General features: G+C 44.0%; 48 protein-coding genes, 2 tRNA genes, 1 other RNA gene and 3 pseudogenes (1 of these 54 running past the window's edge). 24 read left to right on the top strand and 30 right to left on the bottom strand.

Annotation, left to right across the window (positions count from 1 at the left end; genetic code table 11):
* The 12 genes from ACTQ53_RS08300 to ACTQ53_RS08245 form a co-directional block, all read left to right on the top strand.
* A protein-coding gene (locus ACTQ53_RS08300) for an HNH endonuclease (protein WP_288282542.1) crosses the window boundary here: on the top strand, positions 1 to 100 show its 3' end. Its footprint begins 1,028 nt before the window's first position; the window shows 100 of its 1,128 coding nt (coding positions 1,029–1,128); the start codon falls outside the window, past its left edge; it ends in the stop codon at positions 98 to 100.
* 554 nt (positions 101 to 654) lie between these two features.
* Positions 655 to 2,115, top strand: coding sequence for an ATP-binding protein (locus ACTQ53_RS08295; protein ID WP_441932706.1), 1,461 nt, complete (start codon positions 655 to 657; stop codon positions 2,113 to 2,115).
* Between the two features lie 122 nt (positions 2,116 to 2,237).
* On the top strand, positions 2,238 to 2,774 hold the full coding sequence (locus ACTQ53_RS08290) for a hypothetical protein (protein WP_441932705.1): 537 nt from the start codon (positions 2,238 to 2,240) through the stop codon (positions 2,772 to 2,774).
* A 29-nt stretch (positions 2,775 to 2,803) separates the two neighbouring features.
* Complete coding sequence (locus ACTQ53_RS08285) at positions 2,804 to 3,133, top strand: hypothetical protein (RefSeq protein WP_441932704.1); 330 nt, start codon at positions 2,804 to 2,806, stop codon at positions 3,131 to 3,133.
* A gap of 24 nt (positions 3,134 to 3,157) precedes the next feature.
* Entirely contained in the window at positions 3,158 to 5,332 is a 2,175-nt protein-coding gene (locus tag ACTQ53_RS08280; protein ID WP_441932703.1) for a hypothetical protein, read from the top strand.
* Positions 5,333 to 5,337: 5 nt separating this feature from the next.
* On the top strand, positions 5,338 to 5,928 hold the full coding sequence (locus ACTQ53_RS08275) for a DUF4112 domain-containing protein (RefSeq protein WP_441932702.1): 591 nt from the start codon (positions 5,338 to 5,340) through the stop codon (positions 5,926 to 5,928).
* Positions 5,929 to 5,931: 3 nt separating this feature from the next.
* Positions 5,932 to 6,588, top strand: coding sequence for a hypothetical protein (locus ACTQ53_RS08270; RefSeq protein ID WP_296971564.1), 657 nt, complete (start codon positions 5,932 to 5,934; stop codon positions 6,586 to 6,588).
* 72 nt (positions 6,589 to 6,660) lie between these two features.
* Entirely contained in the window at positions 6,661 to 7,428 is a 768-nt protein-coding gene (locus ACTQ53_RS08265; protein ID WP_441932701.1) for a hypothetical protein, read from the top strand.
* Entirely contained in the window at positions 7,391 to 8,203 is an 813-nt protein-coding gene (locus ACTQ53_RS08260) for a hypothetical protein (protein ID WP_441932700.1), read from the top strand. Before ACTQ53_RS08265 ends, ACTQ53_RS08260 begins: the two co-directional genes overlap by 38 nt.
* Positions 8,175 to 9,068, top strand: coding sequence for a hypothetical protein (locus tag ACTQ53_RS08255; protein ID WP_295025576.1), 894 nt, complete (start codon positions 8,175 to 8,177; stop codon positions 9,066 to 9,068). Before ACTQ53_RS08260 ends, ACTQ53_RS08255 begins: the two co-directional genes overlap by 29 nt.
* Before the next feature lie 60 nt (positions 9,069 to 9,128).
* Positions 9,129 to 9,602 carry a DIP1984 family protein gene (locus ACTQ53_RS08250; protein WP_441932699.1) on the top strand — a complete coding sequence of 158 codons (474 nt, stop codon included), beginning with the start codon at positions 9,129 to 9,131 and terminating at the stop codon, positions 9,600 to 9,602.
* 298 nt (positions 9,603 to 9,900) lie between these two features.
* On the top strand, positions 9,901 to 10,884 hold the full coding sequence (locus ACTQ53_RS08245; RefSeq protein WP_441932698.1) for a helix-turn-helix transcriptional regulator: 984 nt from the start codon (positions 9,901 to 9,903) through the stop codon (positions 10,882 to 10,884).
* Positions 10,885 to 10,939: 55 nt separating this feature from the next.
* Here ACTQ53_RS08245 and ACTQ53_RS08240 read toward each other — a convergent pair whose 3' ends face one another.
* The 6 genes and pseudogenes from ACTQ53_RS08240 to ACTQ53_RS08215 form a co-directional block, all read right to left on the bottom strand.
* The gene (locus tag ACTQ53_RS08240; RefSeq protein ID WP_441932697.1) at positions 10,940 to 12,145 is read right to left on the bottom strand and encodes an ATP-binding protein; all 1,206 of its coding nucleotides are present in this window, start codon (positions 12,143 to 12,145) and stop codon (positions 10,940 to 10,942) included.
* Positions 12,146 to 12,291: 146 nt separating this feature from the next.
* Positions 12,292 to 12,513, bottom strand: coding sequence for a hypothetical protein (locus ACTQ53_RS08235; RefSeq protein WP_441932696.1), 222 nt, complete (start codon positions 12,511 to 12,513; stop codon positions 12,292 to 12,294).
* Between the two features lie 157 nt (positions 12,514 to 12,670).
* Entirely contained in the window at positions 12,671 to 13,081 is a 411-nt protein-coding gene (locus ACTQ53_RS08230) for an FMN-binding protein (RefSeq protein WP_441932695.1), read from the bottom strand.
* Positions 13,082 to 13,180: 99 nt separating this feature from the next.
* Positions 13,181 to 13,513, bottom strand: a pseudogene (locus tag ACTQ53_RS08225) (nitroreductase family protein); the annotation flags it as partial.
* A gap of 103 nt (positions 13,514 to 13,616) precedes the next feature.
* On the bottom strand, positions 13,617 to 14,711 hold the full coding sequence (locus ACTQ53_RS08220) for an FMN-binding protein (protein WP_441932694.1): 1,095 nt from the start codon (positions 14,709 to 14,711) through the stop codon (positions 13,617 to 13,619).
* A 649-nt stretch (positions 14,712 to 15,360) separates the two neighbouring features.
* Positions 15,361 to 16,536: pseudogene (locus ACTQ53_RS08215) on the bottom strand (glycoside hydrolase family 3 protein); the annotation flags it as partial.
* A gap of 311 nt (positions 16,537 to 16,847) precedes the next feature.
* Here ACTQ53_RS08215 and ACTQ53_RS08210 point away from each other — a divergent pair.
* A complete protein-coding gene (locus tag ACTQ53_RS08210; protein ID WP_367383724.1) occupies positions 16,848 to 16,988 on the top strand; it encodes a glycoside hydrolase family 97 C-terminal domain-containing protein in 141 nt (46 codons plus the stop codon).
* A gap of 67 nt (positions 16,989 to 17,055) precedes the next feature.
* Positions 17,056 to 18,783 carry an alpha-amylase family glycosyl hydrolase gene (locus ACTQ53_RS08205; protein ID WP_441932714.1) on the top strand — a complete coding sequence of 576 codons (1,728 nt, stop codon included), beginning with the start codon at positions 17,056 to 17,058 and terminating at the stop codon, positions 18,781 to 18,783.
* A gap of 256 nt (positions 18,784 to 19,039) precedes the next feature.
* On the opposite strand, the gene ACTQ53_RS08200 is transcribed toward ACTQ53_RS08205, so the two are convergent.
* From ACTQ53_RS08200 to alaS, 3 genes are all read right to left on the bottom strand, one after another.
* A complete protein-coding gene (locus ACTQ53_RS08200; protein WP_089544874.1) occupies positions 19,040 to 19,549 on the bottom strand; it encodes a gamma carbonic anhydrase family protein in 510 nt (169 codons plus the stop codon).
* A 60-nt stretch (positions 19,550 to 19,609) separates the two neighbouring features.
* A complete protein-coding gene (locus tag ACTQ53_RS08195; protein WP_441932693.1) occupies positions 19,610 to 20,734 on the bottom strand; it encodes an AAA family ATPase in 1,125 nt (374 codons plus the stop codon).
* 346 nt (positions 20,735 to 21,080) lie between these two features.
* A complete protein-coding gene (gene alaS, locus ACTQ53_RS08190; RefSeq protein WP_295346033.1) occupies positions 21,081 to 23,744 on the bottom strand; it encodes an alanine--tRNA ligase in 2,664 nt (887 codons plus the stop codon).
* A gap of 109 nt (positions 23,745 to 23,853) precedes the next feature.
* Here alaS and ACTQ53_RS08185 point away from each other — a divergent pair, with 109 nt between their 5' ends.
* Positions 23,854 to 24,201 carry a MerR family transcriptional regulator gene (locus tag ACTQ53_RS08185; protein ID WP_153125424.1) on the top strand — a complete coding sequence of 116 codons (348 nt, stop codon included), beginning with the start codon at positions 23,854 to 23,856 and terminating at the stop codon, positions 24,199 to 24,201.
* Positions 24,202 to 24,249: 48 nt separating this feature from the next.
* On the opposite strand, the gene ACTQ53_RS08180 is transcribed toward ACTQ53_RS08185, so the two are convergent.
* From ACTQ53_RS08180 to ACTQ53_RS08155, 6 genes are all read right to left on the bottom strand, one after another.
* Positions 24,250 to 25,239, bottom strand: coding sequence for a pectinesterase family protein (locus ACTQ53_RS08180; protein ID WP_441932692.1), 990 nt, complete (start codon positions 25,237 to 25,239; stop codon positions 24,250 to 24,252).
* Between the two features lie 89 nt (positions 25,240 to 25,328).
* Complete coding sequence (locus ACTQ53_RS08175) at positions 25,329 to 27,611, bottom strand: RelA/SpoT family protein (RefSeq protein WP_294970658.1); 2,283 nt, start codon at positions 27,609 to 27,611, stop codon at positions 25,329 to 25,331.
* 21 nt (positions 27,612 to 27,632) lie between these two features.
* Positions 27,633 to 28,997 (bottom strand): transglycosylase SLT domain-containing protein, encoded by a 1,365-nt coding sequence (locus tag ACTQ53_RS08170; protein ID WP_441932691.1) that lies wholly within the window; start codon positions 28,995 to 28,997, stop codon positions 27,633 to 27,635.
* Positions 28,998 to 29,061: 64 nt separating this feature from the next.
* Complete coding sequence (locus ACTQ53_RS08165) at positions 29,062 to 29,790, bottom strand: DUF5683 domain-containing protein (RefSeq protein ID WP_294970662.1); 729 nt, start codon at positions 29,788 to 29,790, stop codon at positions 29,062 to 29,064.
* Positions 29,791 to 30,702 carry a ParB/RepB/Spo0J family partition protein gene (locus tag ACTQ53_RS08160; protein ID WP_294970664.1) on the bottom strand — a complete coding sequence of 304 codons (912 nt, stop codon included), beginning with the start codon at positions 30,700 to 30,702 and terminating at the stop codon, positions 29,791 to 29,793.
* Positions 30,703 to 30,764: 62 nt separating this feature from the next.
* Positions 30,765 to 31,529, bottom strand: a complete 765-nt coding sequence (locus tag ACTQ53_RS08155) for a ParA family protein (protein WP_153125411.1) — start codon at positions 31,527 to 31,529, stop codon at positions 30,765 to 30,767.
* A 99-nt stretch (positions 31,530 to 31,628) separates the two neighbouring features.
* On the opposite strand from ACTQ53_RS08155, the gene surE reads away from it, so the two are divergent.
* Positions 31,629 to 32,393 carry a 5'/3'-nucleotidase SurE gene (surE, locus tag ACTQ53_RS08150; RefSeq protein WP_295346030.1) on the top strand — a complete coding sequence of 255 codons (765 nt, stop codon included), beginning with the start codon at positions 31,629 to 31,631 and terminating at the stop codon, positions 32,391 to 32,393.
* Between the two features lie 115 nt (positions 32,394 to 32,508).
* Positions 32,509 to 33,816, top strand: a complete 1,308-nt coding sequence (gene lpxB, locus ACTQ53_RS08145) for a lipid-A-disaccharide synthase (protein WP_294970668.1) — start codon at positions 32,509 to 32,511, stop codon at positions 33,814 to 33,816.
* Between the two features lie 86 nt (positions 33,817 to 33,902).
* Here lpxB and ACTQ53_RS08140 read toward each other — a convergent pair whose 3' ends face one another.
* From ACTQ53_RS08140 to rsfS, 3 genes are all read right to left on the bottom strand, one after another.
* A complete protein-coding gene (locus ACTQ53_RS08140; protein WP_153125404.1) occupies positions 33,903 to 34,769 on the bottom strand; it encodes a phosphatidate cytidylyltransferase in 867 nt (288 codons plus the stop codon).
* 11 nt (positions 34,770 to 34,780) lie between these two features.
* A complete protein-coding gene (gene ftsH, locus ACTQ53_RS08135; RefSeq protein WP_153125402.1) occupies positions 34,781 to 36,886 on the bottom strand; it encodes an ATP-dependent zinc metalloprotease FtsH in 2,106 nt (701 codons plus the stop codon).
* A 71-nt stretch (positions 36,887 to 36,957) separates the two neighbouring features.
* Complete coding sequence (gene rsfS, locus ACTQ53_RS08130) at positions 36,958 to 37,317, bottom strand: ribosome silencing factor (protein WP_153125400.1); 360 nt, start codon at positions 37,315 to 37,317, stop codon at positions 36,958 to 36,960.
* Positions 37,318 to 37,498: 181 nt separating this feature from the next.
* Here rsfS and ACTQ53_RS08125 point away from each other — a divergent pair.
* Positions 37,499 to 37,569, top strand: a tRNA-Gln gene (locus tag ACTQ53_RS08125).
* Positions 37,570 to 37,604: 35 nt separating this feature from the next.
* Positions 37,605 to 37,675, top strand: a tRNA-Gln gene (locus ACTQ53_RS08120).
* Between the two features lie 108 nt (positions 37,676 to 37,783).
* Here the strand turns inward: ACTQ53_RS08120 and ACTQ53_RS08115 are convergent.
* The 4 genes from ACTQ53_RS08115 to ACTQ53_RS08100 form a co-directional block, all read right to left on the bottom strand.
* Positions 37,784 to 39,547, bottom strand: coding sequence for a DUF349 domain-containing protein (locus tag ACTQ53_RS08115; protein ID WP_441932690.1), 1,764 nt, complete (start codon positions 39,545 to 39,547; stop codon positions 37,784 to 37,786).
* A gap of 147 nt (positions 39,548 to 39,694) precedes the next feature.
* Positions 39,695 to 40,621: a magnesium transporter CorA family protein gene (locus tag ACTQ53_RS08110; RefSeq protein ID WP_153125396.1), complete on the bottom strand. Its 927-nt coding sequence runs from the start codon at positions 40,619 to 40,621 to the stop codon at positions 39,695 to 39,697.
* 313 nt (positions 40,622 to 40,934) lie between these two features.
* A complete protein-coding gene (locus ACTQ53_RS08105; protein WP_294970675.1) occupies positions 40,935 to 42,398 on the bottom strand; it encodes an aminoacyl-histidine dipeptidase in 1,464 nt (487 codons plus the stop codon).
* A 50-nt stretch (positions 42,399 to 42,448) separates the two neighbouring features.
* Positions 42,449 to 43,471 (bottom strand): lysylphosphatidylglycerol synthase transmembrane domain-containing protein, encoded by a 1,023-nt coding sequence (locus ACTQ53_RS08100; RefSeq protein ID WP_441932689.1) that lies wholly within the window; start codon positions 43,469 to 43,471, stop codon positions 42,449 to 42,451.
* 183 nt (positions 43,472 to 43,654) lie between these two features.
* Between ACTQ53_RS08100 and rsmA the strand changes: the two genes are divergently transcribed.
* The 4 genes from rsmA to ACTQ53_RS08080 are packed head-to-tail and all read left to right on the top strand — an operon-like array spanning position 43,655 to position 46,962.
* Positions 43,655 to 44,464: a 16S rRNA (adenine(1518)-N(6)/adenine(1519)-N(6))-dimethyltransferase RsmA gene (rsmA, locus tag ACTQ53_RS08095; RefSeq protein WP_441932688.1), complete on the top strand. Its 810-nt coding sequence runs from the start codon at positions 43,655 to 43,657 to the stop codon at positions 44,462 to 44,464.
* 12 nt (positions 44,465 to 44,476) lie between these two features.
* Positions 44,477 to 45,037 (top strand): ribosome recycling factor, encoded by a 561-nt coding sequence (gene frr, locus ACTQ53_RS08090; protein ID WP_294970679.1) that lies wholly within the window; start codon positions 44,477 to 44,479, stop codon positions 45,035 to 45,037.
* A 40-nt stretch (positions 45,038 to 45,077) separates the two neighbouring features.
* Positions 45,078 to 46,010, top strand: a complete 933-nt coding sequence (rsgA, locus tag ACTQ53_RS08085) for a ribosome small subunit-dependent GTPase A (protein WP_441932687.1) — start codon at positions 45,078 to 45,080, stop codon at positions 46,008 to 46,010.
* A gap of 40 nt (positions 46,011 to 46,050) precedes the next feature.
* Positions 46,051 to 46,962, top strand: a complete 912-nt coding sequence (locus ACTQ53_RS08080; protein ID WP_294970683.1) for a helix-turn-helix domain-containing protein — start codon at positions 46,051 to 46,053, stop codon at positions 46,960 to 46,962.
* 96 nt (positions 46,963 to 47,058) lie between these two features.
* Here the strand turns inward: ACTQ53_RS08080 and ssrA are convergent.
* The 8 genes from ssrA to ACTQ53_RS08040 form a co-directional block, all read right to left on the bottom strand.
* Positions 47,059 to 47,456: a transfer-messenger RNA gene (ssrA, locus tag ACTQ53_RS08075) on the bottom strand.
* A gap of 129 nt (positions 47,457 to 47,585) precedes the next feature.
* A complete protein-coding gene (locus ACTQ53_RS08070) occupies positions 47,586 to 48,053 on the bottom strand; it encodes a hypothetical protein (RefSeq protein WP_441932686.1) in 468 nt (155 codons plus the stop codon).
* Entirely contained in the window at positions 48,028 to 48,321 is a 294-nt protein-coding gene (locus ACTQ53_RS08065; protein WP_441932685.1) for a hypothetical protein, read from the bottom strand. The genes ACTQ53_RS08070 and ACTQ53_RS08065 overlap by 26 nt, the downstream gene beginning before the upstream one ends.
* Positions 48,322 to 48,391: 70 nt before the next feature.
* Complete coding sequence (locus ACTQ53_RS08060) at positions 48,392 to 49,075, bottom strand: hypothetical protein (RefSeq protein ID WP_441932684.1); 684 nt, start codon at positions 49,073 to 49,075, stop codon at positions 48,392 to 48,394.
* A gap of 87 nt (positions 49,076 to 49,162) precedes the next feature.
* Positions 49,163 to 50,110, bottom strand: coding sequence for a hypothetical protein (locus tag ACTQ53_RS08055; protein ID WP_441932683.1), 948 nt, complete (start codon positions 50,108 to 50,110; stop codon positions 49,163 to 49,165).
* Positions 50,111 to 50,239: 129 nt separating this feature from the next.
* Positions 50,240 to 50,764 (bottom strand): hypothetical protein, encoded by a 525-nt coding sequence (locus tag ACTQ53_RS08050; RefSeq protein ID WP_441932682.1) that lies wholly within the window; start codon positions 50,762 to 50,764, stop codon positions 50,240 to 50,242.
* On the bottom strand, positions 50,754 to 52,076 hold the full coding sequence (locus tag ACTQ53_RS08045; RefSeq protein WP_441932681.1) for an RHS repeat domain-containing protein: 1,323 nt from the start codon (positions 52,074 to 52,076) through the stop codon (positions 50,754 to 50,756). Before ACTQ53_RS08045 ends, ACTQ53_RS08050 begins: the two co-directional genes overlap by 11 nt.
* A 16-nt stretch (positions 52,077 to 52,092) precedes the next feature.
* Positions 52,093 to 56,682: a DUF6443 domain-containing protein gene (locus ACTQ53_RS08040; protein WP_441932680.1), complete on the bottom strand. Its 4,590-nt coding sequence runs from the start codon at positions 56,680 to 56,682 to the stop codon at positions 52,093 to 52,095.
* A 475-nt stretch (positions 56,683 to 57,157) separates the two neighbouring features.
* Between ACTQ53_RS08040 and ACTQ53_RS08035 the strand changes: the two are divergent.
* Positions 57,158 to 57,671, top strand: a pseudogene (locus ACTQ53_RS08035) (IS66 family transposase); the annotation flags it as partial.

Here is a 57,671-nt window from a genome sequence, read left to right as displayed (position 1 = left end):
GTGGCATCATATAGAAGGTACTAATAAGTTGATATTGGTAGATTGGTATTATCATGCTTTGTGTAAACATGCCGGTGGTAGAGCAATCTCTAAAATTTAATTTTGTTGCCTAGTATACAGCTCCAGTGAAATGCCCTAAGTGTGGTGGATGGCATACCTATCCACCAGGCTTTTTAGGCTTGAATAAATATTTTTATATTTGTAACTGGTTGATAAACAATAATTTGTATCATTTCAATACCTATTTTTAGGTGACGCAATAACGAAGTTTGGTGAAGTTTACATATTGTAGAAAGGTAAGTGCACTAATTTTGTCAATGATTCTGGCAAACACAACCATTCAATATTTTTTTCTTGATGTTCTATCACCATTTGACACACCTGTATAGTTATTTCGCAGCCGAAATCAAATGTATAACTATATTAAGGTAATGTAACAATGGAAAAGAACATCAAGAAAAGAGTATGTAGGTTGGCTGCGGTATTGAGTGCCGTGCTGGTAGTATTTTTTAATTTTCTGTCATATTTTGGTCTTTGCAGTTAAAAATGTTCCGGAAAATTTGGTGGTTATCTTGATAATAACTACATTTGCAGAAGGATACTCCACCTCATCATATCGTGAGTTGGGTATTTCCTTAGTTAAATAAAAAAAGAATGGAATATCAAGAAATAGAGGCACTTATAGCCTTAAAAGAAAGTAAAAATTTGCAGTTTAAAGAATCGACAGGTCAATTAGACCGTTCGATGGAAACTTTATGTGCCTTTCTTAATGGCGATGGTGGTATTGTACTTTATGGAGTAAAGGACAATGGAAATGTTGTAGGTCAAGAAGTTTCTGATAGTACAAAACGTGCTATTGCTGAGGCTATTAATCGTATCGAACCTTTTGTGTCTTTGGAAATAAACTATGTCCGGATTCCAAATTCCGATAAGTTTGTTATAATTGTCAATGCGGAAAAACAACGTTTTATGCGTCCTTTCGCTTACAAAGGTAGGGCTTATCTTCGTATAGAAAGTACTACTACGGTAATGCCGCAAGAGCAATATAACCATTTGTTGATGCAACGTGGTGGAAAATATGGTTGGGAAGCAATGGTCAATCCCGATTTGAAAATATCGGACCTTGATGAGAATGCCATTCTTGGTGCAGTACGTGAGGGTATAAGAAATGGTCGTCTTCCAGAAGTGACTATTCGGGAAGAAATACCTACGATTCTCAGGAAGTTTGGTTTGCTTCGTGATGGGAATTTGAATAATGCGGCAGCTGTGTTGTTTGGCGTGGATTTCTATGACTATCCGCAATGTCTTTTGCGAATGGCACGTTTTAAGGGAACTACCAAAGAAGAGTTTATTGATAACCAAAGAGCGCAAGGTAATATTTATATCTTGCTTGATGCAGCAATGGCTTTTTTCTTTAAGCATCTTTCTTTGTCTGGGAAGATAAATGGACTTTGTCGAGAAGAAAAATTGAGTATTCCTTACAAGGCTTTGCGTGAATGTTGTATCAATTCACTTTGCCATCGTTCGTACCATCATCCTGGTAGTTCTGTCAGCATAGCTATTTATGATGATAGGGTAGAGGTTACCAATACAGGAACATTTCCGGCAGATTTACCCGTTGAGCGATTGATGCAAGAGCATGATTCCAAACCTCAAAATCCAATCATTGCCAATGTGCTTTATAAGAGCAAGATTCTTGAAAGTTGGGGACGTGGTATTGGTACGATGGTAGATGAATGTAAACGTGTTGGATTACCTGCGCCAGAATTCAAAACAGATGGTAATTTCGTGACTGTAGTCTTTAAATATAACTGTGATGGTGTTAACCTACAGTTGGTAAATAGCAATCCAACAAGTACCCAACAAGTACCCAACAAGTACCCAACAAGTACCCAACAAGTATTGGAACTTGTCGGAATATTGAAGGATGGAGAGTATTCTGTTAGAGAAATCATGTCTTTTTTAATGTTGAAGGATAGGGTGAATTTCTTGTATAAATACTTAACACCAGCATTGGAAGAAGGATTGGTTTCCATGAAATATCCTGATAATCCAAAGCACCCAAAGCAGAAGTATATGCTAACAGAAAAAGGACGAAAGATATTGGAAAAATAGAATGAATAGCAGTAATCTATGTGTTTTATACTTTTTTCTTGATGTTCTGTCACCATTTGACATATCTATATAGTTATTTCGCAGCCGAAATCAAATGTATAACTATATAAGGTAATGTAACAATGGAAAAGAACATCAGAAAAAGAGTCTGTAGATTGGCTGCGGTATTGAGTGCCGGGCTGGTAGTATTATTTGGCTATTGGTTCTTCTTGAACCCTCATGGCTATTGGCAAAAGAAGAAGGAGGCAGAGAAGAATGAATATATGGATAAGAGGATGCTTTGGCGGAAGTCGGAGAAAATGACCATGCAACAGATGCTGTCGGACATGACGTTAATGGCAAAGGGGGATTCGGTCCTGGTTTGTTGGCTAACCGGTCTTTCGCTTCCCGTTTATCGTTACTTCATTCATGGTACTGTGCAACCTACAAGGAATGCTTGGGCTGAGACGAGATATTGGTATATGTCTTCTCTCGCTAAAGGCAGAGAATGGATGGAGGAACGTGCCAAGACGAGGATTCACAAGAGCCTGATTTTTGTGGAAACGAGTAGATTTCAGGTGCAGAAGGATTCCTTGAAGGATTATCGTAAAGAGAAACTTACTCCAACTGAGATTAGAAACAACAAGATGTATCTAAAAGATAATTGTCTGTATAGATGAAATCATAGCATAAATAAAGTGTAATGAAAATGAATAAAATTATAGGGTTTCTTGTAATGGTTTTCATGTTCCTACCCTGGCGACCAATCGTTGCTATAGTGGCAGCAGTATTGTTTGTCAACATCAATGGTACGGAATTGTATGGATGGCAAGCTGGATTGGCGCATGGATTGTTCTTCCTGCCTAATCTGGTGAGGCATCTCTTTAACGGCGATGTCCTTTTCAAGGCAACCAATTGTACTACAGGTTATCATGTTGCCTGGTGGATAGCTACAGTAGGTTCGTGCATCGGTTGGCTCGTTGATGCAACCTTCTCTTTTATGAAGGCATCGGTATTTGTAGGTAGTGATAAAGAATAAATTAATATAAATACGATGAACAGTATGGCTGATAATCAAAAAGTATATCAGGCAATCAAGACGATTGCTGATGAACTCTGCAAGGAGAACAAGACGTATCTTCGTGCAGATTTGGCTTTTGAACTGAAAAAGTATGGTATAGCTTCCGATTCCTCGGAGGTGAGTAAGCTGGTATTTGATGCCTACAGATATTTCCATGATAATGGCAATATCGCCATTGCTTTTGTTTCCAATAATTCACGTACAACCCTTGTGGCTGAATACAAGTTGAATGACAGCCTGGAACAGGGCAACAAGGAGGAGGCTTTGAAGATTGCCGAGACGGAACTGGCGTTGTCTTCATCTGCTTTGGAGCAGTTGAAAGAGCAAGTGGAATTGAACCTTAACCTGGTTCTTGCTAAGGGAACGTCGAAGATGGCTGATATTGTCATGGGTACGAATGGCGTGAAAGATGTGAGAAGTAAGGCGTCTACCATGTTTGATAAATATACCAAGATGGTGGAGGCTTATCACTATGCCGAGGATAGCGTTCGTGGAAACATCGAAGATTTTACCTCCTTGCGTAGTGATATCGGGACGGTTTATCGTGACTATGCCCTGAAACTGATTGATATCTATGGCGACTCTATTAAGATGGTTTCACCTGATCTGTTCGACTTCAAGCGAATAGAGTGGCTGGATGTGGACGAGATGCTTAAGTATGTGGAGCTGGAATATAACAAGCTCACGGAGAAATGTGCAGCTTTGATTGGTGAGATTTCTGATAGTTTCCGTACTTCCTTGCAGGGTTCTTTGCAGGCTTATAAGTCTTTGTCGAACGGCAACAAGTCATTGGGATTGGCGATGGCAGGACTGACGATGCTCGAACACTATATGGGAGCAAGTGAACGCGCTAATCGTTTGAAGTCTGATTTATCAGTTTTCCAAACCAGCGTGAAGCATGATGCCACTCGCATCAAGGCTGATATGGGACGATTGTTGGTAATCTGCAAAACGCTCAATGATGTGGTAATCCCGAAGGCGAATGTGTTCTTGCGTTATGGAGAAAAACTGTTGGCTTCTGACTTGAAGGCGACGCTTGATGCTTTGTATGCGGATGAGACTATTCGTCCATTGGAGGAGCAACGAAAATGTCTGCTTCAGCAGATGAAGGCGCTGGACATGGAAATGAACGACCATCTTCAGAACATCGATGTCTATACCTCGCTGATTAATGACATCACCGCCACCTTGGAGTCTAAGCAGGGAAGCTATATGGAAGCGAAGGCTAAGAAGCCTTCCAAACCTTTCTTCCTCGTCAACTGGATCACCTTTGGTATGGCCAACAAGAACTACTATCGCGACTTCGCCGAATGGAATGCGGTATGCTTCCCACTTGTGAGAGAATACGAGAGCTATCAGGTAGATTTGAAGTTGGATAAGGAGGAATTGGAATCGCATCGTGAGGAACAAACCCGCATCAAAAATGAGTATGCCAAACTCTCCAGTGAACTGGATAAGGTTTCTAAGGAGATCAGAAGCAAGATAGTTTGCTCTGACGACTTGAAGCTGAAGATGCTGAAACATCTTCGTGATATGGTTGCCATGCTGAAACTCGGACGTGAAATCATGGAGAGCAAGATTGATGAGAAGTTGGTGCATACGGTCGATATTCCTGATTATAGGGAGGCAGCCAAACTTCCTGCTGATGTGGAGCAGAACCTTTCTCTGTTTACAGGAATGTTGGCAGATAATCTTCATGCCGACAAGGATATGGCTAAGAATTTGCTCGATGGAGTGGAAGCATACACGAAAGACCATAAGAAGATAGAGGGCAAGACCGCACAACAGAACAAACCTGCTGAGTATAGCGAGGAAGACTTGGCGCAGTTAACTGGTGCTATGGAACAATCCTTACAGAAAGGTATTGCTCTGTTTGATAGTTTCGCTAAGCTCAAAGCGCAGCAGCTCAGTGGTAGCTTGGCTTCGGCTGCATACGATAAGGAGTTGAAGAAACATGCTGATGAGTTTAAGCGTGAAATGGCTAAGATAGACAACAAGAGTGCTTATCTTCGTGAGGTGTTCAAGCGTATCAATCTGGCTGGTAGTGAGGAGGAACGTAAGCAAGCTATGGAGTTGATGAGCGACTTGAGCGGTTTCTCTCTTTCGGAACAGGAGTTCATGGAATTTATAAATGGTAAGAAACAAATAGAATTATAAGGCGTATGGAAAGTTCAAGAAGACAGCAGGCCCAGGCTGATTTGGGCATGGATTTCGCAAAAGAAGATCAAAAGCGAGAGGCGGCTCTTGCCAAAGAACAGGCGAGGGCTGATAAAAAAGCTGCAAAGCGTGAGAAGATGATGAACATGCCATCTTATCGTCTGATGGTAGGTACGGCGAAGTATATGGACAAGTGGTTCTTGGATCCTATCCTTGGTTTCATCCTTCCTGCCGGTATCGGTGATGCTTTGACGAGCGTGTTTGCATTCCTATTTATCTATTACAGTCTTTGTGTGGTTAAGTCTATTCCGCTGACTTTGGCTGTCATCTATAATATCTTGATGGATGTGCTGATTGGTGCCATACCTTTCTATATAGGTGATGTGCTGGATGTATTCAAACGTTCGTATGTAGAGAACCTGAGATTGGTTACCGGGTATATCGAGGATGATAAGGAGATTATCAATAAGGTGAATAAGAAGGCATTCTGGACGGCTGTGTTCATCGTAGTGCTTTGCTGGTTGATTTATGTGGTGATTTCGTGGGCCATTTGCTTGGGAACCATGGCTTATGATTGGATAGTTTCATTATTTTAATATATGAATAGCAACATTTTCTTTCAGCCTTTCGTTGGCAAGGATTATGCCAACGGGGGGATATTCGGCAAGCGAATCATGATATTGGGCGAGAGTCATTATTGTGATGAGAGTTGTACGGATTGTGGCGACTGCCAGCTACATCGGGAGTGTATGAACTTTACGCAGCAGGTGCTTGATGATTATCTCAATGAGAATAAGGAACGGCAAAACTGGATGCGGACTTTCTTGAAGTTTGAGCGTTCGTTAGTGGGAGAGGAGACCAATCAAGCAATGAGGCTGAAGATCTGGAATTCGGTCATCTTCTTCAACTATCTGCAAGTGGCAATGGGTGGCCCTCGCGAGGCTGGCACTGCCGAGCAATATCACCAGGCTGGGAAGGCTTTCTTTGAGGTCATCGAAAAGTATCAGCCTCAGTACATCATTGTATGGGGTAAGAGGCTTTGGAACAATTTACCTGGCGGTCACTGGCGCCAAGAGCAAATTTCTGATGTTCACTGGGTGGATTGCAATGACATGGAAGTGGAAGGCACTTGGGTGCCTAATGGCTTCTACATGATGCCTGGTGGCAAGCATGTTAAGGCTCTTGTGGTGAATCATCCTTCCGTAGGCTATTCCTGGGACTATTGGTACAAGGTGATACAAAGATTTTTGAGATAATTTTCTCGCTTGCGTCACGATTTGACACACCTGACCTGTACCTTTGCAGCTGTAAACATAAAACAAGGAATTATGGCACAGATTACAATCAATATCCAGACTTTGGACTGGACAATGGGGGAAACCGTAGGCTTGCACTTGATGTTGAAGAAAAACAGCAAGGCAGGGATTGCATGGGGCGATGGAAGGGTACAGGTCGTGACAGGCAAACAGGAACAGAATTCTGAGAAGTTGACTTGGGTTAAGGCTGGTCATTCCTATCCTGAGAAGGGCGTGAACTATACCATTACCATCTGCTCGGAAGAGGAAGATGCCATTATCGGATTTGATGGCTGTGGCATGTTCGAGGTGAAAACCTTTGATGTGATTCTCACGGAATGTCCTAGCTTGCGTATCCTGGGATATTCGGGATATGGTGGGCAATGGCTCGACGTAAGCAAAAATCCTTTGCTGGAGTTCATCGACTTCAGCGCGATAAGAAACGAGAAGTTGGATTTCTCTGCCAATCCTCTCTTGGAGGAGTTGCATATTGATGGATCCGAAGATTTGGTGTCTTTGGATTTGAGTAAGAACGACAAGTTGCGTCGCTTGGACATCTTCATGTGTCACAATCTTCAGCATCTCGCTTTGAGCAATCAGTCGCAACTGAATGAGGTGGATTTCGCTCTCACTCACCTTCGTCCCAAGGACTTGGAGTATTTGGAGAAGACGTTGAAGCGAAACTCTCCCTACAAGATACGGGGAGGAAGCTTTGGCGATGATAAGATAATAGAAGTTAGTAATGGTGAAATAGTAGGTGAAGATGAAGGAAAAATGGATTCAACTTATCAATACAATTGAGAAAGATCCGTTTGAAACGGAGGCTTTCTTCGCTTTGATGGAGTATGTGGGCGAAGCGTCGGATGAGGACAAACGCAGAGTTGTACAAGAAGTAGAGCGTCGCATCAAGATGATTGCCCGTTATGATGCGGACAAGAGTTTCCGCTTCCGTAAGTTCAGTGAACAGGAGCGGGAGGTGCTTGATTCCCTTTGGAGTACTCGGGTAAAGATTCTCAATGTGATGATGTTAAATCCTACAGAGGAAGAAATCGAGCGTTTGGGACATCAGAATGACAAACTCCGTGAGTTGTCGAAGGATGCTTTTGCGCAAGGGCGCAACCTATGGCAGTCTTTACTGCATTCTCCTCATCTGAAAGCTGACGACGACCGCTATGATGTAGAAGAACACGTAGGTTTCTGTTATAATGATGAGGATTCCGTCCTCAAGATGGATAATGATGACTATTATGGCTCAGACTTCGAGTATATGCTCCATTTTCATTGCAATTTTAGGGATAGTGGGCGGTATTATGTGGGTGAACCTTTGGTGGCTGATGATGGGACCAACTGGAATTTGGATTATCTCGACAATCAGGCTTTCGACAGATTTTGTATCTGCCATCTCTTGCACTCGTTACATAGTCATGAATATTATTCGTTACCAGACATTCTCCGCATGGATGACTTCTATGTACATGTCTGGCTGCAGTATGAGCGAGAGGTGTATCAATGGAAAAAAGGAAACGTAATCTTTAAAGAGGAAGTAAATGGAAAAGGAATGGAAAAAACTGATTGATGAAGTTGAGAACAACCGTAGCTATAGTTCGGAGCCTAACTTCAAATTTGTAGACTTTATAAGAGAAAAGTCTACGATAGAGGATAAGCGTGCCATCATACAAGATGTGGAACGTCGTATCAAGAAGGTGGTGAATTGTGAGGATAATAATCCAGGTTGGTTCTTCCGTAACTTCAGTGATACGGAGCGGGATTTGCTGGACGATTTGCTCGGGCTTCGTGAGGTGACGCTCGACGAGATGATGCTTCATCCTACTGCTGCCGAGGTGGAACGATTGAGCAAGTTGAACGACAAACTCTACAAGCTCACCTTGGAGTGTTTTGAGCAGTGCCGTAACCTTTGGCTTACGCTCTACCGTTCGCCATATAAGGTGGACGACCGTTTCTGCTACGACTTGGACAGTACGCTTCGATTCGAGTATGCTGACAAAGACTCGGTCTTGCATCTGGAGAATGATGACTATTACGGTTCCGACTTCGACTATATGATTCATCTGACAGATGAGTTGCTCAGTACAGGACATTGCAAGATGGATACCATCGTGAATGGTGCGTCTGCCAACTTTTTCGGCAACGAAGAGGATACGTTGAGAGAGTTGACTGATACGCTCGACGATGGCACGTCGTGGGCGGAAGGCTATCTGCACAACAAGGCGTACGACCATTTGTGTATCTGTTATGCGATGCATGCCTTGCATACTCATGAGCCTTGGTGCCTGCCAGACATTCTTCGTATGGATGATTTCACTATTAATGTGAAATTGAATTATGAGCGCAGCGTGTCAGAGCAGCGAGATATTCATTATCCTGATGTAAACGAGAATGACCCTCATTGGCCTGAGGGTGTGCCTTGTTTGGAAAGGTGAAAAATAATTTGTGATGCAATAAAAATAAAATTAGAACGTCATATATAAAAATAGAAGATTATGAAGTTAGCAGAAGCATTGAGCATCAGAGCCGATTTGCAGAAGAAAGTGGCTCAACTGAAAGAACGTATCAAGGAGAGCGCCAAGGTACAGGAGGGCGATGAACCTTGCGATAACGTGGAGGAACTGTACAAGGAACTGGATGAAGCACTCGTCCAGTTGGAAGACTTGATTTATCGCATCAACATCACCAACGTTCAGATAGTTCAGGACGGAGACTCCTTGACTCGATTGATAGCCAAGAGAGACGTCTTGTCGATGCGTGTCAAGGCATTGAAAGAGGTGGTGAACTACGTAGCAGCCAACGATACTCGCTTTGGCAGAAACGAACTGAAATATGTTAGAACCATAGATATAAAGGTTCTTCGCAAGGAGGCTGATACCTATGCCAAGCAGTATCGGGAACTCGACCTGAAAATTCAGAGTTTGAACTGGACTGTAGATTTGGTGGATTTGCAAGACTTGTCCCGATAATGGAGCGAGGATTGAAATTTTCATTGAGTAGATTAAAATTTTCGGAGAAAAGATAGAGGCAGCAAGAAACTGACATCAGGCAACAGGTCTGTGTTAGCATTATTAAAAATTCATGTGTTTCATGCAAAGAGACGAGTTTGTTCACAGTTCATTTCAAGCATCGGGCACAAGTGTATCGCGCATTGGTATATGACAAAAGTCAGAAACGCCAGCATTTAGCATTACCATTTTGTTGGCTATCTTTTCTCCTTTTCTTTTTAGGCATTTCTCGTAAATATTCATTAGATTTTTAGAGATTATGGACAATCGTGTAAAATTCTATAGTTGGCTGATAGGCCTCTTGGATCGTAAGCATCTTACCTTTGAGGAGATTGCTAATGAGTGGCGTGATGCCAACGCTAATCAGGATGAGGATGAGCTGGACAAACGTACCTTTCATCGTTATCGTGAAAATATCCAGTCGCAGTTTGGCATTACTGTGGAATGCGACAAGAGCGACGGCTATCGGTATTATCTGAAGCGTGATCCGATCGCTAATGATGATGTGACGGAATGGATGCTGAGTTCCCTGCGGTTGGCTTCGCTTGGTGATATGCTGAAATTTCATAACAAGGTGATGCTTGATACGCCGCCATACAACACGGAATATCTGGATGATATTCTTGCAGCGATTGATAAGCAATATCTGCTGAAGTTTAAGTATGTTTCGGGGTTCGGAGCAGAGAGCGATATCGTGCTACAACCGGCTTTCGTGAGATACTACAAGCAGAGATGGTACGTTGTGGGATTTAAGAAACAACGTTCGGCGTTCGAAGGGAAAGCCAATTCAAGTGCAGAGGAAGATGTGAGAAAACTCGTTCGCTGTCTTCCTTTCGACCGCATCAGTTTCCTGAAGCTTATTTGCGAGAAGCATCCGTTGCCTGCAAAGTTGAAGAAGTTCCTGACTCCAGAGAATTATTATGAAGATTGCTTTGGCATCTATCGGATGGAGAATGTGCCCGTGGAGAAAATCCGCATCCGTGCCTTCTATCCGGAATACAATTATATCGAGGAGGTTCCGCTGCACGAGAGTCAGCAGAAAGTGAAGGAGTCGAAAGACGGAATGTATCGGGAATATACCCTCACCGTTCGCCCCAGCCGTGATTTCCTTCAGGAACTGTTGTGGCATGGCAGAAATATCATTGTACTGAAGCCTGAGAGCTTGAGGCAGGAGATGATTGATATCTTAAAGGATATGACGAAGAGTTATGAGACGGGCGAATGTCTGAATGGGGAGGAATAAAAGAATCCTCAGATTGGGAACACACTGTGTGCCCAATCTGAGAAATTCCTGTTATTTATATTCCTTCTGTCAGGAATTTGCGTAGATGCAGGTGCGTGATGCCGTCATCATCATTTTTGGTGAGCAGAGGGGTCATGGAGATAACGTACTTCGGGTAGTTGTCCTTGATGGCACGGAGATTGCCAAACTCACGCTCTCTGGTTGCATCGTCGGCTATGATGTAGGAAGCTTGCACGTAGATGCGTTCGCCGCCTGGCTTGGTACAAACAAAGTCGATTTCTCCAGCTTGCAGTTGTCCTACATATACTTGATAGCCCAAGCGTATGAGGTTCTGATAGATGATATTCTCTATCACTTTCTCGATGTCTCCTTCACGTGTTCCCCCGGCAATGGCATTTCTAATGCCGTTGTCTTCAAAATAAAACTTATCGTTGGTTTCAAAGATACGTTTGCCGTGGATGTCATAGCGGTTCACCTTGTGCAGGATATAGGCTTCGCAAAGGAAGGATATGTAATTGATGATAGCTGTGGACGTTATAGATTCGCCTTGTGATTTCATATATTTGGCGATACTGTTGGCGGAAATCAACTTACCGGTGTTGTCTGCGAGGAAACGTACTAAATTCTCTAAGAATGGCACGTTTCTTATCTGGTTGCGCATAATGACATCCTTAAGTAAGACGGTATGGTAAATATCCATTTGATATTCACGTGCATCATCCTCTTCAAGCCCTATCTTTGCCAGACCAGGCAGGCCACCATACTGAATGTACAGAGCAAGTGCTTCGTCATTATCTGATAGTTGATGAAATTCCAGAAACTCGTTATAGCTCAGCGATTGGATATAGATTTCCTTATATCTGCCACCGATGAGAGTGCTCAGTTCATTGCTCAGCATGCGAGCATTGCTACCTGTGATAATAATGTCGGTGTTGGGTTCTGTACGATAACTTCGGATGGAGCGTTCAAATTCCCTGATGTCTTGTATCTCATCGATAAGGATATAGTTATGTTTATCAGATAAAAAGTGCTCTCCGATATAGTCGTTGAGATCCTGATAGGTCTGAATGTTGTCAAACTCTCTTTTCTCCTTATCTATAAAGATGATATTGTTGCTGTCATCTGCCTTCTTGCGGTCACGAATCATTTTCATCATGCAGCTTTTACCTACACGACGTTGACCTACTAATACGATGATGGTCTCCTTTCCAAGATACTTTTCTATCTTGTCGATATATGATTGACGAATAATAGTTGCCATATTTTTATCACTTATAAATGAAATTTTCTGCAAATATACGATTTTTATCTTTTATAAAGGATGAAAATCCTAAATATTTTGCTTTTATCTTCTATAAAAGATAAAAAATGGCGTTTTATTCTCATTTTATGATAATCATAAAGTGATTATTTATCTTCCTTAAGATACCAGCCTTTGATGTATCCGGAATAATGCTTGGCAAACTCCTCGGCTTGTCCGGGTGCGCAAGCCTTCACCTTCTTGGCTGGAATACCTGCCCAAATCTCATGTGCAGGAACCTTTTTCTCGAAACTTTTTGTTAACTTTGCAGCAGAATCTTCAACTGCATCTTTAAAGATATCCATATATTGGTCAAGTCCTGTATTCATGTAATATTGTATTTGTTGTGATTTACAAAGTTACTGAAAATCAGCGACTTGACCAACTTTTAATAGTTAAGTTTTCATAACCATTTCTTAATATAAGTTATTGATTTACAGACGATTAAATGTTAATTTAACGCAGTATTGTCACCTAATCCTTTCCCTACTTATGCTTCTGGTAATAAGCAATGCCACGCTTTACATTTTCCTTTACGGCTTTGCTGGAGAAGGTGGCACCCGTAACGCCATCTACCTGGACAGTAGCAGCCTTGCTGACCTTCATGCCATTCCATTTGTTGAGCAAACCCTGTTTTACCTTATTGAAGAAGTTGGGAGTCTCCTTGTTGGCAAGCGGCTTAATCTCTACTATTTTTCCTTTCTTGATATAGATAGAAAGGGGCGTATTGCCACGAAATCCTTTTACGTCTTTACACAACGTGGTGGTATTGATGATGTAAGTACCATCAGCTTCCTTGGTCATTACCTCAGAGTGTGAGCTTCTGGTTGTTGCAATCATGCTGCTAACCATTCCCATACTTAATATTGCTGCTAAAAACAATGTTCTTTTCTTCATAATTATATTTGTTATATCCTTGATAATATTGCGCAAAATTACAAAATAATTCTGTAACAGACAAAGCCGCTTTCAAAAATCATCATTTTTAGGTATTCCCTAGTTCGGTTTTCCGTAGGTAATCTTCTTGGTGTCCCACTTATCCTTTGGCTGCTCCGGCTCGTCAGGATAACCGATGATGATGCCATTCAGCGGAATCAGATTGCCAGGCAAATTCAATGTTCTGGAAATGCCATTCACTTTCTTCTGGATAGGATAGATGGTTGTCCAGCAGGCTCCCAATCCCATGGCATGAGCTGCCAGGAGAATATTCTCGGAAACTGCCGACAAATCCTGTACCCAGAGTTCCTTGCCCTGTCCCTCTGCCATACGGGTGGTATCAGCGCAGACAAAGATGAAGAGAGGTGTCTTCTTGATATCCTCTGCATGATACTTATTGGATTCTGCATATTTTTGATTTTTGAAAGTTCATACCAAGCAAAAACCGGCCGTCAGAATGCATCGTTTATCATGCGTTCTAATGACCGGTTTATTTCTATTTCTTTTTCTTTAAAATAGAATATTGACTGTATTTCAAGAGCGAACCTGTAGGACAGACAAAGCGACAGTATGGTCGCATAATTACCGTAGAGAGTGCCACGAAGGTTATGGCGATGGCAATGACAATCCATGATGCCGACTGGAATACAAAGGCAGAGAAGGGTTCATAATCAATCCAGTCGAACCATATACCCGTCCACAAGCACAGCATGAGTATGGCCCAGAGAATCTGGCGGAACATATCCAGTCGTCTGGCTGTCGTTGGTTTCATTCTGACTTTATATCCAACGCATTTTCCTGCAAGTTCCTGCAAAGAACCGAAGGGACACACATGCGTACAATAGTATGATTTCTTGCCGAAGAGAGGAAATACGAATGCCGTGATTAGCATGATGACCGGCACTATCAATGCCACTACGTTCATGCCATTTGACATATAGCTGATGATTGATGTATAGTTCAGAAAAGAACCGCACCAGAATCCAAGCACTATGACATTCAGGATTTGCTGAGCTATCCTATATCGTCTGTTCTTAATGAACAGCGGTACGATGGCTGCCATGAGCACAACAATTATTCCGGCTATAGCCTTGGCAGAGAAATCAAACTCTGACCATACTGATGTCTTTACAGGATTCTTGGCTGCATACTGAAGACCTCGCTGCACGTTTCCGATGATTGCCTTTGAAGAGAACGTCGCACCAGACACGGCGTCCACCTTCATCTTTTGTGCATCTTCTATAGTCTGCCCATTCCATTTAGTAAGAAGGGCAGAAGCCTCAGTAAAGAAATCGGGAGTCTCAGAATTGGCAAGTGCTCTGATACTCTTTACCCTGCCATCCTGCAAGGTAATCTCCAATGGCACTATGCCTCCGTAGCCTACAATGTCTTTTCCTAGTTCTGTAGTATTCAATCGTACAGAACCATCTTCAAGCACAGCCATTGGCTCTGTCTTTGGCGCTACCGTCTGTTGCTGATTCACATAGCATCCGGTCACCTTGCCGTCTCTTCGGATACTGACAGCCGCAATCATCAGCACACATGCCAGCAGGCAAAGTAGTTGTTGTAGCTTCTCTGAATAATTTCTCATAAAATTTTTCATCGGATTTTCTCCTGTTATTCTTATTATTAATTTATATACCCAACAAGTATGACACTAAAATGGAATGAATTCGACACGAAGTGAGTCATGGTTTCTACCAAAACCATCATTTGGACTTCTAAAATCCGAGATGGTTTATTGTATTAACGGTATTTAACAGCAAAAAAGAATGACATTGTTTTGCAAAAGTAATAAAAACTGGAGCCCACATAGAATAAAGGGTGAAAATATGGATTAGTTTTTCTGTTAAAGAAGAAAATACTTTGATAATGAGATGGTTATGGTTTGATATGTGAGATAAAAAAGTGGATGTAAAATAGTGGGAAAAGGTAAAATATTATTCTTAAGTTTTGGCGTTATCTGAAAAAATGATTATATTTGCATCGGCATTCTGAAAAGAAGTCCAAAAGTTGAAAATGATTTTAAAAAAATCAAACCTATATACAAATTCTTAAAGCGTAACAAATAATGAAGAATAGATGGTTCTTACTGATATGCTTGTTGCTGTTGACGCATATAGCCAATGCTGCAAAGTATAATTTAGATTCTCTTTATCTATGTCTGTATGAAGCCATCCTGCAGTCTCCTCGTTATGTGGCAGTGCGTGAGGGACGTATAGCCAAACTTGCAAGTCAACTGAATCTCCTACTACCAAAACACGTTGTGCTTTCTGGGTATTGATAGGAAGCACATGGTTCTTGTTCTGGAGCAGTACGATGCCTTCTTCGGCAATTTGTCTGGCTGCTGCATAGTGGCTGTCAGAACAGAGGAAACCATGAGGACGGTTCGGATTCATGGTGGTGCGATAGAAGAGGCGCAATACGCGGCGCACCTTTTCATCCAATTCCTTGGTGGTGTATTTACCTTCCTGGATACCTTTTATATATGGTACGGCAAGGTAGTAATTATCGTAGGCATTGCTGGCACCCATGGTAAATCCGTTCGTCCATGTGCCGAACTCTATGTCGAGCCCGTTCTTCACGGCTTGGTCGGTATCGTGTGCGCCTCCCCAGTTGCTTACCACTACGCCGTCATATTTCCAGTCGCCCTTCAGAATCTTGTTCAGTGTCCACTGGTTGTGGCAGTTGTGTTCGTTCTTGTAGAGATTATAAGCACCCATGATTCCCCAAGTCTTTTCTTTTTCTACAGCAGCCTTGAAGGCTGGGAGATAGATTTCATGGAGGGCACGGTCGCTCACGATGACGTTTACCTGATGACGGTATTCCTCGTCGTTATTGAGGCAGTAATGCTTTACGCAGGCTGATACTCCTTTAGACTGTAATCCTTGGATATAAGGTACAACCATGATGCTTGCCAGGTAAGGATCTTCACCCATATATTCGAAGTTGCGTCCGTTCAATGGGGTGCGATAGATGTTCACGCCAGGACCTAGAATCATGTCTTTTCCCCGATACAGTGCCTCTTCGCCTAATGCTTCTCCATAGATTCTGCTCATCTGTGGGTTCCAGGATGCTGCCAGGCAGGTGAGGGCAGGAAAGGCTACGCAGGAGTCATTGGTCTGGCCAGCCTGTTCCCATTCGTCCCACAGTACATCAGGGCGAACACCATGAGGACCGTCATCTGTCCAGAAGTCTGGAAATCCCAAACGGGGAACTCCTGCAGAGGAAAACTTACTCTGTGCATGAATGATGCGAATCTTCTCTTGAAGTGTCATTCGGACAATGGCATCGTCGATGCGTTGTTCTACAGGTTTGGTGTTGTCGAGATAGACGGGCAACTGACCTGTTTGTTGTGCGCTGGAGATGGCTATAGCCGCCATCGACAGTGCGCAGGATAGAATGAAGTGTTTCATGTTTCTTGTGAATATTATTTCTTATGAATATTAAATTGTTAGTTATGAAAATGCGTATCTGTCATTTTCGGATGCAAAGTTACTAAACAATAAGGTATAAACCAAGTGCTTGCAAAGAAAAAGTGGAAAAATATCATTGGTGATTTTTATAAGTACCTGATAAAGAGTGTTGTATGTTTATTCCATCCACTTTCAATGGTATGGAAGATAATGGAAACCTGTTGTAAATGAGGCTGTTATTGCGTTTTTTTTGTCGTTATTGTTCCACTATTTTATTAATGAGGTTAGGAAAACTCGAAAAAAACTATTAAATTTGCAATCGCAAAAATGCCAACTACAAGACCAATTCTCAGGCTTATGTCATCACCAAGAAGACTGTGACCAGCAAGTCTGTCTTGAAGTTGAACTCTGTTGCAGGTGGCGGATTTGCAATTAGCATTCTTGCACAATAAAATGCAGAATTTTGAGTTATTATGAAAGAAAGTTTTTTTTGAATAAATAATGTTGCTTATGAAAAGAATGAATAAAATGCTGTTGGCTGTTGCTTTGGCGGCAACCACACTTTCTGTTCAGGCAGAACAGAAGAAGGGACCGGCTTGGTTGAGTGATGCACTTTTCTATCAGATTTATCCATCTTCCTATATGGATACTGATGGCAACGGTATTGGCGATCTGCCGGGTATCACTTCCAAGTTGGATTACATCAAGTCTCTGGGGGTGAACGCCCTCTGGCTCAATCCAATCTTTGAATCGGGATGGTTTGATGGTGGCTATGATGTCATCGATTTCTACAAGGTGGATCCTCGATTCGGTACCAATACCGATTTGGTTACTTTGGTCAATGAGGCCCATAAGCGTGGCATCAAGGTTTGTCTCGACCTGGTGGCAGGACATTCCAGCACCAAGTGTTCCTGGTTTAAGGAGTCTTCCGAGAAAGATCCTAACCAGCGTTACAGCGACTATTATATCTGGATGAATGATATCCCTGAGAGTGAGAAGAAAGAAATAGAAGCCCGTCATCAGGAGGCAAGTCCGGAGTCTAGTACCCGAGGCAGATATGTGGAGGCTAATGCTCCTCGTGCCAAGTATTATGAGAAGAATTTCTTCGAGTGCCAGCCAGCCTTGAACTATGGTTTTGCTCATCCAGATCCAAATCATCCTTGGGAGCAGGGCGTAGATGCTCCAGGACCACAGGCTGTCCGCAGGGAAATACGTAACATTATGGCTTTCTGGTTTGATAAGGGTGTGGATGGCTTCCGTGTAGATATGGCGTCATCGCTTATCAAGAACGACCCCGACAAGAAGGAGGTTTCCAAGCTCTGGAAGGAGATGCGTGCCTGGAAGGATAAGTATTATCCAGAGACCGTCTTGATTTCTGAGTGGGCTAATCCGCAGCAAGCCATTCCTGCCGGCTTCAACATCGATTTCTACATCCATTTCGGTCTCAAGGGATATGCCTCTCTGTTCTTCGACCGCAAGACTCCATGGGGCAAGTGGGAGCAGAGTTACCAGAACTGCTATTTTGACAAGCAGGGCAAGGGTTCGCTTAAGGAATTTAGCGAGAACTATACCAAGGCATATAATGCCACCAAGAATCTCGGCTACATCGCTGTTCCATCTGCCAACCACGATTACCAGCGTCCTAACATCGGTACCCGCAACACGCCAGACCAGCTGAAGGTAGCGATGACCTTCTTCCTCACCATGCCAGGTATTCCGTTTATCTATTATGGTGATGAGATAGGTATGAAGTATCAGATGAATCTCCCTAACAAGGAGGGTAGCAATGAGCGTTCGGGTACCCGTACTCCGATGCAGTGGACCAAGGGCAAGAATGCCGGATTCTCTACGAGTGCACCCGATAAGCTTTACTTTCCTGTAGATACGGAAAACGGAAAGTTGACCGTTGAAGCTCAGCAGGGAGATCAGAATTCTCTGTTGTCATATACCCGTAAGTTGACCGCTTTGCGTCATTCTGCAAAGGCTCTTGACAATGAGGGTGATTGGAAGCTTCTGAACCAGAAGGGGCAGGAATATCCGATGGTATATGAGCGTACTTTGGGTGAGGAGAAGTATGTTGTTGTCGTGAATCCTGGTGTCAAGGCAGCCTCTCTCAGTATCAGCTCCGTAGGTGGTAAGTCTGTTTCTGTTCTTTCCACAGGAAAGGTTGTGTATAAATCAGGAAGAAAGACTGATGTGATTAAAGCTTCAGGCATAAGTGCCGCCATATTCAAGGTGGAAAGATAGAACTCAATCTTCTATGGGAGTGCTTTCTCCTGCCATCGCCTAGAACAAACAGAACAGGAAGCCTCGAAAGAAGTTGAAGAAGGGAGTATCACTGCTGTTCTGCTGTTGGTGGTAATTTTATAAAAACAGAAATGCGTCCGTATTGTGCGGGCGCATTTTTGTTTTACGGTCACGAATCATCTTCATCATGCAGCTTTTACTACACGTCGTTAACCTACTAATACGATGATAGTCTCCTTGCCAAGATACCTTTCTATCAATCTTCCTTCAGATACCAGTCCTTGATATATCCGGAATAATGCTTGGCAAACTCCTCGGCTTGGCCGGGAGCACAGGCCTTTACTTTCCTGGCTGGAATACCCGCCCAAATCTCATGTGCTGGAACTTTAGTGCCATGGGTAACCACAGCACCTGCAGCAATGATAGCTCCTTCGCCAATATCAGCCTTATCTAGCACAGTGGCATTCATGCCGATGAGTGCCCCTTTTCTAACTGTAGCTCCGTGGACGATGGCACCATGTCCCACAGATACATCATCCTCCAGAATGCAAGGCATCGTACCGGTTTGATGGATGCAGGCGCAATCCTGTACATTCACTCTGTTTCCACATCTGATGGCATCCACGTCAGAGCGCAATACCGCACTATACCAGATGCTACAGTCATCACCAAGAATACAGTCGCCGGTCAGCACTGCGTTCTCTGCGATAAAACAATTCTTTCCCCAACGGGGAGTCTTTCCCTCTACTGTCTTTATGATAGCCATATTGAATATATATTTAAATTTGGGTGCAAAGGTAGCAAAAAATATAGGAATCACCTTATACTATTTCAGATACTTCTTCAGCCACAAATCGAAGAACTGGTCATATACCACGTAGGCATCATCCTGCTGGGTGATGAAATCCTTCTCCAGCAATCCCTTCAGAGCGGAATTTACGGAGCTTGGCGACGGGAGATGATATTTCTTTGCGAAGGCTCCGCTCTTTACGCTTCTGGCTTCGCCCTCTGCAGAGATGGCGATGAAGACATTGCGCTGCTTTTCCGGCATCTGGCGCAGAAGGGTCTCGTAGGTGTCTGATGCCATGTTGAGATTGTAGTTGATGGCGTCATCTACCATATCCAGAGTACAGGTACCCTGCTCGGGAGTCTTGAGGAAGAGAACATTCATTACTCGCTGGATGTATGAAGTGACACCACCGAAACGGGCGAAGAGTTCTCCGATAATGGCAGTATCTAGATGTTTGTTGCGCTCCTCGAACTTGGCTGTGGCAAACTCCTTGTATTTCTCCACATCCAGAGGCTTCAGGTTCATCAGCGTCACGCTCTGATAGAATGGGCGGGCAGGAGATGTGAACATTTCTGCCATCAGATGGCGGTGAGAACCCGAGAAGATGAAGTGGGCATTGGTGCAACGCTGAATGTAGGTACGGAGTAAAGCTTCTATGCGGTTGTCGGCATAGTTGGTGATTTGCTGAAACTCGTCGATGGCAACAAGACATGGCTTGTCGGCTTGGTTGAGATAAGAGAATATCTCATCAAGCGTAATTTCGGGATTTACTATGTTGCCGATGCCTATTCCCCAAACTGGAGCCCCGTTGATATCGAAAGAGATTTCTGAACGGAGAGAAGAGAGTGCTATCAGGAATTTCTCCCAAGCGCTTCGGCCTTTAGGGCGAAGTGCGTCTATGATGGCTTTGCCGAACATATTGACCAGATCGCTGACGGAATTGGTTGAATAGATGTCTATGATGAAAGTATAATAATCTTTTTGGATGGTTGGTTGGGCGAAGCAATGGTGAATCAGCTCTGTCTTTCCGATGCGTCGAGGGGAAATCAGAGCCATGTTATTCTCATTGGTCAGCATCTCTGTGATGTGCTGGGTTTCTTCCACACGGTCGCAGAAATATTCCGGACCGGCGTAACCATTTGTTACAAAAGGATTCTTCATTACCATATTTATACCTTATTATATATTCAACGTTTGCAATTCTTTTGCAAAGATAATGCAAACGAGCGCAATGTAAGCTTGCTTACAAATTGCCGAGTGCAGCTTATCTTCTGCAAAGATACAACTTTTATTCCGATTATCATAAAGTGATTATCATAAAATGATAATGAAATAAGGAATTTTATCATTTGATGATTATCATAAATTGATAATTATGACATGGAGACTCCTCTAATGTCAATAGAAAAAGGGTTGCAATCCTCGAAAAGATGGATTGCAACCCTTTATACCTTATTATATATAAGAGTTAAGATAACTCTATCAAATATTCATTTGTGGAAGCTGATTACAGCTGAGCCAACTCTACAACCTTATCTACTGCAGCGCTCAAGCCGTCCTTGTTCTTACCGCCAGCCTGAGCATAGTGAGGCTGACCGCCACCGCCACCCTGAATCAACTTGGCAGCTTCGCGAATCATCTTACCAGCATTCAAACCGTGATCCTTTACCATATCATCGCTGAACATTACGCTGAGCATAGGCTTGTCGTTATAAACAGAACCTACCACGCAGATCATGTTCTCTGGCAATGCCTCGCGAACCTTGAATACCAAATCCTTGGCAGCTGCTGGCTCCATTGGCAATACGGCTGTAACAACCTTCACACCGTTGATTTCTCTTGCATTCTCTACAAGCTTGTCCTTGGCACGCTCTACAGCCTGAGCCTGGAACTTCTCAACATCCTTCTTCAAGGCATCGTGCTCGTCGATGTACTTTCTGATGACACCTTCGAGATCCTTGGCGTTGTTGAACAAGCCCTTCAAGGCTACGATGGTATCCTGCAAACCGTAGATAGCCTCCTCGCAAGCCTTGCCAGTCAAAGCCTCGATACGGCGGATGCCAGCTGCTACGCTGCTCTCAGAGATAATCTTGAAGAAACCAATCTTGCCGGTGCTCTTGGCGTGAATACCACCACAGAACTCAGCAGATGGACCGAAGCGAACCACACGAACCTTGTCGCCATACTTCTCGCCGAAGAGGGCGATAGCGCCAAGCTCCTTAGCCTCCTCAATAGGAGTATCGCGGTGCTCATCCAATGGATAGTCGGCACGGATCATCTCGTTTACCATGTGCTCTACCTTGCGGAGCTCCTCATCAGTTACCTTCTGGAAGTGAGAGAAGTCGAAACGTAAGGTGTCCTTATCTACATAAGAACCCTTCTGCTCTACGTGGTCGCCCAAAACCTGCTTCAGGCAGTAGTCGAGCAAGTGGGTAGCTGTATGGTTGGCAGCGCTTCCCTCGCGGCTTTCGATATCAACGCAAGCCATGAAATCAGCGTTTACATCCTTTGGCAACTCCTTTACGATGTGGATGCTCTGGTTGTTCTCGCGCTTGGTGTCGATAACCTGGATGGTCTCATCCTCGTTAACGAGTACACCCTTGTCGCCAACCTGTCCACCCATCTCACCATAGAATGGAGTGTTGTCGAGTACCAACTCATAGAAAGAGTTCTTCTTCTGAGTCACCTTGCGGTAGCGCAGGATGTGGCACTCATATTCTGTATAGTCGTAACCCACGAAGTTCTGGTCGCCTTCCTTCAAAACCTCCCAGTCGCCATTCTCTACGGCAGCAGCATTGCGGGCACGCTCTTTCTGCTTCTTCATCTCCTCGTCGAAGCCTGCAGCATCTACTGTGTAACCATTCTCACGGCAGATAAGCTCTGTCAGGTCGAGAGGGAAACCGTAGGTATCGAAGAGGCGGAATGCGCTTACGCCATCGAGCTGAGTCTCGCCATGAGCCTTGAGCTCGTCCATGTCGCCATTGAGGAGGTTGATACCCTTCTCCAAGGTGCGGAGGAATGAATCCTCTTCCTCTTTCATCACGCGGGTGATGAGCTCCTGCTGAGCTGGCAACTCTGGGAAGGCTGCACCCATCTGCTCTACCAAAACATTGACGAGCTTGTACATGAATGCCTGCTTCTGACCGAGGAATGTGTAAGCGTAACGTACGGCACGGCGCAAGATACGGCGGATTACGTAACCAGCCTTGGCATTGCTTGGCAACTGACCGTCGGCGATAGAGAAGGCTACGGCACGGAGGTGGTCGGCGCAAACACGCATAGCGATGTCGATCTTCTCCTGCTCATCCTTACCCTCACCATTCTCACCAGTAGGAGTAGTGAAGCCATACTTCTTGCCAGAGATAGCCTCGATTTCCTTGATGATTGGCTGGAAGATATCTGTATCATAGTTAGAGTGCTTGTCCTGCAACATGCGAACCAAGCGCTCGAAGCCCATACCTGTATCGATAACGTGCATTGGGAGTGGTTCGAGAGAACCATCAGCCTTGCGGTTGTACTGCATGAACACGATGTTCCAGATTTCGATGACCTGTGGGTTATCCTTGTTCACCAATTCGCGGCCAGGCACCTGAGCCTTCTCCTCTGGAGTACGTGAATCCACGTGAATCTCTGAGCAAGGACCGCAAGGACCTGTATCGCCCATCTCCCAGAAGTTGTCGTGCTTGTTACCATTGATGATGTGGTCGGCTGGCACGTGCTTAGCCCAGTAACCAGCTGCCTCGTTGTCGCGTTCCAGACCTTCCTCCTTGCTACCCTCGAATACGGTAACATAGAGGTCGGCAGGGTTGAGTTTCAACACTCCGGTCAGGTATTCCCAAGCCATATCGATGGCGCCTTCCTTGAAGTAGTCGCCAAAGCTCCAGTTACCGAGCATCTCGAACATGGTGTGGTGGTAAGTATCGTGACCCACCTCTTCGAGGTCGTTGTGCTTACCGCTTACACGGAGACATTTTTGAGTATCAACACGACGAACATCCTTGCCTGGGTCTTTCGTACCGAGGATGATGTCTTTCCACTGGTTCATACCAGCGTTTGTAAACATCAGCGTTGGGTCATCCTTGATAACCATAGGTGCTGATGGAACAATTTTGTGGCCCTTACCTTCGAAGAATTTCTTGAAGGATTCGCGCACTTCATTAGCTGTCATCATATTATTTTTGTCTTGATCTTTATTTTTTTTCGAAATTCTTTGCAAAGATAAGAAGAATTGTTTAATTTTGCAACTAAATTAATTATTTTTGAAATTAAAGACGGAAAAAATGGCTATAAATTCAGATAAACCAGCAAAATTATACTATTCAATCAAGGAAGTGGCAGAAGAAATAGGTGTTAATGAATCTTCTTTGAGATATTGGGAGAAGGAGTTCCCTTTTCTGAAACCAAAGGTTTCCGGAAACAAGGTTCGTCAATATACCGAGAAGGATATTGAACAGGTAAAGCTGATCTATAACCTCATTAAGGTGAAGGGATTGAAGATTGCTGCGGCACGTAAGTATCTGAGTCAAAACAGAGCGGGTGCCGAGAAGTCATCTGACGTTCTCGACACCCTTATATCTGTGAGAGATCAGCTCAAGGAACTCAAAAAGCAGCTCGATGGGCTGGTGTAGTACTTTGAATTTTGAACATTGAGCATAGAACTTTATGATTAGCTAGGGTTACCACGCTTCTTCACCGAAGACATTCTTGATGGTAACTTTAGCTGCTTCTTTCTTGGTGAGCTGATGGCTCCAGGCTACTCTGCCCTTGGTTGCTGCACCAGCACCATGGTTGTTGTACTCGCTGTAGCGGGCTGTCTGTTCGTTGCTCTGCTTGCCCCAGTTGTGCCATCCTTCAGGACGGATGTGACTACCCATTTCGCAATTCATGAAGAGGGTAGCTGCATAAGGGCGCCATGGTCTGCCCAGATAAACCTTGTCTACGCCTGGCTCGGCGGTAAGTTTGCACTTGTTGAATACATAGCCAAATTCCTGACCGGCTGGGCTAGAGGCAGCAGTAATGTAGCTGTTGGCCTTGCTGCGAATCTCACAATTCTCAAACCATGCTCTTCCCGGACCAAAGATGAAATCGGTGGTTCCCTCAATATAGCAATCGTAGAAAGCTGAACGGTTGTTGGCTATACCTGTATAAACGGTATCCTGATTGCCCAGCAGACGGCAGTTCTGAACCAGGATATGATCGCCTTCAAGATGCAGGGAGACTGCTTGTCCCAGTTTGGCAGCATTGTTCTCAATCGTGATGTTCTTCAGGGTGATGTAACAGCCCTGTACCTTCAGGGTATAAGTGCGGAATGTACCCATCGGTTTGCCCTTTACTGCAGATTCTGAATCGAGTCCACCTGCAGGCATCTTGATGTTGGCATGATCGTCCCATGTGATGATGGTTTGGTCACGGTCTTCACCGCAGATGATGATGTTGGTGAGCCATGAAGGGATGATGAGCTTTTCCTTATAAACTCCTTTCTTTACATAGATTACCTTGGTGTATTCCATGAAGGCACGACAAACTTCGATAGCTTCGTCGATGGTGCGGAATTCGCCGGTACCATCACGAGATACTACAATCGTGTCGGGATTATCATACTTGTTGGCTGCTGCCAAAGGCAATAGGGTCAACATCATCAAAAATGATAAGAATAATTTTTTCATTGTTTTTAAGTTTGTTGTTTATGATTAAATATGATGGAAGTTAGAAGCTGGAAGTGAAAACTTCCAACTCCTAACTTCTAACTATCTGATTATCGGATTCTCTGTACTTCCTGCAAGTCCTCAATCTTTTTGAGCTGATCCATGATGATCTTTACCTCCTCACGATCGTGGATGCGGAGTTCTATGGTACCATCAAAGATACCATTGTCGCTACTGATAGTGAGCTTGTGGATATTGATGCCGAGCTGGTCGCTGATAACCTTGCTCACATCAAGCAGCATACCCTTGCGGTCGATACCCTTGATTTCAATGGTTGCATCGAAGAGCAGCTTCTTGTGCATATCCCATTTTGCATCAACGATGCGGTTGCCGTAGCTGGACTTCAGTTTTGCAGCCACAGAGCATGAGCGTTTGTGTATCTCGATGCGGTTCTTGTTGTCAATGTACCCCATGATATCATCACCAGGAATGGCATGACAACAGTCTGTGAAGATAAACTGATTGATGTTCTCTTCTGTAATGATGAGCGGTTTCTTCTTATTGAAATCCTTGCCTACAATAAACAACTCTTGCGGCTTGACAGTTCCTTCAGCTTGTTCCTTGTCTTTGGTTTTGCCAAGGAATGGAATATAGTTGCGCCAGCTGGAGGTTTGCTTTGGCTTTTTGTTTTTTCCTAAGAGCTCATCCAAATCCTTGTAGCCCAAAATGATGCAATGGTCGCCAAGAGACTGGAAAAAGGTTTCATGCTTCTGGATATTATGGTATTCGCAGAGACGGTCGATGACCGATGTTGTCATTTCCATGCCGTTCTTGTTCAGCCAATCCAGGAGAATGCCTTCGCCCTTTTTCTGGATTTCTCTGGAATCGCGGCGCAGGATAGCTTGAATCTTGCTCTTTGCCTTGGCTGTGCTGACAAAATTGACCCATGCCTGCTGTACATGCTGACTCTTGGAGGTGAGGATTTCTATCTGGTCTCCACTTTGCAGCTTGTGGCTCAATGGCACCAGCTTGTGGTTTACCTTGGCTCCTATACAGTGGCTTCCCAGGAAGGTATGTATCTGGAAGGCAAAGTCGAGCGCCGTACATCCTGCCGGCATTGTCTTGATTTCTCCCTTAGGAGTAAATACGAAGATTTCCGAAGCATAGAGGTTCAGCTTGATGGCATCGAGGAAGTCCATGGCGTCTGGTTGTGGATCGTCCAGAATCTCCTTGATGGTGCTCAGCCAGTCGTTCAATTCGTTCTCGTCCTCGGTATATTCACCACCTTCCTTGTACTTCCAGTGAGCAGCAAAGCCTTTCTCTGCCACCTCGTCCATGCGGTCGCTCCTGATCTGCACTTCAATCCATCTACCCAGTTTGCTCATCAGGGTAACGTGAAGCGCCTGATAGCCGTTTGCCTTTGGATGGTTGAGCCAGTCGCGGAGACGGTCCGGATGACTCTTGTATATCTTGCTGATGGCAACATAGACATTGAAGCATTCGTTTACTTCGTTGGCTCTGTTCTTTGGTGTCACGATGATGCGAACCGCAAGAATATCGTAGATTTCATCGAAGGATACGTGCTTGTTCTGCATCTTGTTCCAGATGGAATACGGACTCTTTACACGTGCCTTGATCTTGTATTCTACACCCAGTTTGTCAAGCTCTTCACGGATAGGATGGGTAAAATTATCGAAGAGAATATCTCGTTGTGCTTCTGTATCCGCAAGCTTATGCTCTATGTTGGCATATTCCTGTGGATGGTCGTATCTGAAGCTGAGATCTTCCAACTCGGTTTTAATCTTGTTCAGTCCCAAACGGTTGGCGAGTGGTGCATATATATATAAGGTCTCGCCCGCAATCTTGTACTGCTTGTTGGCTGGCTGCGACTGGAGGGTGCGCATATTGTGCAGACGGTCGCAAATCTTGATGAGGATAACGCGGATGTCATCGCTCATGGTAAGCAGCAGTTTCTTGAAGTTTTCTGCCTGTGCAGAAGCCTTGTCGCCGAAGATTCCACCACTGATCTTGGTGAGTCCATCAACGATCTGGGCTATTTTGGTGCCAAAGATATTGGCGATGTCTTCTACCGTATAGTCTGTGTCTTCCACTACGTCATGCAGCAGGGCTGCACAGATACTGGTAGAGCCCAATCCCATTTCTTCGCAAGCGATCTGTGCCACTGCGATAGGGTGCATGATATATGGCTCGCCCGATAATCGGCGCACCCCTTTGTGCGCCTGGCGGGCGAAATTGAACGCCTTGGTTACAATATCTACCTTTTTTCTGTGTCTTGAACTGAGGTAGGTGTTGAGCAGATGTTGAAAGGCATTGCCTATCAATTCATTATCAGCTTGCTCTCTTTCTAGGTCTTTCAAGTTCTGGTCATCCATAATGTACCCTCCCTATAATTATTATTTTACTTTGAGTTTCTTTCCGGCACGAATATGATTGCCGCTAATTTTGTTAAGCTTGCGCAACTTCTTAACGGTAGTTCCATTGCGTGCTGCTATTTCTGAAAGGGTGTCTCCGTTTCTGATGGTTACACTCTTTGTTCTTGTCTTTTTCTTGTTCTTTCCCTTCTTGCTGCGGCTGCTGCGTGAAGAGCGGGATGAACTGCTGATACTGCGACGGCTATAGCTGCTGCGTGAGCGGCTGACTGATGGCTCGGCGTCGTTTATATCTACAAATGTACGCTTCAGGAACAGTTCGTCTGCCTTGTATGCACAGATGGAATCTTCCTGGTCGATGAAAGAACCAATCAGTGTAGATGGCAATCTTAGCGCCATTGGCTTATTGAGACCGTTGATGATGTCACGACGGTACTGTGGGTTGAGATTGCGGAGATGCTCGATGTTGATGTTGAGAACCTGGGCAATCTGTTCCAGGTGAATATCCTTGTTGACCAGTACGGTATCTGTCTTTACTGGCAATTCTGTTACCATTGGGCAGATATTGTGGTCGCAATAGTAGTTCATGATGTAGTTGGCTGCAATGAATGCTGGGACATATCCACGAGTCTCTTTTGGAAGATATGGATAGATGTTCCAGTAATCAGCATTACCCTTAGCGCGATGGATAGCCTTGTTGACATTGGTTGGACCGCAGTTGTATGCAGCAATGACAAGACTCCAGTCGTCGAATATCTTGTAGAGGTCGCTCAGATAGTGTGCTGCAGCGTATGATGCCTTCACCGGATCGCGGCGCTCATCTACCAATGTGTTCACTTCCAGTCCATATCTCTTGCCTGTTGGCAACATAAACTGCCATAAACCTGTGGCTCCTACGCGTGATATTGCCATAGGATTGAGGGCTGATTCGATGACAGGGAGATATTTCAACTCCAGTGGAAGATTGTATGCTTCAAGCGCTTCCTCAAAGATAGGCATGTAGAAATTGCTGGCTCCCAACATGAAGCTTACCGATCTGCGCAGCTTACCGCTGTAGCGGTCGATGAATTTCTGTACCACTTCATTGTATGGCATTTCAATGATGGTAGGCATTCTCTTCAAGCGGTCTACGTATACCTCTTTATCGAATACGGGATTGATGTCCTGATAGTTGCAGGAAGTATCCGGCATGAGATATGTCTGTGTATTGTAAAGATGTAAGAGGCTGTCGAGGTTGTCTTCCATTCCTTCTGGAATTTCAATTTCCTCTGATTTTCCGTCTTTATCAGTTACGGTGATGATGTCGTCGTTTTCTTCGTTTTCTGTTTGAGCATTCATGCCCTGCAATCCCAAAAGCAAGGCGGCTGCCATGATTATAATCTTCTTCATTTCTTTTTTTTCTGTTCTATTTTCTCGTCATTATTTTGTTGTAAGAGATATTTTGTTCATTTTGCTAAAATTTGAGTGAGCATTGTAAGCCGAGCGATGCTGACTTGAACGGATTGTTGGTTCGCTTGTCGTTCATGACCGTAGGCTCCACTCTAAGTGTCAAATCGTCTGAAATGTCAAATTCAGACAGCGATGCGTCTACATAGGCATCAATGACAGAGAATGCGTATACACCAATCATGACAAATACTCCCATATCTCTCCATCTGCGGAATTTATCTTTTCTTTTGCGGAATATTTCCTTGTAACGATCGATGTTTGAAGCGTCAATGGTTGCTCCTAAGTGCAAGAACTGGTTATAGCTTTGCGTGTTAGGATCATCGTCCATGATGTCAAGGTAGGCTTGCGAATAGTCGTGATACATCTGGTTATTCCAGGTGATGGCGTATGCGCAACCTACGAAACCGCCGTATATGATAGGCAGTTTCCAATACTTACGATTGTATATTTGGCCTGCTCCCGGCAAGACGAGCGCCATCCACATAGCTCTTTTTGCTTCTGGGTGCCAGGTGCTCCAGTCGCGTTTTTTCTTAACTGGTTTGAGCGATTGGTTGAGCTTTGCCAGGTTGCTGCTGTCTTGCGCAGTGAGAACAGAGTCGACAGGCATCTTTACCGAGTCGGCAGAGGCGATGGCAGGTACGTTGACATCGGTCTTCTCTCTGTTTTTCTGTGCGTAAGAAAGCGTAGAGCTAACCAGCAGTAAAGCCGTGATACCGATATTTTCTAATCTCATTTATTCTTGTTTCAATTGGTCGAAAACTTTCATGATGCGTTCCAGTTCTTCTTCATTGGCGAACGGAATGCTAATTTTTCCTTTTCCCTTTGGCGAGCAGGTGAATTGAACCTTAGTAGCAAGAAACTGTGACAAGCGGTTCTTGATGGCAGTGAATTCCTCAGGCAACTGAGCTTTTGCTGCTATCGTTTTCTTGCCGCTTTCGATGTCTTCCCCGTTTTTCAGGTGCTGTACCATTTCTTCCACTTTGCGCACGGAATAGCCGTTTTTCTGAATCTCCTTGAAGAGCTTGATCTGTAGAGACGGACTGTCCAGTGCGAGCAAGGCTCTGCAGTGTCCCATGTCTATTTCTTTCTTCTGGAGTGCCATCTGTACCTGTGCCGGCAACTTGAGTAATCGGAGATAGTTGGCAATGGCTGCTCGGCTTTTGCCTACTCTTTCAGAAATCTTTTCCTGTGTCATTCCTTCGTTCTCCAGGAGATGCTCGTATGCCAGGGCGATTTCTATAGCGTTGAGGTCCTGGCGCTGGATGTTCTCTACGAGCGCCATTTCCATCACGTTCTCATCGCTGATGGTGCGGATGTAAGCAGGAATGGCGGTCAGTCCTGCCAATTGCGAAGCTCTCCAGCGGCGCTCACCTGCTATAATCTGGAAGTGGTTTTCTGCAACTTGGCGTAGGGTGATGGGCTGAATGATGCCTATTGCCTTGATGCTTTCTGCCAGTTCGTGCAAAGCCTCTTCGTCAAATTCGCGTCGTGGCTGGTTGGGATTAGCCTCGATCTGATCGATGGCTATTTCATTGATTGTGCTGCTGCCTTGGGTGCGAACGCCCTCTGTGGATATGAGGGCATCGAGACCGCGGCCAAGCGCATTGCTTTTTGTTCCGTTGTTATATTTCTTGTGTACTGCCATTTTTTAGTTTGAACTTTGAATTTTGAATATTGAACTTTCTTGAAGGGTTCAATTTCCAAATCTTAACTATTCTTGTTGATAATTTCCTTGGCCAATGCCAGATGGTTCTTTGCACCATTGCTTTCTGCATCGTAAAGGATGACAGGCAGACCGTGGCTAGGGCTCTCGCTCAATTTCACATTGCGCTGGATTACGGTTTTGAATACCAGCTCCTGGAAATGTCGCTTTACCTCATCGTAAATCTGGTTGGCAAGGCGAAGACGGCTGTCGTACATCGTCAGCAAGAAGCCTTCGATCTCTAATTTCGGATTGAGTTTACTCTTGATGATTTTGATGGTGTTGAGCAATTTGCTAATTCCTTCAAGAGCGAAATATTCACATTGCACAGGGATAATTACGCTGTCAGCTGCTGTAAGCGAGTTGACGGTGATGAGACCCAGTGATGGGGAACAATCGATGAGTATAAAATCATATTCGTCGCGGATAGGTTCCAGAAGATTTTTGATAACCTTCTCGCGATTCTTAAGATTCAGCATTTCAATCTCTGCTCCCACCAAGTCGATATGGCTAGGAATGATATCCAGGCCATTGATGTCGGTGGTGTAGATGGCATCACGGACATCCGTGTGGTCGATGATGCACTCATAGATAGAGCAATCAACCTCGCTGATATCTACTCCCAATCCACTGGATGCGTTGGCCTGTGGGTCAGCGTCAACCACTAGAACGGTCTTCTCGAGAGTGGCCAATGATGCAGCCAAATTTATCGTGGTGGTAGTCTTGCCGACACCGCCTTTTTGATTAGCTAATGCGATTATCTTTCCCATTTTCTTAGTAAATTTTCGGCAAAGATACAAAAATAATGTGAGAATTGTGTTACTTTAAAGGTTTTTTCGTACTTTTGCACCAAAAAGAAAGATATTTTTATGGAAAATAGGAAACCGTTAGTATTAATTTCGAATGATGATGGCTATCATGCCAATGGAATCAAGACACTGGTCAGCTTCTTGAAGGACTGGTGTGAACTCTTAGTTGTGGCTCCGGAAAGTGCCCGTTCCGGATTCGCCTGTGCCTTTTCGGCTACTACTCCCTTGCGTCTCAAGCGACGTCATAATATGGGCGATGATGTGGTGGTATGGTCGTGTAGCGGAACACCGGTCGACTGTGTGAAACTGGCTTTGGATCAGTTGCTTGATGGTCGCAGACCCGATCTCGTTATCGGTGGTATTAATCATGGGGATAATTCGAGTGTCAACAATCATTATTCCGGCACGATGGGGGTAGCGAAAGAGGGTTGCATGCAGCATATTCCAAGCATCGCCTTCAGTAGTTGCAACTATGATGAAAATGCTGACTTAATGCCTTTGCGTGATGGCGTGCTGAAGGTGGTTAAAATGGTGTTGGAGAAAGGCTTGCCTAAGTATACCTGTCTGAATGTCAATTTTCCAGCCATGCCTCCTTTCAAGGGCTTCAAGGCTTGCCGGATGACGCATGGCTCATGGATCAATGAGGTGGTTCACCGTACGCATCCTCACGGATATGATTACTATTGGATGGTAGGAGAATACCGTAATGACGAGCCTGAGGCTACGGATACCGATCAGTGGGCTGTAAACAATGGATATATAGCCATCACGCCAACTAAGATTGATGTCACGGATTATGATTGGATCAAAAACTTTGAACATTGAATATTGAACTTTATGATGTGCTTTTGCTAGAAAATGACCTTTCATTTATAGCAAGAAAACTAATCATAAAGTTCAATGTTCAAATCTCAAAGTTCAAAGTAAAAAAATAAGTATCATGAAGTATTATTTGATAGTAGGTGAGGCGAGTGGTGATCTGCATGCCAGTAGGTTGATGCGTTCACTGAAAAAAGTGGATGAATTTGCTGAGTTTAGGTTCTTCGGAGGCGATTTGATGGCTGCCGAGGGAGGTACTCGTGTGAAGCATTATAAAGAACTGGCTTATATGGGCTTCGTTCCCGTTCTGTTGCATCTGGGAACCATCTTTTCCAACATGAAGATGTGTAAGGATGATATCGTGAAATGGAAACCTGATGTAGTTATCCTGGTGGATTATCCCGGCTTTAATCTCAATATCGCAAAGTTCTTGAAAAAGAATACGAATATCCCGGCTTATTATTATATTTCTCCTAAGATATGGGCTTGGAAGGAATGGCGAATCCGTAGCATTCGGAGAGACATTGCCGAGATGTTCTCTATCCTGCCTTTCGAGGTGCCTTTCTATGAGAAAAAGCATCACTATCCGATACATTATGTAGGTAATCCTACTGCGCAAGAGGTGAATGAATTCCGTGTCGGATATCAGCAGCCATTTGAGGAGTTCTGTACAGAGAATCAGCTTGATATTCATAGGCCAATCCTGGCTTTGTTGGCGGGTAGCAGGTTGCAGGAAATCAAGGATAATCTGCCTGCCATGATTGAGGTAGCTGAACGGTTTGAGGATTTTCAGATGGTTTTGGCTGGTGCGCCTTCCATTGAGGATAAGTATTATGAGCAGTTTGTCAAGGGAACGCCTGTCAAGATGGTGCATAACAAGACCTATCAGTTGCTTTCTCATTCTACGGCAGCTCTGGTAACGAGTGGTACGGCTACGCTGGAAACGGCTCTTTTCAACGTGCCTCAGGTGGTTTGCTACGAGACTCCATTGCCTCGTCTTGTCCGCTTTGCGTTTGATCATATCATGTCGTGCAAGTACATCTCGCTGGTTAATCTGATAGCCGATAAGGAAGTGGTGCAGGAAATGTTTGCCGACCGTTTCAAGATAGATGCCATTGCCGACCAGCTTTATCAGCTGTTGCCAGGTAAAGAGGGTAGAGAACGTATGCTGGCAGAATATCAGGTGGTGCGCGAACGTCTTGGCAATCAGATGGCTCCTGACGAAGCAGCAACCATCATGCATGGCTTGTTGGTTAAGCGCAGAGAGCGACTCCTCCGCCTTGCCAAGGAAAGAGCTGAGGCCGAGGCTGCTGCTGAGGCTGCAAGAAAAAAAGCGGAGGAAGCGAAAAGATTGGCTGAAGAGGAGGCGAAACGTGCTAAACAGGCTGCTGAGCAACTCAGCCAGACGCAGAAGGAAGAAATGGAATAATTGATAGAAAACAAAAAATCCAAGTTAGAGCAAATCTAGCTTGGATTTTTTTCTTTTATATCGAAAACTTTTGTTGTCTCAAAAACTTATCCGAAAAGCTGCAAGGTATAGAGATAGATTACAGCTGCAGGGATTGCCATGAGGGAGGAGTCGAAACGGTCTAGCATGCCACCATGTCCCGGAAGAATGGTGCCACTGTCCTTCACTCCCAGGGTACGTTTGAAGAGACTTTCTACCAAATCGCCCCAGGTGCCGAAGAACGTAACTACCAATCCCAAGCCTACCCATCCTGGAATGCTCAGGCGATGAGCTGCACCGTCGTTTGCCAGATAGCCGATGATGATGGCTGCAATGATGACGAAGATGCCACCTCCGATACTGCCTTCCCAACTCTTGGCTGGACTGATACGTGGAAACAGCTTGTGTTTGCCGAAGAGCGAACCGCTACAGTAGGCACCCGTATCGTTGGTCCAGAGGAAGATGAAGATGCTCAAAGGCAAGAGCATGTCATAATGTATCTGTCCGTCGAATGTGGATGTCTCAAACGCCAGTACGTTAATCATTGAGAATGGCAGGGCGATATACATCTGCGAAAGCATGGTATATGCCCAGTCGTTGATGGCGTCCTTGTTGCCCGTGTAAAGTTCTGCAATGAAGAGATAAACGATGGTGAGCAGGTAAGGCACGAAAACGATGAAGTTTGTCACGATGCCGGTACGGAAACCTGCCACGGCAAGAAAGAGATATACGCCTGCCACGGTGGTGATGAAGCGGTTGACAGTTACGTCTTCCTTTCCGTTTACCAGTCCGCAATACTCCCAGATGCTAAGTCCTGTAATGAGGGCGAAGAGAAATACCATCGCTCTAGGATTCAGGAAGCAAGAAACCATACAGGCGACGAAGAGTACGCCTGTAATGGATCTTATCACTAGATTTTTCTGTTTGTCAGTCATGGTTCTGATTATTATTCGTTATTTTTCCCGTTGTTATTCTCACTAGGATTCTCCTTGTCGCTTTCGTTCTCTGGAGTTTCCTCAGAATCGTCAGCGTTCTTCTTAGCCGCTTCGTGCTCTTTGATGGCAGCCTGTACTTCCGGCAGTTCCTTTACTGCATCGTCAATCTTTGGCTGCTCGTCTTCCATGATTTCCTGTGAACGGCTCAACCATGGTCGCTTGCCGAAGATATGCTCTACGTCTTCTGCCATGATTACTTCCTTCTGAATCAGCAGCTCGGCGAGGGCGTTGTGACCTTCCTTGTGCTCCATCAGGATGTTCTTGGCACGGGTATACTGCTCGTTCACCATCTTGAGTACCTCTTCGTCTATCTCGCGGGCTGTTGTCTCTGAGTATGGACGCTGGAATGAATACTCGTTCCGGTTGTAGAAGCAGATATTTGGCAAAGTCTTGCTCATACCCAGGTAGGCTACCATGCCGTATGCACTCTTGGTGGCACGCTCCAGGTCGTTCATCGCTCCTGATGAAATGTGACCCGTGAAGAGTTCCTCGGCGGCACGTCCACCCATCAGTGAGCACATCTCGTCGAGCATCTGCTCCTTGGTGGTAATCTGGCGCTCTTCAGGGAGATACCACGCTGCTCCAAGAGCCTGGCCGCGAGGAACGATGGTTACCTTGATGAGAGGGTTGGCATATTGGCAGAACCATGAGATAGTAGCATGACCAGCCTCATGAAGGGCGATGCTGCGCTTCTCATCGGCAGTCATCACCTTGGTCTTCTTCTCTAATCCGCCTACGATACGGTCTACGGCATCCAGGAAATCCTGTTTGCAGACAGCTTTTTTGTCGTGGCGGGCTGCGATAAGGGCAGCCTCGTTACATACATTGGCGATGTCGGCACCAGAAAAACCTGGAGTCTGACGTGCCAGAAGGTCTACATCTACCGTCTCGTCAATCTTGATAGGCTTGAGGTGAACCAGGAAGATAGCTTTACGCTCGTTCAAACCTGGGAGATCTACGTGGATTTCTCTGTCGAAACGACCCGCACGAAGCAGGGCGCTGTCGAGCATGTCTACGCGGTTGGTGGCTGCCAGGATGATGACACCGCTGTTGGTGCCGAATCCGTCCATCTCGGTAAGGAGGGCATTCAGGGTATTCTCACGTTCATCATTGCCACCCATAGCTGGGTTTTTGCTTCTGGCACGGCCCACGGCATCAATCTCATCGATGAAGATGATGCTAGGTGATTTCTCCTTTGCCTGACGGAAGAGGTCGCGGACACGTGATGCGCCCACACCAACGAACATTTCTACGAAGTCGGAACCGCTCATAGAGAAGAAAGGTACGCCTGCTTCGCCTGCTACAGCCTTTGCCAGAAGAGTCTTACCGGTTCCCGGAGGGCCTACGAGAAGGGCGCCCTTAGGAATCTTACCGCCCAGGTCGGTATATTTTTTAGGGTTCTTGAGGAAGTCAACGATTTCCTGTACTTCCTGCTTGGCTCCTTCCTGTCCGGCAACGTCCTTGAAGGTGATGCCGATGGCATTACCCTTCTCGTACATCTTTGCCTTGCTCTTTCCGACGTTGAAGATTCCGCCACCCATGTTGCTCATGCCGCTGCCCATTCTGCCCGACATCCAATAGATGAAGAGGAAGAAGAGAAGCAGTGGAGCCAGGCTGATAATCAGGTTCCAGAAGTCGTTGTCTTTCTTGTTGTCATAACTGAAAGAACGGATTTTCTTCTCCTTGACCATCTGGTTGCCATACCGGTCTACTTCGTCCACAGAACCGAATTGTACTTTTACGTATGGGTTCGGTCCCACGTTCTGTGCGCTCATTTTATATACATCGCGAGTATATTTCGGGTTGATGTATATTTTAAGCGTATTTTCTGTTTTGTTAGCCACTACGCTCAGTACATAGCCTTTGTCAACATACTGTTTGAATTCTGTGTACGTTGCTTCTTTGGCAGCACCTCCGCCTAGGGCATCACCACCACCACTAAAAAACAAAGCTATCAGAGCAATGAGAATAATGGTGTAAAGCCAGTTCATGTTAAATCTAGGCATCTTAGGTCCCTTGCCTCCGCCTTGATTGTTGAAGTTGTTGCTTTGTTCCATATATTAATATGCTTATTATAATAATGTATATCTTTATCCTTGCTTGTACTTATCCTGCAAGCCTGTTCCTCTTAGTCAAGGTTTGGCACATGGGTAAGCTTGGCGTCTGCCCAAAGGTGCTCCAGATCGTAATAGGCTCTCACCTCCGGCAGGAAGATGTGAACCAGTACGTCCACGAAGTCCATGGCTACCCACTGGTCGTTGCCGAGTCCTGCCACGTTGACTGGCTTTTCGCCCAAGTTCTTGCGGCAGATGTCGCCCACTGATTCTGCGATGGCTTCTACCTGGGTAGGGGAGCCACCCTGACAGATGATGAAGTATTTGGCAATGCTGCCATCTATTTCACTGAGGTCTGCGATTACGATATCTTGACCTTTTTTCTCTTGTATACCTTCTTTAATTGTCTCTACGAGTTGCTTAATTGTGTTCATTTATATTTTTACTTGTTGTTTTAATGCTACAAAGATACGCTAATTACATGAAAAATCACTCAAAATCGATAAAAATTGAGTTTTTTTAGAAAAAAGTGGGGAAAAATTTTGGAGATACAAAAAAATGTTGTACCTTTGCAACCGCAAATGAAATCATAACCGATTCTTTTGCTAAGCATATTGGGATATGGTGTAATGGTAACACTACAGATTCTGGTCCTGTCATTCCTGGTTCGAGTCCGGGTATCCCAACTTCGCTTACTTAAGATGGTTTTAATAGAATTTATTGGGATATGGTGTAATGGTAACACTACAGATTCTGGTCCTGTCATTCCTGGTTCGAGTCCGGGTATCCCAACAGGTTAGCATCTTTCAGAAATGGAAGATGCTTTTTTGTTTATAATCCTTGCATGCGAAACTTGGATAAACAATAAAACCCAGGGCAAGCGCCCTGGGTTTTGTTGTTTTATTTGTTCTCGGCATCAATAGCCTTGATCTTCTGCTTGATAATCTCGAGGTCTGCCTTGAGTTTTTCTACCTTACGGTTCATTTCCTCTACGAGGCTGTTGCCCTTCTTGCTGGCTGCATTGAGGAAGCCGAGGTTATTCTCATAGGTAGTAATCTCGTTTCTCAGCTGGTCGTAGCGACGCAACAACTTGCCACGCTCGTTGTCCAAGGCATTAGTGCCCTGCTCTGCAACATTCTTCAGATTGTTCTTGAAGTTGTTGAGATGACGCTTGCCGTTACTGATGCGCAACTCCTTGTATACCTTGTTCAGTACGCTGTGGTATTCTTCGTACAGCTTGTCTTTCTCCTTGAAAGGAACATGACCAACGGCATTGTATTGTGCGGTCAACTCCTGAACTTTCTTCTGGAAGCCTTCGCCTGCATTTTCGATGAGTTCCTTGAGTTGCGCGATGATGGCACGCTTCTTCTCCAGGTTGGTATGTTCCTCGCTGCGTGTACCGGCATTCTGCTTGTTGCGGGCATCGAAGAACTTGTTGCAGGCAGTCAGGAACTCTTTCCACAGAACGTCGCCCTGCTTGCGAGGTACGACACCTGTTTTCTTCCATTCCTTTTGCAGTGAGATGAGTTTGTCGCCGGTCTTCTTCCACTCGGTGCTGTCGGCTAAAGCTTTAGCCTTTTCCACGAGCTCCTGCTTCTTGGCGATATTGCTGGCATATAGATCCTTCAGTCCCTTGAAGAATTCTGCCTTGTTGCTGAAGAAAGTATCGTTGGCGATACGGAAACGCTCAAAGATCTTCACGTTCATTTTCTGTGGAGCAAAACCGATCTTCTTCCATTCGTTCTGTAACCCAATCACTTCCTTTGTAGCATTCTCCCAGTCAGACGCCTGCTTGTATTCTGTCTGGTTGATGGCCTCAACCTTTTCGCAAAGTGCGGTCTTGTCAGCAAGGTTCTTTTCCTCCTTGGCTCTCAAGTCCTCGAAGTGCTGCTGATGCTTCTTGTTGATGATGGTGCTGGCTGCCTTGAAGCGAGCCCAGATTTCCTCTCTCAGTTCTTTGGCTACAGGACCGATTTCACGATACTGCTGATGGAGATCCTGCAACTGGTGGAAGGCTGAGATGACATCGGTGTCTTCTGCCAGTTTTTCTGCAGCTTCGCACAACTTAGTCTTGGCTTCAAGATTCTTCTTGAAGTCATATTCGCGTGCTTCATTGTTGAGCTTCAGAAGATCGTAGAACTGCTCCACGTAGAGTTGGTAGTTCTTCCATACCTCGTTAGCTTTGTCAGCAGGGATAGCCTTGATTTCCTTCCATTCCTGCTGCAGTGCCTTGAAGTCCTGGTATGATTTGTTAACCTCTTCAGGTGAAGTAGTCATTGCCTTAATCTTCTCGATAATCTCAAGTTTTTTAGCTAAGTTTTCTTGCTTTTCTTCTTCTTGAGCAAGGAAAATCTTAGCTCTTTTTTCCTTGATAATCTGCATTTCTGCCTTAAAGGCTTCTTCAGTATCATCTGGAAGAAGTACATATTTCTCCGGGTCGCCACCTTTTGCGAGATACTCTTTCATCTGAGCATCTCTTTCTGCAAGGTGCAACTTGTAGAAAACTGTCTTTAATAAATCAAGCTCTTCTTTCACAGGAGCTTCTGCACTACGTGCGATTTCTTTTACTCTTTCGAGTACTTCCTGCTTGGAAGAGTATATCTTCTTGGCAGGTTCTTCCATGGTGCCCTGCTGCAGCAGAGCGTTTTCTAGAGAGTCCATCATTTCACTTTGTTTAGTTTATGATTCGAGTTTCTTTGCCGGTAGTCGTTTCCTAAAAAGCGATTCGGCCACACATTGTTATTATTAATAATTTGCAAACTTAAATAAAAAAATCGAATATCTTTGTAAGACATTCGATTTTTTATATTTTTATAACAGTCGCTTATATCTCAGGAAGCCCCACGAGAGACCTGATACTACGAATGAGAGAACCAGGGCGAAGGCGAAGCCGTATGGGCTTTCTTCCATTCCGTTAATCAGGTTCATACCGAAGAGAGAGGAAATCAGAGTTGGCAACATCATGACGATACTGATACTGGTCAAGGTACGCATCGTGGTATTCATGTTGTTGTTGATGATGCTGGAGTAGGTGTCCATGGTTGATTCCAGAATGTCGGAATAGATGCTGGTCGTCTCTCTCGCCTGTGTCATCTCGATGTTGACATCTTCAATCAAATCGGCATCCAATTCGTCCACCTGCAACTTGAACTTCAGCTTTGAAAGAAGGTTTTCATTGCCGCGGATTGAAGTGTTGAAGTAGGTGAGAGAGTCTTGCAGGCGGCTGAGTCCTATCAAGCTCTCGTTGTTTACTCCGTGGTCCAGATTGCGCTTGGCTTTCTCGATGAGCGAGTTGATTTGTTTCAATCGTTTCAGATACCATACGGCAGAGGAGAGAAAGAGACGGAATATCATGTCTACATAATCGGTGAATCCCTCGTTGCGCTTCTGCTGATAGCTAACGAAGTCTATCATCATATTGGTCTCGTAATAGCACACGGTTATGGTCACATCGCGCTTGTGGATGATACCCAGAGGCACGGTGGTATACGGCGTACGGCTTCGGATTTCCTTCACGTAAGGGATACGCAGGATGATGAGCATCCAGCCGTCGTCATATTCGTAGCGGGCACGCTCGTCAGTATCGCTGATGTCCGAGAGGAAATAATCAGGAATCTTGAATTCTTCTTCCAGCAGGCGCTGGTCTTCGTCGGTTGGACATGTTACTTGTATCCAGCAATTTGGCTGCCACTCGTTGAGCACAGTCAGTTTCTTGTCTATATTCCAAAAAGTCTTCATTGTTTGCTATTCTCCACAAAATAAAAGGTTTAGGTATGGAGATTAGCCTGAGGAATCGCCTTGGTGCGATCTTTATGGTTGCTGAATCTCCACGCCTTACTGATTATTGAAATTCTCCGCGTGATAATCGTCCATTTTTGTTAATAATTAATTGAAACTTGTGCAAGGTCGTTGTAACGTATATTACTACGGTATGACAAGCCTCGCGAAATCGCCTGCAAAGTTAATGATTTTAATTGAGAAAAGGGACAAAAAAGCCGAGAAATTTCTTTCCCGGCTTTCTTTTTTAATCTTTTTGTAATTTTCTGCTTGCTTATTTTGCTGGAATTTCAGCCAACAGCTGCTTCATCAGGTTCCAGAAAGGAGCCACGCAGCTAATCTGACAGCGCTCGTTTGCAGTATGAGGGCTGAGCAATGTAGGACCGAAGGAAACCACATCAAGGTGAGGATACTTGCCCAGGATGATAGAGCACTCCAAACCAGCGTGAACAGCCTGAACTACGCCGTCCTTGCCGTTCTGCTCCTTGTAAACCTTCAGTACGTGCTCCAGGATGTCACTCTTAGGGTTAGGGTTCCAGCCGCCGTATGCACCGCTGAATTCAACCTTCATGCCTGCCATGTTGAAGCAGCTCTCCATCATGGTTGCGAGATACATCTTGTAGTACTCGTGGCTGGAACGAGCCAGAATCTTGATGGCTGCCTTGCCTTCGCCAATCTCGATGATGGCGAGGTTTGAAGAGGTTTCTACGATGCCTGGCATAGATGGAGCCATACGCAGTACGCCGTCGTGACAAGCAAAGATGGCATCTACCAGGTTGTCCTGAATCTCCTGAGGAACCTCCTTGGCTGGAGTCTCTACGTTCTCTGTGAAGAACTCTATGTTCTCTGCTACCTCGATACCCTGGAACTCGTCGATGAGTTCATCCTTCCAGTCGGCTACCATGTCGTTCAAAGCCTCTATGTTCTCCTTCGGCAAGGTCAATACTACCTGTGCCTGGAATGGGATGGCATTGCGCATGTTGCCGCCCTGCCATGAAGCCAGACGTGCATCAAGCTCTGAGATAGCCTCACGTACGAAGCGAACCATGCACTTGTTGGCGTTGGCTCTGCCCTCGTTGATCTCGATGCCTGAGTGACCGCCCTTCAAGCCCTTCAGGGTAACCTTAACGGCTGCGTCGTCCTTGTCAGTCTCTACCTCCTGATAGTCGAGTGTTGCTGTGATGTCGATACCGCCAGCGCTGCCGATGACGAACTCGCCCCAAACCTCTGTGTCAAGGTTCAGGAGAATATCGCCGTTCAGCTCGCCCTCAGGAAGACCGTTGGCACCAAACATGCCTGTCTCTTCGTCAGCGGTGATAAGACCCTCTACCGGACCGTGCTGCAAATCCTTAGCTTCCATGACTGCCATGATGGTAGCCACGCCGAGACCGTCGTCGCTTCCGAGGGTAGTATGATTAGCACGAACCCAGTCGCCATCGATGATGGTTTCGATAGGGTCGTTTTCAAAGTCGTGATTGCTCTCAGGTGCTTTCTGAGGAACCATGTCCATGTGAGCCTGGAGGATAACGCCCTTGCGGTTCTCCATACCAGGAGTGGCAGGCTTGCGCATTACGATGTTGCCCGCAGCATCCTGGAATGCCTCTACACCTGCTTCCTTTGCCCAGTTGAGCAAATAAGCTTGAATTTTCCCCAAATGTCCTGATGGACGTGGAACTTGTGTTAACTTGTCGAAGTTGCGCCAGATTTCAACTGGACTCAGATTCTTAATGTCAGCCATAATATTTTTATTTTAATGTTAAATGTTTCATGTTTAATTGGACATACGCCCTAAAGCAAGAGAATTCTTTGCTCTTCACTCTTCGCTTTTAGCTTCTTCGTAAACGCCAGGGCAATCCAGGCATAGATACCCAGAAAGATGACGAGCAGTGTCTGCACCGAGTGGACGATGAGTACGAAGAAGAGGGCATCGTTCTGCTGGATGCCGTAGAGAATGAGCATAGTCTTCACGGCAAAGTGCCACGGACCTGCTCCGTTGGGAGTCGGTACGATGACTGCGATGCTGCCCACGATGAAGGTTACCAGTCCACACATCAGACTGAGATGCGATGTCGCCTCAAAGCACTGGAACGTGAGATAATAGTGGAAGAAGTAACTCAGCCAGATGCCCAGCGTGAGGGCTATATAGAGAGGTACGTTTTTCACGCCCTTCAGTGAGATAATGCCCTGCCACAGTCCGCTCAGCGTAGCTTTTACCTTATTATATATAGCGAGTTTCTTCAGCAGGAAGTGCAGCAGGATGAGTACAGCGATGCCGCAGACTACCGTTACGAAATAGCCCGTGGCGGTGAATTTTCCCAGGATGCTGTCCATGCTGGTACCCGTCTTGTCAAAGAAGTTCAGGAATACTGGTATCTGCATCAGAAACACCATTCCGGTGATGAGAAGTATCAGCAGCGAGTCGATGGCTCGCTCCGTAACCACCGTTCCCAGAGCTTTAGGGAAGGATACGCCGTCATATCGTTTCAGCACGGCACATCGTGCAAATTCTCCCGATCTTGGGATGACGAGACTCAGTGCATATGATAGAAAGATGGAGTTCACGCTTACATGTGTGCGTGCTTTTTCGCCCAGTGGCTCCAATGACTGTTTCCATCTCCATCCCCTGAACAGCTGCGCTGTAATGCCAAAGGGGAACGACAGCAGCATCCAGGTCCAGCTCATCTTGTGGAGCACCACGTCCTCCACCTGCTTGAAGTCGAAACCCCGATACATCCAATAAAGGATGGCACCACCCAGTACGAGCGATAGCCCCACCTTCCAAATGTTGTTTGCTATCTTCTTTATATCCATAATTAGATGCAAAGTTAATACTTTTCTTGTCAATATCGCACGAAAGTGCATATTTTTAGCATAAATAAACGCTTGCCCCTCATTTCTTTCCCTCTTTTTTCTATAAAAGTTTAAAAAAAATGTATTCAATGGGCTATTTCTCGAAAAATAATCGTATTTTTGCAAAAAATATATTTGTAACGTATGAAAGCTGTAAAGCCAAAGAAAAATCTAGGTCAGCACTTCCTTACTGATCTCAACATAGCCAAGCGCATCGCTGATACGGTGGATGCCTGCCCTAATATACCTGTTCTGGAAATCGGACCGGGTATGGGTGTTCTTACCCAATATCTCGTAGAAAAGCCTCGCCCCGTAAAGGCAGTGGAAATCGACTCTGAGTCGGTGGCCTATTTACATGAGAATTTCCCGACGCTCAAGGATAACATCATCGGAGAGGACTTCCTGCGTATGGATCTCAACCAAATATTCGATGGAAAACAGTTTGTGCTCACGGGCAATTATCCTTACGACATCTCCTCGCAGATCTTCTTCAAGATGCTCGACTACAAGGATCTCATTCCTTGCTGTACGGGTATGATACAGCGCGAGGTGGCACTCCGCATGGCTTCCGAGCCGGGCAACAAGGTATATGGCATCCTCAGCGTGCTCATTCAGGCATGGTATGATGTAGAGTATCTCTTCACCGTAGACGAGGGTGTGTTCAATCCGCCGCCAAAGGTGAAGAGTGCAGTAATCCGTATGACCCGCAACGAGGTGACCGATCTTGGTTGTGATGAGAAACTCTTCAAGCGATTGGTAAAGACCGTGTTCAACCAGCGCCGCAAGATGTTGCGTGTGAGTCTCAAGCAGATGTTCCCTGGTGTAACACCACGTGAGGATTTCTACACCACCGACATTATGACCAAGCGTCCGGAACAGCTCACTATCCAGCAGTTCGTAGAACTGACCAACTATGTGGGCGAAGAATTGAAAAGATTAGAATTAATAAAATAAAAACATATTATTATGATAGACGTAAAAGAAACTTTGAATTCTGCAGGTGAGCGTATGGAGATGGCAGCAATGTATCTCGCAGAAGAGCTCTCGCATATTCGTGCAGGTCGCGCTAACGTGGCTATCCTCGACGGCGTGCGTGTTAACAGCTATGGCAGTATGGTTCCTCTGAACCAGGTGGCTACCGTAACCACTCCTGATGCCCGTACCATCGCCATTCGCCCTTGGGACAAGAAGGCCATCAAGGACATCGAAAAGGCAATCATGGATAGTGGCGTAGGAATCACTCCTGAGAACAATGGTGAAATCGTACGCCTTGGTATCCCTCAGCCTACAGGTGAGCGCCGTAAGGAACTCGTTAAGCAGTGCAACAAGATTGCTGAGCGTGCCAAGATTGAGGTTCGCAATGTACGTCAGGATATCAAGGAAAAACTGAAGAAGGCCATCAAGGACGGTCTTTCTGAGGACTTGGAGAAGGATGCTGAGAACGATTTGCAGAAGCTTCACGACAAGTACATCAAGCAGCTCGAAGGTTTGATGGACGAGAAGGAAAAGGAAATCATGACAGTCTAAAAAAATAGCTTTTTTAGGCTAACATTATTAATAAATGATAATGAGAGGACTCGTTATTAAGAATACAGGCAGCTGGTACACCGTCAAGACTGACGATGGCCAGCTGATTGAAAGTAAAATTAAAGGCAATTTCCGACTGAAGGGCATCCGCACTACCAATCCGGTGGCTGTGGGCGACTATGTGCAGCTCATCACCAACCAGGAAGGTACCGCCTTCATCTCTTCCATCGAAGACCGCCGAAACTATATCATCCGTAAATCGCCTAATCTCAGCAAGCAGAGTCATATCCTGGCTGCCAATGTAGACCAGGCACTGCTTGTGGTTACGGTGAATTACCCACAGACATCTACCACTTTCATCGACCGATTCCTGGCAGGTGCCGAGGCATATAGAGTGCCAGTCATCATCATCTTCAACAAGACCGATCTTCTTACCGAAGAAGAGCTCCACTATCAGAAGATGATGCGCACACTCTATGAAACCATCGGCTACCAGTGTATTGAACTTTCGGCAGCCACAGGTGAAGGTGTTGACGAATTACACTCTTTCATCAAGGAGAAGAAATCGCTGCTCAGCGGCAACAGTGGAGTAGGAAAGTCTACCCTCATCAACCAGCTGATTCCTGATGCCGAACAGCGTACAGCCGAAATCAGCGAGGCTCACAACTGCGGTATGCACACCACAACCTTCAGCGAAATGCTGGAGTTGCCGGAAGGTGGCTATCTCATAGATACTCCTGGTATCAAGGGTTTCGGAACCTTTGATATCGAGAAGGAAGAGCTGACCAGTTACTTTAAGGAGATATTCAAGTTCTCACAGGATTGCAAGTTCTCCGACTGCACCCATACCCACGAACCGGGTTGTGCGGTCATCAAGGCGGTAGAGGAGCATTATATCGCAGCCAGCCGCTATCAGAGCTATCTCTCTATGCTCGAGGATAAAGACGAGAATAAGTACAGGGAAGCTTTCTAGAAAGTGAAGAACGAAGAATGAAGAATTTAAAAACGTATTAATGAAGGAACAGAAGGACGTAAGGCAGCGCATCGAGGAAGGTGAGTTTGCTCAGAGTGCCGAGATCAGTGCTAGCTATCTCGACGAGGATATCTTGATTATCGACAATCTCAAGGTTTTGCAGAATCCCGACCCCGTGAGGTTGCAGATGAACATGATTGCATCCTGTCTCAGAGGCTCTTTGAAGGCTGATCTGAACGGACGGGAAGTAGTAGTAGAGAAGGGCGATATTTTTATCAGTCCACCTAATTCCATGCTCTATATCATAGAGGTGTCGTCTGACTTTTTGGGCACTGCAATGTGCGTCAGCAATCATGGCATGATGAACATCCTTCAGTCCAATATCTCGGTATGGAACCGTGCCGTATACATCAGCAAGCTGTCGGTATTGAAGATGAACGAGACCGACCAGGTATTCTATACCAAGTTTACCGATCTGGTGCGTCTCTGTCTCGACCCTACTTTCAGCGACCGCAGTTCCTGGAAGCCATATCGTCGTGAAATCGTAGAGACGCTGCTCAAGAGTGCGCTTCTTGCCGTGAGCAATCTGCTTCTCGATGGCTTGCCTAAGGATGCTAGTGTCTCCAGCACGAGTGATCTTTTCGACAAGTTTCTGAAGATGTTGCAGCAGAGCGAAATCAAGCACCAGCCTGTAGAATATTTTGCCCAGCAGTTGTGCATTACGCCCAAGTATCTCTCCATCATCAGCAAGCGCCATTCGGGTAAGACGGCAATAGAATGGATTACGGAATATACCCTTGCCGACATCACCTATTATCTCCGTTCTACCACGAAGTCGATTAAGGAAATTTCGGGCATTCTGGGCTTTTCCAACACTTCTTTCTTCGGAAAGTATGTCCGGGAGCATCTCCATATGTCGCCGCTGAAATACCGTGAAAGTTTGAGAAAATAAAAATCCTCAATAGCATATATGCAGTTTGGATATTCAATGACGCATATATGCAAAAAAAGAAGTCGCTGATTCTTCAGCGACTTCTTTTTGTTTCTAGGGTGGAGCTGGAGGGAATCGAACCCTCGTCCGCACAAGGAAACCATATGCTTTCTACATGCTTATTCCAGCCTTCAATTTTCGAGGTATGGCAAGACCTGGACCACCAACCATACCCTTATCCTCTAAAATTTCATCCGGGCAACGAGGCGTACCCGAACTATTTCCGATTTGCCTGCACCGCTTGATCAACAAGATTCGGAATTACATCTGTTGAGCGATGTCCCGTTCCAGCACCTTGTGCCGGAATTAAGTTAACCTACTGTACTTCGATTAAGCAGCGAGAGCGTAGTTATTTTCGCCAATTAATTTTTTGTTCACTATGATTTAGGAGGTAGCCAACGAGCCTCCGCATGCTTACATACCATTTCATCTCGCCGTCAAATCCAGTCAACCCCAAGATTTCTTTTATACTAGGTTGCAAAGATAAAAGGAATATTTGATATCACCAAATATTTTTGCGTTTTTTTTTCAGTTTTCTTCAAAAAAATGTAAAATCCAAAATATCTGGTGATTTAGGTGGATTCTTACGTACAACATGTGCCTGATAGCTCGATTTTATTTTTTGAGCAATAAGTCCCCTTACCCTCAATCTGACAAGTCAATGAGTCGTTAAGGGAAAATGGAAACTTGAGATATTCAAAAGAATTACCAAAATCAATGTTCAGCAATGGGGTTTGCAATCGCTTCAAAAGCAAATGCTCCTTATCTTGTGAAAAATCAAGAATGGCATCCTTGTCTATCATTTTGATATGGTTGCTATCGTTTCCAACAAAGAACACCTCTTTCTCTTGTCCAAGATATCTGGAATTGGAGAAATCCCAAGTTTGATCAGAAGCACTTGAACTTTGCGGAACTGTTGCAGTTATAAAGTCATAGTGTATGCTGTCACCGCCTTTTGAGAGATTAGCGGTGGCAGTAAGTTCGCGGCTTTGTGCCCCCAAGGAGGCACAATTGCTAACCATGATGCTAATGTAAATGATTATCTTCTTCATTTTTTTTCTTTTGTTGTTTTAAATATTTCACAGCAATAATTATAGTAACTATTGTGGAAAATGCCAAATAATATATATCAAATAACACCTCATTATATAGGTTGTCTACAACTTCAAAACCATTAGGAACATCAACTAATTTTAAAAATATATAGTCAAAATCTCCATAATGATAGTCTAACATCCAATATATCCATCTCATAAAAATGAGGTAGATATGCAAAGCTACTAAAATTAAAACTAAAATTTTAAATGATTTTTTTTTCATTTCTTTTGTGTTATTATAAAATTCATGACTTTCTTTTCATTAATATGAACTTACTCTTAAATTAAATCAACTAAGAGGCATTCGTTTTGTAAGAATATTCTTCATAAGAAGACACTCTGTGAGTAGTACTATAAAATATTTTTTCCTTCTTTAATTTTCCATCTTGATATTCAAAGATAATATTAACATCAGTCTTCTTGCCCTTAAACAATGCTTTGGTTAAGAATCCATTATGTATATTTATATACATGCTCTCCAATGGTTCATAACGATATGTTTCTAATTCGGCAAAAAAACGAAATTTCATATTGATTTTTTTATATTTGATGCGATAACTATCCTTATTGAATACAATTGTCTGTCTTTTTTCAACAAAAGCACCATCGTCGGTTATTTCAGAATCAATAGTAGCTAAAAAATACAAAATTCGTTCTTGCAATTGCTTATATTTTATCATATGATAAATATAATTATTTTGTAAAGACTCATCAAATTCACAATAATAGTATTTCATATATGGATATAATGGCATTTCTACTATACTATCCCCTTGAAGATGAAAGCACAATACATCATTGCCATCATATACTAAAGAATCTTTAGGAGTATGCTGTTCATAGCTGACTATACTCTGTAACTTTACTTTTTCATAATTTCGTTTTTCTATCAATTCCCCATTATGAAAAGTAAAGAAACTTTGTGCAAGCATATTACAACTTACAAAAAGACATATTATAAAAACATATTTTTTCATTTTAATTCCCTCCAAAAGATAGTTAAACCATACTGGGCAACAGATTGTAATCTTATTTTGTTATTTATAAACGAAGTTGCATCCTCGCTATTTGATGTGCACTTTTTCCGAAAAGGCTTTGTCATTCACATGGATGTAAAGTACATACTCTCCCAAAGGCAGCCCTGAGCAATCGAAATCTTGCCGATAGTTGTTACCTGCCTGCTGTTGCAGGGAAGCAGACTTAAATACCATGCCGGAAGTATTGCAGATGAGAAGTCTGAGCTGAGCATCTGAGACTAGGGAGTATGACAAACATACCTTCTTGCCATTGACTGATACTTTATAGGAAATGTCATCTTGCTTGGTATTTGATTCCAAACTTATGCCTCGCATTTTATCCTTCAGTTCCTTGTTTTGTTCATCCTCTAGATGGCTCATTCCTTCAATATTGGCAGCATAGGCAAAGGACTGATCCAAGACTTTGCGTTTTCCCTTTTTGATGGAAGCCTCGATGACTTTCAATATGGGATAACGGTATCCCATGGCGTACCACTCGAAGATTGCAGCTTTGAATTTCATTGGTTCGTCTTGTCTTACAGACATGAGACTGTCCTTTGAAACATCAATGTTGGCAACGATGTTCCTTTGTATTAATAACGTATTGTTGAGAGAATCATAGCATGGCATGATTAATTTTCCCTTTGCCATGGCTTTGGTGCAGCAAGTACCTGATAACACAAGTTTGTTCTTCGAGCAATAAGTCCCCTTGCCCTCAATCTGACAGACCAAGGAGTCATTGAAGGAAAATGGGAACTTGAGATATTCAAAAGAATTACCAAAATCAATGTTCAGTAATGGGGTTTGCAAATGCTTCAAAAGCAAATGCTCCTTATCTTGTGAAAAATCGAGAATGGCATCCTTGTCTATCATCTTGATGCGGTTGCTATCGTTTCCTACAAAGAACACCTCTTTCTCTTGTCCAAGATATTTGGAATTGGAGAAATCCCAAGTATGCTCAGAAACATTTGAATTTTGTGATATTGTTGGTATCACGAAGTCATAATGTATGCTGTCACCAACTCTTAGGTAATTAGGGCTACCTGTAAAATTGTATTCTTGTGACCAAATCGGAATACTATTGATTTGTATTAGAAAAAAAATATATAATATTTTCATTGTATATTACTTTTGTTTATTATATTTTAGAATTAATAAAATTGTTGATAAGATATATGCTAATAATAGAGACAAAAGTGTCACTCCTGTTACAACTCCCTCTGTTTCTACGATATTTATTCCACCATTATGTAACAATTCTTCTCTTTGACAAAAGCCTATAATCATCATGGAATTTATGTTTAAAATTACAAGTTGTTTTATATTTATAGATAATAGAAAATTGATAAAAAATGGTATTATGTAGAGTATGATTCCGTATAAATCCATTTCACCAGAATTGAACCACACACATTTGGGAATAATAATTAAATAGTTACATGCTAGTTGCCCCCAAAAGAATATTCTTTTCTTTTTTGAAATTGAAATAAAATTACACATAATAACAATGATAATGAAATGACTAATAGCAGCAAGGCATAATATGTCTTCCTCATCTTGACTATAAAAGCATAACGTATCTATTGTCATTATAAATGACAATAATATATAAAGTAAAAGTTCTGTTTTAAAACTGATTTTATTTTCCATACTTATAATGTTTTTTTGTATTTGTATTATAAAATAACACAACTTTTCCTTTTGGATTATTTTTGATTATACTAGGATAGACGCCCTTTTTAGGTCTAAGTCCTCTGCCAGGATTTAATCCAGCTTTTTTTAATGCATTCTGCACTGCTTGTGCACAATTTGAATTAGCTAAATTATAATCTTTATCAATGACTTCCATAACTCCTTCTACCATTTTTTTGTCTTGTGCTGGAGTTGTGAACAATAAATATCCCTCAGTATATTCTGGGGCATTGTTTGGCACATCTTCCCTTTCTCCTTTTTTATATACTTTCGGATTTATAGAAGGATTATTGAATAAGCTATTAATCTCTGTTGCTGTTTTCTCACCTCTATCATTGTGTTTTTCTGTATCAGAAGAACCCTCTTGCCCCCAAATTCCAAAATGTTCATATGTTCCATTTTTTGAATATAAACACCATACTCCATTTTCGTTCTGAATAGCAATGGCTAAATGCCCAAAGTTACGAGCACCATACGGAGCTAAAAGAACAATGGCAGAATCTCCACTTTCATCTATATATCTTGTTGGATTGTTAAAACAAGATATATAAGGGCTGCTTGGATAATACTTTTCACAAAAATAATCCATTCTATCCCAACTTCCCTTTGCTGCATCATACATTCTTGCCCCATGGTCATACCAATCCAAGCCCGAAGTATGGTCAAACTCCTTGCCTATGTATTTGTTTCTCTGCAATTCACTGTTGTACCCCAAGTCACCATACACACCTCCGAATGGGTAGTAATGGTTCACTTGCTCGATGGTTCCATTCTCGTTCACTACCATGCGGATGCTTCCGAGATGATCTTTCTCGTAATAGTGGTATGTAGGATTGAGGTTGCTGTCGAATGAGCAATAACCACCCTCAAACTGATACTTGCTCAGCTTGCCATCTTCAAATATGAAGTCACCGATATAGTCCGTTGTATTGGTTGTGAGAGCCTCATGAATGGTTCTCAACTTATTGCCACCAGCATCATAGACATACTTTGTCTTGAAACCATTGTTGAAGGTAATGCTGCTGAGGTTGTCCAGCACATCATACTCAATCTTGCTGATGCCCTTGTTCAAGTCTTTCGTCAAAGCTCCATTGGCATTGTAGAAGTATTCCGTGCCCTCGTTGGCCCCATCCTTGAAGTCGAATGAACCATCATAGAGCAAGCTTCCTGCCTTGTCGGAAATACTCTGTATCTGGTTGCCGTTGTATAGATAGGTCAGGTCGTCAATGAGACCAAATGTCCCATTGTTCTTCTTGCCATATCTCTGCAAACGTTCGATAGAGCCGTTAGGAATATTGTGGAATATACTCAGAATATCTGTCCTTGTTTTGGCTCATGTCTGTTCCCTCTGCGTAAGCAGAAGCAGTGAGCCTGTTCAGACCATCGTACTCGAAATCATATCCCCGAAGTACATTGTCATAGGTGTTCTGCCATTGCATACGACTGATGTTGCCGTTGTAGCAAGGAGTTTCACTACCACTTTCATATTTGAGCGATTCCTTAAACCTGTCTGATGCTGTTGACACCAGCCAGTTGCGAATGTTGTATTCGTACGTGATAGTTCCTGCATTGCCACTTCTTTTGGTGGAGACAAGCCTGCCCAGGTCATCATATTGGTATGATGCAACCGCCTTGTCACCATTGCCTGCATTCAATGTGATGGTTTCTATCTTGTCATTGTACTTATTGTAGCGATTCTTTTGAGTAATAGTCTTGTCAACTCCACTCTTTTTGATTTGTGTCACCATTGTCTGAGGATTCTTTGTAAAGGAATAAGTTGTCTTTTGGCACATCAAGGCATCATCTTGCACTGTTTGCCGTGTTTCAACTATTAATCCTTCTTGGTTATGGTAGATGGCTGCCACATGAAACTTACCGTCAGTGTCTCTACTGATAGTTCCCGTGAGCATGCCCTTGCTAAAGCTTTCCTTTGTGTCGGACGCAGTGGAAGCGAGGCTTTGGGAGGTGCTTTGCTTGACAAGTTGTCCATCCAGAAAACGATGGTCGTCATAATAGTTGACAACGTACAACTGTCCGTTCTGTAAGCCTAAGTTGTCCGTTGTAACATAACCGCTACTAAACAAGCCTGAATTGCCCCCACGATATTGAGCAACAGCAGATGGGCAAGAGGCATTGATGGCTGTTGTGCTTCCTTGAACTATTTGTCGCTCCATTTCGTCATACAGATAGAACATGTACATACCTTTTTTCCTCATCTCCCCATCCTGTGAGAACATGAGATTGTCGGCATTGTCATACCACAGTTGCTGGTACTCACAACCAGGCAACCGTTTCCAAACGCATCTGCCTCGCTTGTCATAGCGATATTCATAGGCGAATTTCTCCATATCAGCCTCCTCTTGATAAGACGGAGAAAGGACAAAGCGCAAATCGCCCAAGTCGTTATATACATAATAGGTGTCAATATAGTCACCTTGTCCTATTTGTCTTTTCAGAACTATCCGCCCCTGCCTGTCTGTAAATGTTTTCACTTGTTTTCCGTCCTCATCCGTTATGGTCTCTTCCATAAGTGAGTTGGCTGAGTAATAACCAGATAAAAGAATAGAACTTGCAGTCGCAGTGTAAAGTTTGACCACGTTAGCAGCATTGAGACAAACATTTCTCTTTTTGGCATGAGAAGCCGTATTCCATTTCTCACCTGGTCCTGTTGTGGAAACAGAAAAGAGATTGCCACCATATCCATAAGTCATATATGGACTAGCATCCGTATAGGTATTGACGGCACGAGACTCTATGTCAGACAAGGCTACGTTTCTGATAGATGAGGACAAGATGGCTGGAAGCCAGGATCTCCTCGCTCGATGCATGCCATCATACTCCGTGAAGCCTTGAGCAGTGTTCCCCTTTGTGCCAAGCCCGGTTGTTGCATTACTAATCTCTCTGCCCAATCCATCCATGAAGGAAAAGTCATCAATGTAATTATTGGAAGATGCATCCAGCATGGTTCTCTTTTGCACATAATTGTGTGTAGATGCCGAACCATTGTTGTAATAATAAGAATAAGACTGAATAGTCTTGCCTTGTGTATCCTTGACGGCAGACAATCTTCCCAATACATCATAGCTATAATAAGTTTTCTCTCCAGATGGTTCCTCACGGGATGTTATACCCACTAGTGGCTGATAGTTGTATAGAGTGCACATACCACCGAGACTTTGAACTTTTTGTTTGATGGTTTGCAAGTCAGACACGCTAGGCGTCAAAGCATTTTCAACCCTAGTTATATTTGCATATACAGAAGAAAGAGATGTGTAGGAAACCCCATCTATCAAAGCTACTGGCAACTGATGTCTATATCCCCAGACGATAGTGAACTTTCTTACATTGTCCTGGCTAAGCGAACGCGGATTTCCATTCGAGTCAAAAGAATCGTATGTAAATCTCTTTTCTAGAGCATTAGCTTCTCTAGAAATACTATACGATGTCTCTTGCAGCTTGGCATTGACAAAGGCATGGCCGTATTCCTTATTTGAAACACATAAGTTGTTCTTAATTATTTTTTCACCAAGCACTATGTCTATTTGATGGCGAGAAAGCATTTGATTGACGGTAGACATGCTTGTTGATTCCAGGTTTGAGGCATTGAACGAATAGGTGTAATGTGTGAGAAGGGATTTTCCGTCGCTGCACTCACGCTCTACAACCGTAGGCTTGAAACTTCGATAGTCGCTGTCATACAGATATGACTCGGTGACTTGCTCACCGATTTCGTAATTGATGGAGGACTTGCTCTGTAAAATGTAAAATGTCGGTATGGCATAGACATCGTGATAATGGAAGGAATTAACAAATTCAGCCCTTGAAGGATACGGGACATAGGTATCCCCAGTTTGATTGGAAAAATAGACAACTTCAACATCGTCCTTAGACACACGTACTCCCACAGGAAAGTCATCCTTTACAACTTTCTTGTAGTTATAGGAGGTGCTACTTATTGTATTTTGTTTTCCTTCGACGAATTGATAATGAACTTCGCTTAGAAGAAGTGGTTGTGGAAATCCTGTGTCACAGTTGTACAATTCTGAGTAGAACCTAGGATAATCATGGTTGTCAGTTCCAGGACAACGATTGTCATTCAGCATCGCATCTGTGTATAGACTTGTAGTTTTGCCGCAAAGATTACCGTTCTTATCATAATAAGAACGATTCACGTTTCTGTAAAAGACTGGTGTGCCGCTCCAGCCAGACAGAGGAAGAATGGGTGAACTTTGGCTAACGACATGCTCGTCGCTATTCCATTCTGTTTCTAAGCAATGAAGATACATTTCACGATAGTAATAGTAGTATGTGGAATAGCGGAATAAATCCTCAGAAATTTGTAAGTATTGACTTCCACCATCTGGATAGTCGAAAACTTCACGATTGAGGACTTCGCCCTGATAAGTGTTTGAAATTTCCTTTACTCGGATTCCACCAGACATCCCGGTGGTAACATTTCCCTCATAAGTAAACAGGGAGGTACCTCCCGTCGGGTAGGTTATGCTGGTCAGAATGCCATGTTGTGCATATTGAGCGTCTGGTGTTCTGTCCGTACCTCCGATACTAGCATCCGCCATGTATTCTGTTGGAACAGCATGTACCGAGTTCGTTCCATTGTAATATCCCCAATAATCTTCATGGAAACGAATGGTAGAAAGGTCGTTTATGTCCATATAATCAGGCAAAGCATTCATGTTATAGGAAAAGAAATATTTGACAGGATTTGTTCCTGTCGCAGAACCATTCATGGTAATGCCCTTGAGAAGCATCCGTTTGCCACGCAAGGATGTTCCTAGATATCCAGTGTTATCAAGGGACACTGTATTGATGATATTACCGAGATAATTTTTAACTTGTATTTGGGTAAGTCTTTCTCTTTGTAACTGATATTCAGGACGGTCGCTATTGTAAGTAAATTCTATTCGGTTTCCCTTCCATATGATTGAGGTCAAGAGAGGAACAGCATAATTTACATTGGTCTTGTTGATGGCATATTCGGCGATTGGACCTGATATCGGTACATATGGTACATTATTACCAGCATTTTCTTCGTCCCAGTCGTAATATATGCCAGAATGTTGATATTCGGAGGCAAATGTTTGGTAATATACGGAAGTCTTGTCATAAGAAAATGTTATGGTATCGCACTTCATGGGTGTGACAATACTTGTCAAATGACAAGCGGAACGATGACTGTATCCAAGACCACCTACCATTTCTACTTTGAGAAAGAAGTATTGTGTGCCATCCCCATCAGTAATCTTGAATCCACTTTCTAGTTCTTCTATCTTGATAGGCTCATACGGAATGGTTTTGATGCTCATGTCGGTATAGTCATAACGAAAGCATCCGTTATGACCATTAAAATTGTATTGATACCTATCCGACTCAGTGTCTATGGTTCCACTACCATTAGCAATTTCTCTAAAAGAATTGGCAGGAATTGTCGTGGATTGCAATAGCTTCTTTAGCTCACTGGCAGACTTGATGGTTTGGCTAGAAAAGTCATCCCTTGCACCATTTTTACTGCAACCTATCACACCACCTGCATTGAGAACCCAACCAAGCCCAACGGGACTAGCCACATCGTTAACTTTGATTCCTGATGCATGGTAGCTAATGGAAATCGGGATACGAACACCATCCCATTCTATGGTATAGATAGGAATGTTTATATTGGGAATCCCTGTGGCAGGACTGACAGGAAACTCTGTATACTTGAGCAAACTAGCAGTTTGTGGGGATTGTGGTGTATAGCGACCAATGGCATCCAGCGTGCCATCTTCATTTCTCATGGTCTTCTTGTGCTTGCGGTCCAAAGAATCCAGCTGTAAGCTGTCTGGCTTACTCTGAGAATATGCACTTGGCACCACCATAAGCAAAAATGCCAATAAAGAAATACTAAAATACTTACTCATAGGCGAACGGACGATAAAAGGTGATTAATGTCTATTAACTTGTGGCAAAGTTAAGGAAAAATACGCAATGTTGTTTTTCGCACAGATGTAAATTATAAAAAATTAACTGTCACCTTAAGGCTGGTAACTACTCAGCACCCCTATAGAAAACTTCTCGTTAATAAAGCATAAACTTGATTTTGCTTATTTTCTTCATCCTTACAAACTTTTTAATGATTGAGTCGATGAGGACGTAGGCTGTTTAAAACAGTTCATTTAACAAGTTCTTTTCCGATGATGCCTCCAACATGTCTCCTTTGTCTATTATCTCCCTTCAACAGATTATCTGCCAGGAGATGCGTTTTTGCATTCCCCGTAAGTCAAAAGTCTGCGTTAAGGGATGTAAATCGTGATTTTGCCATGTGGAGATAAATGCTTATCTTTGCACCAAAAAATGGCAAGCGACTGTACTGACATAGATGTTGTTTTGCGCCAGATAAACCTGCGTCTGCGCAAACTTGAGAAGTCCGACTCCGAGAAGACTGAGGAGATCGGACGTCTCAACCGTGTCATTAACCAGAAGGACGTGGAAATACATAATCTAAAGACAGAACTTGCTTCCACAAAGGCTGAACTAGCCGTTGCTGAAAAGCGCATCAAGGAACTCGAGGGTGCTGATGACGATACATCAAGTACACCAGGAAAGCCCGAGAAAAACAGCAGTAACAGCAGTATCCCTCCATCCCAAGAAAGTATCGCTTCCCGTGAGCTGCGCAGGACAAAGTCTCTTCGCAAGCCAAGCGGAAAGCCGAGCGGTGGACAACCTGGCCACAAGGGTCACACACTGCAGACTATAGCAGAACCAGACGTAATTGTAAAGCACGAACCCGTCTATTGTAAATGTTGTGGTCGGCTCTTGATTGATATACCATGCCAGAAGATCCGTAAGACACAAATTGTTGATATCA

Source organism: Prevotella sp. Sow4_E9_plate (assembly GCF_052116205.1).
Classification (GTDB): domain Bacteria; phylum Bacteroidota; class Bacteroidia; order Bacteroidales; family Bacteroidaceae; genus Prevotella.
The sequence above is the reverse complement of the archived record's forward strand: the minus strand, read 5'-3'. Positions and strand labels throughout refer to the sequence as shown.

Excerpts from the sequence above, each read along its gene's own strand:
- ACTQ53_RS08295 (WP_441932706.1), top strand. The coding sequence starts at position 655 with ATGGAATATCAAGAAATAGAGGCACTTATAGCCTTAAAAGAAAGTAAA.
- ACTQ53_RS08290 (WP_441932705.1), top strand. The coding sequence starts at position 2,238 with ATGGAAAAGAACATCAGAAAAAGAGTCTGTAGATTGGCTGCGGTATTG.
- ACTQ53_RS08285 (WP_441932704.1), top strand. The coding sequence starts at position 2,804 with ATGAATAAAATTATAGGGTTTCTTGTAATGGTTTTCATGTTCCTACCC.
- ACTQ53_RS08280 (WP_441932703.1), top strand. The coding sequence starts at position 3,158 with ATGGCTGATAATCAAAAAGTATATCAGGCAATCAAGACGATTGCTGAT.
- ACTQ53_RS08275 (WP_441932702.1), top strand. The coding sequence starts at position 5,338 with ATGGAAAGTTCAAGAAGACAGCAGGCCCAGGCTGATTTGGGCATGGAT.
- ACTQ53_RS08270 (WP_296971564.1), top strand. The coding sequence starts at position 5,932 with ATGAATAGCAACATTTTCTTTCAGCCTTTCGTTGGCAAGGATTATGCC.
- ACTQ53_RS08265 (WP_441932701.1), top strand. The coding sequence starts at position 6,661 with ATGGCACAGATTACAATCAATATCCAGACTTTGGACTGGACAATGGGG.
- ACTQ53_RS08260 (WP_441932700.1), top strand. The coding sequence starts at position 7,391 with ATGAAGGAAAAATGGATTCAACTTATCAATACAATTGAGAAAGATCCG.
- ACTQ53_RS08255 (WP_295025576.1), top strand. The coding sequence starts at position 8,175 with ATGGAAAAGGAATGGAAAAAACTGATTGATGAAGTTGAGAACAACCGT.
- ACTQ53_RS08250 (WP_441932699.1), top strand. The coding sequence starts at position 9,129 with ATGAAGTTAGCAGAAGCATTGAGCATCAGAGCCGATTTGCAGAAGAAA.
- ACTQ53_RS08245 (WP_441932698.1), top strand. The coding sequence starts at position 9,901 with ATGGACAATCGTGTAAAATTCTATAGTTGGCTGATAGGCCTCTTGGAT.
- ACTQ53_RS08240 (WP_441932697.1), bottom strand. The coding sequence starts at position 12,145 with ATGGCAACTATTATTCGTCAATCATATATCGACAAGATAGAAAAGTAT.
- ACTQ53_RS08235 (WP_441932696.1), bottom strand. The coding sequence starts at position 12,513 with ATGAATACAGGACTTGACCAATATATGGATATCTTTAAAGATGCAGTT.
- ACTQ53_RS08230 (WP_441932695.1), bottom strand. The coding sequence starts at position 13,081 with ATGAAGAAAAGAACATTGTTTTTAGCAGCAATATTAAGTATGGGAATG.
- ACTQ53_RS08220 (WP_441932694.1), bottom strand. The coding sequence starts at position 14,711 with ATGAGAAATTATTCAGAGAAGCTACAACAACTACTTTGCCTGCTGGCA.
- ACTQ53_RS08205 (WP_441932714.1), top strand. The coding sequence starts at position 17,056 with ATGAATAAAATGCTGTTGGCTGTTGCTTTGGCGGCAACCACACTTTCT.
- ACTQ53_RS08200 (WP_089544874.1), bottom strand. The coding sequence starts at position 19,549 with ATGGCTATCATAAAGACAGTAGAGGGAAAGACTCCCCGTTGGGGAAAG.
- ACTQ53_RS08195 (WP_441932693.1), bottom strand. The coding sequence starts at position 20,734 with ATGAAGAATCCTTTTGTAACAAATGGTTACGCCGGTCCGGAATATTTC.
- alaS (WP_295346033.1), bottom strand. The coding sequence starts at position 23,744 with ATGATGACAGCTAATGAAGTGCGCGAATCCTTCAAGAAATTCTTCGAA.
- ACTQ53_RS08185 (WP_153125424.1), top strand. The coding sequence starts at position 23,854 with ATGGCTATAAATTCAGATAAACCAGCAAAATTATACTATTCAATCAAG.
- ACTQ53_RS08180 (WP_441932692.1), bottom strand. The coding sequence starts at position 25,239 with ATGAAAAAATTATTCTTATCATTTTTGATGATGTTGACCCTATTGCCT.
- ACTQ53_RS08175 (WP_294970658.1), bottom strand. The coding sequence starts at position 27,611 with ATGGATGACCAGAACTTGAAAGACCTAGAAAGAGAGCAAGCTGATAAT.
- ACTQ53_RS08170 (WP_441932691.1), bottom strand. The coding sequence starts at position 28,997 with ATGAAGAAGATTATAATCATGGCAGCCGCCTTGCTTTTGGGATTGCAG.
- ACTQ53_RS08165 (WP_294970662.1), bottom strand. The coding sequence starts at position 29,790 with ATGAGATTAGAAAATATCGGTATCACGGCTTTACTGCTGGTTAGCTCT.
- ACTQ53_RS08160 (WP_294970664.1), bottom strand. The coding sequence starts at position 30,702 with ATGGCAGTACACAAGAAATATAACAACGGAACAAAAAGCAATGCGCTT.
- ACTQ53_RS08155 (WP_153125411.1), bottom strand. The coding sequence starts at position 31,529 with ATGGGAAAGATAATCGCATTAGCTAATCAAAAAGGCGGTGTCGGCAAG.
- surE (WP_295346030.1), top strand. The coding sequence starts at position 31,629 with ATGGAAAATAGGAAACCGTTAGTATTAATTTCGAATGATGATGGCTAT.
- lpxB (WP_294970668.1), top strand. The coding sequence starts at position 32,509 with ATGAAGTATTATTTGATAGTAGGTGAGGCGAGTGGTGATCTGCATGCC.
- ACTQ53_RS08140 (WP_153125404.1), bottom strand. The coding sequence starts at position 34,769 with ATGACTGACAAACAGAAAAATCTAGTGATAAGATCCATTACAGGCGTA.
- ftsH (WP_153125402.1), bottom strand. The coding sequence starts at position 36,886 with ATGGAACAAAGCAACAACTTCAACAATCAAGGCGGAGGCAAGGGACCT.
- rsfS (WP_153125400.1), bottom strand. The coding sequence starts at position 37,317 with ATGAACACAATTAAGCAACTCGTAGAGACAATTAAAGAAGGTATACAA.
- ACTQ53_RS08115 (WP_441932690.1), bottom strand. The coding sequence starts at position 39,547 with ATGATGGACTCTCTAGAAAACGCTCTGCTGCAGCAGGGCACCATGGAA.
- ACTQ53_RS08110 (WP_153125396.1), bottom strand. The coding sequence starts at position 40,621 with ATGAAGACTTTTTGGAATATAGACAAGAAACTGACTGTGCTCAACGAG.
- ACTQ53_RS08105 (WP_294970675.1), bottom strand. The coding sequence starts at position 42,398 with ATGGCTGACATTAAGAATCTGAGTCCAGTTGAAATCTGGCGCAACTTC.
- ACTQ53_RS08100 (WP_441932689.1), bottom strand. The coding sequence starts at position 43,471 with ATGGATATAAAGAAGATAGCAAACAACATTTGGAAGGTGGGGCTATCG.
- rsmA (WP_441932688.1), top strand. The coding sequence starts at position 43,655 with ATGAAAGCTGTAAAGCCAAAGAAAAATCTAGGTCAGCACTTCCTTACT.
- frr (WP_294970679.1), top strand. The coding sequence starts at position 44,477 with ATGATAGACGTAAAAGAAACTTTGAATTCTGCAGGTGAGCGTATGGAG.
- rsgA (WP_441932687.1), top strand. The coding sequence starts at position 45,078 with ATGAGAGGACTCGTTATTAAGAATACAGGCAGCTGGTACACCGTCAAG.
- ACTQ53_RS08080 (WP_294970683.1), top strand. The coding sequence starts at position 46,051 with ATGAAGGAACAGAAGGACGTAAGGCAGCGCATCGAGGAAGGTGAGTTT.
- ACTQ53_RS08070 (WP_441932686.1), bottom strand. The coding sequence starts at position 48,053 with ATGAAGAAGATAATCATTTACATTAGCATCATGGTTAGCAATTGTGCC.
- ACTQ53_RS08065 (WP_441932685.1), bottom strand. The coding sequence starts at position 48,321 with ATGAAAAAAAAATCATTTAAAATTTTAGTTTTAATTTTAGTAGCTTTG.
- ACTQ53_RS08060 (WP_441932684.1), bottom strand. The coding sequence starts at position 49,075 with ATGAAAAAATATGTTTTTATAATATGTCTTTTTGTAAGTTGTAATATG.
- ACTQ53_RS08050 (WP_441932682.1), bottom strand. The coding sequence starts at position 50,764 with ATGGAAAATAAAATCAGTTTTAAAACAGAACTTTTACTTTATATATTA.
- ACTQ53_RS08040 (WP_441932680.1), bottom strand. The coding sequence starts at position 56,682 with ATGGTGGTGCCAAGTGCATATTCTCAGAGTAAGCCAGACAGCTTACAG.